Source organism: Labrys neptuniae, from assembly GCF_040797145.1.
In the GTDB taxonomy this organism is placed as follows: Bacteria; Pseudomonadota; Alphaproteobacteria; order Rhizobiales; family Labraceae; genus Labrys; species Labrys neptuniae.
The window spans coordinates 1-57,671 of sequence record NZ_JBFNQD010000025.1 but is presented as its reverse complement, the minus strand read 5'-3'; the positions used below and the strand labels follow the sequence as shown (position 1 = coordinate 57,671).

48 protein-coding genes (1 of these 48 running past the window's edge) are annotated in these 57,671 nt (G+C 64.0%); 27 read left to right on the top strand and 21 right to left on the bottom strand.

Annotation, left to right across the window (positions count from 1 at the left end; translation table 11 throughout):
• The 9 genes in view from ABXS05_RS32720 to ABXS05_RS32680 are tightly spaced (at most 59 nt apart) and all read right to left on the bottom strand, a layout consistent with a single transcriptional unit that may run on beyond the window.
• Nucleotides 1-337, bottom strand: the beginning of a protein-coding gene (locus ABXS05_RS32720) for an ABC transporter permease (protein WP_367626783.1). 659 nt of this gene lie to the left of the window's left edge; only the first 337 of its 996 coding nucleotides appear in the window; the start codon lies at nt 335-337; its stop codon lies beyond the left edge, outside the window.
• 10 nt (nt 338-347) lie between these two features.
• Nucleotides 348-1,295 (bottom strand): ABC transporter permease, encoded by a 948-nt coding sequence (locus tag ABXS05_RS32715; protein ID WP_367626782.1) that lies wholly within the window; start codon nt 1,293-1,295, stop codon nt 348-350.
• The gene (locus ABXS05_RS32710; RefSeq protein WP_367626781.1) at nt 1,288-2,916 is read right to left on the bottom strand and encodes a dipeptide ABC transporter ATP-binding protein; all 1,629 of its coding nucleotides are present in this window, start codon (nt 2,914-2,916) and stop codon (nt 1,288-1,290) included. Before ABXS05_RS32710 ends, ABXS05_RS32715 begins: the two co-directional genes overlap by 8 nt.
• Before the next feature lie 24 nt (nt 2,917-2,940).
• Nucleotides 2,941-4,719 (bottom strand): ABC transporter substrate-binding protein, encoded by a 1,779-nt coding sequence (locus ABXS05_RS32705; protein ID WP_367626780.1) that lies wholly within the window; start codon nt 4,717-4,719, stop codon nt 2,941-2,943.
• Between the two features lie 59 nt (nt 4,720-4,778).
• Nucleotides 4,779-6,044 (bottom strand): GNAT family N-acetyltransferase, encoded by a 1,266-nt coding sequence (locus ABXS05_RS32700; protein WP_311943404.1) that lies wholly within the window; start codon nt 6,042-6,044, stop codon nt 4,779-4,781.
• A 5-nt stretch (nt 6,045-6,049) separates the two neighbouring features.
• Nucleotides 6,050-7,318 carry an acyl-CoA dehydrogenase family protein gene (locus ABXS05_RS32695; protein WP_311943402.1) on the bottom strand — a complete coding sequence of 423 codons (1,269 nt, stop codon included), beginning with the start codon at nt 7,316-7,318 and terminating at the stop codon, nt 6,050-6,052.
• A gap of 40 nt (nt 7,319-7,358) precedes the next feature.
• Entirely contained in the window at nt 7,359-8,804 is a 1,446-nt protein-coding gene (locus ABXS05_RS32690; protein WP_311943399.1) for an LLM class flavin-dependent oxidoreductase, read from the bottom strand.
• Nucleotides 8,805-8,816: 12 nt separating this feature from the next.
• The gene (locus ABXS05_RS32685) at nt 8,817-10,058 is read right to left on the bottom strand and encodes an acyl-CoA dehydrogenase family protein (RefSeq protein WP_311943397.1); all 1,242 of its coding nucleotides are present in this window, start codon (nt 10,056-10,058) and stop codon (nt 8,817-8,819) included.
• On the bottom strand, nt 10,055-11,476 hold the full coding sequence (locus ABXS05_RS32680) for an NtaA/DmoA family FMN-dependent monooxygenase (RefSeq protein WP_311943395.1): 1,422 nt from the start codon (nt 11,474-11,476) through the stop codon (nt 10,055-10,057). The genes ABXS05_RS32685 and ABXS05_RS32680 overlap by 4 nt, the downstream gene beginning before the upstream one ends.
• Nucleotides 11,477-11,706: 230 nt before the next feature.
• Here ABXS05_RS32680 and groES point away from each other — a divergent pair, with 230 nt between their 5' ends.
• The 7 genes from groES (at nt 11,707) to ABXS05_RS32645 (ending at nt 18,979) form a co-directional block, all read left to right on the top strand.
• A complete protein-coding gene (gene groES, locus ABXS05_RS32675) occupies nt 11,707-11,994 on the top strand; it encodes a co-chaperone GroES (RefSeq protein WP_367626779.1) in 288 nt (95 codons plus the stop codon).
• A 73-nt stretch (nt 11,995-12,067) separates the two neighbouring features.
• The gene (gene groL / locus ABXS05_RS32670; RefSeq protein WP_367626778.1) at nt 12,068-13,696 is read left to right on the top strand and encodes a chaperonin GroEL; all 1,629 of its coding nucleotides are present in this window, start codon (nt 12,068-12,070) and stop codon (nt 13,694-13,696) included.
• 101 nt (nt 13,697-13,797) lie between these two features.
• Nucleotides 13,798-15,378, top strand: a complete 1,581-nt coding sequence (locus ABXS05_RS32665; protein WP_367626777.1) for an ABC transporter substrate-binding protein — start codon at nt 13,798-13,800, stop codon at nt 15,376-15,378.
• A 15-nt stretch (nt 15,379-15,393) separates the two neighbouring features.
• Nucleotides 15,394-16,341, top strand: coding sequence for an ABC transporter permease (locus ABXS05_RS32660; protein WP_367626776.1), 948 nt, complete (start codon nt 15,394-15,396; stop codon nt 16,339-16,341).
• The gene (locus ABXS05_RS32655; protein WP_311943384.1) at nt 16,341-17,216 is read left to right on the top strand and encodes an ABC transporter permease; all 876 of its coding nucleotides are present in this window, start codon (nt 16,341-16,343) and stop codon (nt 17,214-17,216) included. The genes ABXS05_RS32660 and ABXS05_RS32655 overlap by 1 nt, the downstream gene beginning before the upstream one ends.
• Nucleotides 17,217-17,239: 23 nt before the next feature.
• Nucleotides 17,240-18,160, top strand: coding sequence for an ABC transporter ATP-binding protein (locus tag ABXS05_RS32650; protein WP_367626775.1), 921 nt, complete (start codon nt 17,240-17,242; stop codon nt 18,158-18,160).
• Between the two features lie 3 nt (nt 18,161-18,163).
• Nucleotides 18,164-18,979, top strand: coding sequence for an ABC transporter ATP-binding protein (locus ABXS05_RS32645; protein WP_367626774.1), 816 nt, complete (start codon nt 18,164-18,166; stop codon nt 18,977-18,979).
• 202 nt (nt 18,980-19,181) lie between these two features.
• On the opposite strand, the gene ABXS05_RS32640 is transcribed toward ABXS05_RS32645, so the two are convergent.
• A complete protein-coding gene (locus tag ABXS05_RS32640; RefSeq protein ID WP_367626773.1) occupies nt 19,182-22,163 on the bottom strand; it encodes an NAD(P)-dependent oxidoreductase in 2,982 nt (993 codons plus the stop codon).
• 515 nt (nt 22,164-22,678) lie between these two features.
• On the opposite strand from ABXS05_RS32640, the gene ABXS05_RS32635 reads away from it, so the two are divergent.
• A complete protein-coding gene (locus tag ABXS05_RS32635) occupies nt 22,679-23,869 on the top strand; it encodes a transporter substrate-binding domain-containing protein (protein WP_367626772.1) in 1,191 nt (396 codons plus the stop codon).
• Nucleotides 23,870-23,992: 123 nt separating this feature from the next.
• Nucleotides 23,993-24,592: an ANTAR domain-containing response regulator gene (locus ABXS05_RS32630; protein ID WP_367626771.1), complete on the top strand. Its 600-nt coding sequence runs from the start codon at nt 23,993-23,995 to the stop codon at nt 24,590-24,592.
• A 249-nt stretch (nt 24,593-24,841) separates the two neighbouring features.
• Here ABXS05_RS32630 and ABXS05_RS32625 read toward each other — a convergent pair whose 3' ends face one another.
• The 4 genes from ABXS05_RS32625 to ABXS05_RS32610 all read right to left on the bottom strand — a co-directional run bounded on the left by ABXS05_RS32625 (nt 24,842) and on the right by ABXS05_RS32610 (nt 31,867).
• Nucleotides 24,842-26,485: a purine-cytosine permease family protein gene (locus tag ABXS05_RS32625; RefSeq protein ID WP_367626770.1), complete on the bottom strand. Its 1,644-nt coding sequence runs from the start codon at nt 26,483-26,485 to the stop codon at nt 24,842-24,844.
• A 329-nt stretch (nt 26,486-26,814) separates the two neighbouring features.
• Nucleotides 26,815-28,899, bottom strand: a complete 2,085-nt coding sequence (locus ABXS05_RS32620; RefSeq protein ID WP_311943370.1) for a hydantoinase B/oxoprolinase family protein — start codon at nt 28,897-28,899, stop codon at nt 26,815-26,817.
• Between the two features lie 38 nt (nt 28,900-28,937).
• Nucleotides 28,938-31,010: a hydantoinase/oxoprolinase family protein gene (locus ABXS05_RS32615; RefSeq protein ID WP_367626769.1), complete on the bottom strand. Its 2,073-nt coding sequence runs from the start codon at nt 31,008-31,010 to the stop codon at nt 28,938-28,940.
• Nucleotides 31,011-31,447: 437 nt separating this feature from the next.
• A complete protein-coding gene (locus ABXS05_RS32610; protein WP_311943366.1) occupies nt 31,448-31,867 on the bottom strand; it encodes an RrF2 family transcriptional regulator in 420 nt (139 codons plus the stop codon).
• 126 nt (nt 31,868-31,993) lie between these two features.
• Between ABXS05_RS32610 and hmpA the strand changes: the two genes are divergently transcribed.
• Nucleotides 31,994-33,205 (top strand): NO-inducible flavohemoprotein, encoded by a 1,212-nt coding sequence (hmpA, locus tag ABXS05_RS32605; RefSeq protein WP_367626768.1) that lies wholly within the window; start codon nt 31,994-31,996, stop codon nt 33,203-33,205.
• Between the two features lie 103 nt (nt 33,206-33,308).
• Here hmpA and ABXS05_RS32600 read toward each other — a convergent pair whose 3' ends face one another.
• Nucleotides 33,309-34,379, bottom strand: coding sequence for an ABC transporter ATP-binding protein (locus ABXS05_RS32600; protein ID WP_311943362.1), 1,071 nt, complete (start codon nt 34,377-34,379; stop codon nt 33,309-33,311).
• Between the two features lie 131 nt (nt 34,380-34,510).
• Here ABXS05_RS32600 and ABXS05_RS32595 point away from each other — a divergent pair, with 131 nt between their 5' ends.
• The 7 genes from ABXS05_RS32595 (at nt 34,511) to ABXS05_RS32565 (ending at nt 41,212) form a co-directional block, all read left to right on the top strand.
• Nucleotides 34,511-35,221, top strand: coding sequence for a GntR family transcriptional regulator (locus ABXS05_RS32595; RefSeq protein WP_367626767.1), 711 nt, complete (start codon nt 34,511-34,513; stop codon nt 35,219-35,221).
• A complete protein-coding gene (locus ABXS05_RS32590) occupies nt 35,218-36,219 on the top strand; it encodes an alpha/beta hydrolase (RefSeq protein WP_311943358.1) in 1,002 nt (333 codons plus the stop codon). Before ABXS05_RS32595 ends, ABXS05_RS32590 begins: the two co-directional genes overlap by 4 nt.
• A gap of 34 nt (nt 36,220-36,253) precedes the next feature.
• The gene (locus tag ABXS05_RS32585; RefSeq protein WP_311943356.1) at nt 36,254-37,468 is read left to right on the top strand and encodes an ABC transporter substrate-binding protein; all 1,215 of its coding nucleotides are present in this window, start codon (nt 36,254-36,256) and stop codon (nt 37,466-37,468) included.
• A gap of 70 nt (nt 37,469-37,538) precedes the next feature.
• Nucleotides 37,539-38,462 (top strand): carbohydrate ABC transporter permease, encoded by a 924-nt coding sequence (locus tag ABXS05_RS32580; protein ID WP_311943354.1) that lies wholly within the window; start codon nt 37,539-37,541, stop codon nt 38,460-38,462.
• Nucleotides 38,459-39,292, top strand: a complete 834-nt coding sequence (locus ABXS05_RS32575; protein ID WP_311943352.1) for a carbohydrate ABC transporter permease — start codon at nt 38,459-38,461, stop codon at nt 39,290-39,292. Before ABXS05_RS32580 ends, ABXS05_RS32575 begins: the two co-directional genes overlap by 4 nt.
• Before the next feature lie 46 nt (nt 39,293-39,338).
• Nucleotides 39,339-40,220 carry a sugar phosphate isomerase/epimerase family protein gene (locus ABXS05_RS32570; protein WP_367626765.1) on the top strand — a complete coding sequence of 294 codons (882 nt, stop codon included), beginning with the start codon at nt 39,339-39,341 and terminating at the stop codon, nt 40,218-40,220.
• Nucleotides 40,217-41,212 carry a Gfo/Idh/MocA family protein gene (locus ABXS05_RS32565; protein WP_311943348.1) on the top strand — a complete coding sequence of 332 codons (996 nt, stop codon included), beginning with the start codon at nt 40,217-40,219 and terminating at the stop codon, nt 41,210-41,212. The genes ABXS05_RS32570 and ABXS05_RS32565 overlap by 4 nt, the downstream gene beginning before the upstream one ends.
• 139 nt (nt 41,213-41,351) lie before the next feature.
• On the opposite strand, the gene ABXS05_RS32560 is transcribed toward ABXS05_RS32565, so the two are convergent.
• Nucleotides 41,352-41,543 carry a hypothetical protein gene (locus ABXS05_RS32560; RefSeq protein WP_311943345.1) on the bottom strand — a complete coding sequence of 64 codons (192 nt, stop codon included), beginning with the start codon at nt 41,541-41,543 and terminating at the stop codon, nt 41,352-41,354.
• Nucleotides 41,544-41,867: 324 nt separating this feature from the next.
• A complete protein-coding gene (locus ABXS05_RS32555; protein WP_367626764.1) occupies nt 41,868-43,718 on the bottom strand; it encodes a sigma-54-dependent Fis family transcriptional regulator in 1,851 nt (616 codons plus the stop codon).
• 222 nt (nt 43,719-43,940) lie between these two features.
• Here ABXS05_RS32555 and ABXS05_RS32550 point away from each other — a divergent pair, with 222 nt between their 5' ends.
• Both ABXS05_RS32550 and ABXS05_RS32545 read left to right on the top strand, forming a co-directional pair.
• The gene (locus ABXS05_RS32550) at nt 43,941-44,993 is read left to right on the top strand and encodes an NAD(P)-dependent alcohol dehydrogenase (protein WP_367626763.1); all 1,053 of its coding nucleotides are present in this window, start codon (nt 43,941-43,943) and stop codon (nt 44,991-44,993) included.
• 166 nt (nt 44,994-45,159) lie between these two features.
• Nucleotides 45,160-45,375, top strand: coding sequence for a ribbon-helix-helix domain-containing protein (locus tag ABXS05_RS32545; RefSeq protein ID WP_311943339.1), 216 nt, complete (start codon nt 45,160-45,162; stop codon nt 45,373-45,375).
• 45 nt (nt 45,376-45,420) lie between these two features.
• Here the strand turns inward: ABXS05_RS32545 and ABXS05_RS32540 are convergent, their stop codons facing one another.
• The 4 genes from ABXS05_RS32540 to ABXS05_RS32525 are packed head-to-tail and all read right to left on the bottom strand — an operon-like array spanning nt 45,421 to nt 47,553.
• The gene (locus ABXS05_RS32540; protein WP_367626762.1) at nt 45,421-45,597 is read right to left on the bottom strand and encodes a hypothetical protein; all 177 of its coding nucleotides are present in this window, start codon (nt 45,595-45,597) and stop codon (nt 45,421-45,423) included.
• A gap of 32 nt (nt 45,598-45,629) precedes the next feature.
• On the bottom strand, nt 45,630-46,742 hold the full coding sequence (locus ABXS05_RS32535; RefSeq protein ID WP_367626761.1) for a WD40 domain-containing protein: 1,113 nt from the start codon (nt 46,740-46,742) through the stop codon (nt 45,630-45,632).
• Complete coding sequence (locus ABXS05_RS32530) at nt 46,739-47,080, bottom strand: hypothetical protein (protein ID WP_311943334.1); 342 nt, start codon at nt 47,078-47,080, stop codon at nt 46,739-46,741. The genes ABXS05_RS32535 and ABXS05_RS32530 overlap by 4 nt, the downstream gene beginning before the upstream one ends.
• Nucleotides 47,077-47,553, bottom strand: a complete 477-nt coding sequence (locus tag ABXS05_RS32525; protein ID WP_367626760.1) for a hypothetical protein — start codon at nt 47,551-47,553, stop codon at nt 47,077-47,079. Before ABXS05_RS32525 ends, ABXS05_RS32530 begins: the two co-directional genes overlap by 4 nt.
• Before the next feature lie 520 nt (nt 47,554-48,073).
• Between ABXS05_RS32525 and ABXS05_RS32520 the strand changes: the two genes are divergently transcribed.
• The 8 genes from ABXS05_RS32520 to ABXS05_RS32485 all read left to right on the top strand — a co-directional run bounded on the left by ABXS05_RS32520 (nt 48,074) and on the right by ABXS05_RS32485 (nt 57,457).
• Nucleotides 48,074-49,747: an aromatic/alkene/methane monooxygenase hydroxylase/oxygenase subunit alpha gene (locus tag ABXS05_RS32520; protein ID WP_376717757.1), complete on the top strand. Its 1,674-nt coding sequence runs from the start codon at nt 48,074-48,076 to the stop codon at nt 49,745-49,747.
• 104 nt (nt 49,748-49,851) lie between these two features.
• Nucleotides 49,852-50,916, top strand: coding sequence for an NADH:ubiquinone reductase (Na(+)-transporting) subunit F (locus tag ABXS05_RS32515; protein ID WP_311943328.1), 1,065 nt, complete (start codon nt 49,852-49,854; stop codon nt 50,914-50,916).
• Between the two features lie 53 nt (nt 50,917-50,969).
• Nucleotides 50,970-52,028 carry an aromatic/alkene monooxygenase hydroxylase subunit beta gene (locus ABXS05_RS32510; RefSeq protein WP_311943326.1) on the top strand — a complete coding sequence of 353 codons (1,059 nt, stop codon included), beginning with the start codon at nt 50,970-50,972 and terminating at the stop codon, nt 52,026-52,028.
• Nucleotides 52,029-52,061: 33 nt separating this feature from the next.
• Nucleotides 52,062-52,430 carry an MmoB/DmpM family protein gene (locus tag ABXS05_RS32505; protein ID WP_149250175.1) on the top strand — a complete coding sequence of 123 codons (369 nt, stop codon included), beginning with the start codon at nt 52,062-52,064 and terminating at the stop codon, nt 52,428-52,430.
• A gap of 81 nt (nt 52,431-52,511) precedes the next feature.
• Nucleotides 52,512-53,588, top strand: coding sequence for an NAD(P)-dependent alcohol dehydrogenase (locus ABXS05_RS32500; RefSeq protein ID WP_311943324.1), 1,077 nt, complete (start codon nt 52,512-52,514; stop codon nt 53,586-53,588).
• Nucleotides 53,589-53,928: 340 nt separating this feature from the next.
• Complete coding sequence (locus tag ABXS05_RS32495; RefSeq protein ID WP_068297695.1) at nt 53,929-54,951, top strand: amidohydrolase family protein; 1,023 nt, start codon at nt 53,929-53,931, stop codon at nt 54,949-54,951.
• An 8-nt stretch (nt 54,952-54,959) separates the two neighbouring features.
• Nucleotides 54,960-55,766, top strand: coding sequence for an iron-sulfur cluster assembly protein (locus ABXS05_RS32490; RefSeq protein WP_367626759.1), 807 nt, complete (start codon nt 54,960-54,962; stop codon nt 55,764-55,766).
• A 59-nt stretch (nt 55,767-55,825) separates the two neighbouring features.
• A complete protein-coding gene (locus ABXS05_RS32485) occupies nt 55,826-57,457 on the top strand; it encodes a molecular chaperone GroEL (protein WP_367626758.1) in 1,632 nt (543 codons plus the stop codon).
• The last annotated feature ends 214 nt before the right edge of the window (nt 57,458-57,671 follow it).

Here is a 57,671-nt window from a genome sequence, read left to right as displayed (position 1 = left end):
GCGAGAAGGTCACGGGCACCTTGTCGAGGATCAGCTCGGTGACGCCCGTCTGCTTGCGGAAGGAATAGCCAAGGCCCGGCGGCCAGTGCGCGAGCCCCATCGCCGCACCCTGAATGTCCGGCCCACGATAGAGATATTGCCAGAGCTGGACATGCCAGGGCTCATCAAGGCGCAGCGCATGGGCGACCGCATCGATCGCCTGCTGATTGGCATTGCGCGGCGCCAGCATCACCGCCGGATTCCGGTAGGCGAGGCGCGTGATGAAGAAGGCGATGACGAGGACGATCAGCAAAGTGGAGATCGCCCGTACGGCGAGGCCGAGAATGAAGCGCAGCATGATCCCTCCCTCAACGCCGATGGGGATCGAGGACGTTGCGCAGGCCCGCGCTCAGCGTGTTGAAGCCCACCACCGTCAGGAACAGGGCGATGCTCGGCCCGAGCAGGAACCAGGGCTGCAACTGGTAGAGCGAGGAGCGCTGGGCATCCGCGATCATGTTGCCCCAGCTCGCCGTCGGCGGCTGGATGCCGACGCCCAGAAAGGACAAGGTCGCCTCGGCCACGATATTGTTGGGCAATTGCACGGCCCAGTAGACCAGGGCGACCGGCGCGACATTGGGCAGGATCTCCCGGATCAGGATCCGCCGGCGGCTTGCCCCCAGGGTCTGCGCTGCCTCGACGAAGGGGCTGTGCCGAAGCGAGAGCACCAGCCCCCGAGTCAGGCGGGCGAAATAGGTCCAGGAGAACAAAGCGATGATCAGCACCACCACCAGCACGGGATCGGCGATCGGTTGGCCGTTGGCCCCGCGATTGAGCGCCAGCAGGCTGAGCGCCGTCACCACGAAGGGAAAGGACAGGGCCACGTCGATGCCCTGCGAAATCACGCGGTCCGCCAGCCCGCCGAAATAGCCGGCGATCAGGCCGATCGAAGTGCCCACCACCATGGCGAGCGTCGTGGCAGGGATTGAGACCAGCAGGGAGATGCGCGCGCCATAGAGGGTGCGGACCAGGACATCGCGGCCATCGCCGTCGGCGCCGAGCGGAAAGGCCCAGCCCGGCCCAATGGGCAGGCCATCTTCCGACAGGGCGATATCGCTGAATTGCTCCGTCGGCCCATGGCCGAGCCAAAGCGCTACCAGGGGCGCCAGCAGCGCGGCGGCCACCACCGCCAGCACCAGCAAGCCGCCGAACCGCACGGAGGGTTCGGCCAGCACCGCCGCTATCCCGGACGGAACCTGCCGCACCGCGCGGTCCGGCTCGGACCTGCCGGCGAGCGCCGTTTCGGTGACGTCAGCCATGCACGGCCAGCCTTCTGGGCTCGTCCGCTTCCCTGGCCCTCCGTCCCGGAATCGCGGCGATCAATGCCTGGGTATAAGCTTGGGTTGGATGGCGGAAGACTCGCGCGGTCGCCCCCTCCTCCACGATGCGGCCGGCCTGCAGCACCAGCACGCGATCGCACAGATCGGCCACCACGCCGAGATAGTGGGAAATGAACAGGATGGAGACGCCGAGCCGGCTCCTGAGTGAGCGCAGCAGCGCGATGATTTTCGCCTGCGTGGTGATGTCGAGAGCCGACACCGGTTCATCCGCCACGATCACGCGCGGCTCCAGCGCCACCGCGCGGGCGATGGCGATCCGCTGGCGCTGCCCCCCGGAGAGCTGGGCGGGGTAGCGGTCGAGCACGTCCTGGGGCAGTTCCACCACATCGACGAGGTCGCGAATGCGCGCGCGGATCTGCGATGCGGACAGCTCCGTGTTGATGATGAAGGGCTCGGCCAGAATGGCGCCGATCCGCCGCCGCGGATTGAGGCTGCCATAGGGGTCCTGGAACACCATCTGGATGGCGGAACGTTGCTGTCCGGTGAGGGTTGTAGCGCCGGCATGGGCATAGACATTGTTGCCGAGCCGGACCTGGCCCTCGTCAGGCCTGTCCAGTCCGACGACGATGCGGCCGATGGTCGACTTGCCCGAGCCGGACTCGCCGACCACGCCGAGGATCTCGCCCTCGCGCAGGGCAAACGAGACCCGGTCGAGCGCCTGCAGCGTGCCCTCGGCCTTGCCGCCTCGGCGAAAGCGGCGGGAAATCCCCTCCACCGTCAGCAGGGGCTTGGTCTCCACGGGTGCGGCGGTGCCGAGGGCCAGCCCGTGGCGCGCCGCTCCCAGCAGCAGCCTGGTATAGGGTTCCTTCGGTGCGCCATAGATGCGCGCCGCCGGCCCCTGCTCCACCACGCTTCCCCCGCGCATCACCACCACGTCGTCGGCGATGTCGTTGACGACGCCGAGGTCATGGCTGACGAAGATCAGGGCCATGCCATGGCGCTCCTGCAATTGGCGCAGGAGCGTTAGGATGGCGGCCTGCACCGTCACGTCGAGCGCCGTGGTCGGCTCGTCGGCGATCAGCAGGTCCGGGCCGAGCGCGATCGCCATGGCGATCATCACGCGCTGGCGCATGCCGCCGGAGAACTGATGAGGGTAATCGTCGATGCGCCGGGCGGGATCGCGAATGCCGACCTCGTCGAGCAGATCGAGGATGCGCGTGCGCAGGGCCGACCGCCCTACGCGCTGGTGGGCCGTGATCGCTTCGCCGATCTGGCTGCCGATCGTCTTGAGCGGATGCAGATTGGAGAGCGGATCCTGGAAGACGAAGCCGATCTGCGCGCCGCGCAGGCGGCGCAGCCGGCCCACCGACAGGCCGAGAAGCTCAGTGCCGCGATGGCGCGCGCTGCCCGACACCGCCGCCGAGGGGGGCAGCAGGCCGGTCGCCGCCAATAGCGACACGCTCTTGCCGGAGCCGGATTCGCCGACGATGGCCAGGGTCTTGCCGGCCTCGACGGCGAAGGACACCCCATGCACCACCCGCGTGGGATGCCGGCGCGTTCCAAAGCTCACATCCAGATTATCGACCGAGAAGATCGCCATGGCCGCCTCTCCTGCGCCCTGCCGCTATTTGCGCAGGGCGATGTTGGTGATGTCGGCCTGCACGGCGAGCGAGGACCAGGTCCACAGCGCGATGCGATCGGAGGTGATGGCGACCTTGCGCTTCTCGAACAGGGGGATCCAGGGCAGGTCGGCGGAGACGAGGCGATCGGCCTTGGCCCAGACCGGGCCGGGATCATCGGAGGGGAAGGCCTCGGTCGCCAGTCTGTTGAGCTCCTTGTTGGAGTAGCAGATCGCATAGACGTTGCCGGTGCCGCAGGGCGAGGCATCCGAATTCAGCCAGCCCCCGAGCAGCATGCGCGTGCTCGGCCCCTGCCAGTCGGGTGCGAAGGCGCCGCCGAGGAAGATGTCCCAATGGCTCTTGGGGTCCTGGATGTAGGAGCGGTACTGCGAGCTCGGCACCGGGATGAGGTTTAGGGTGAAGCCGGCCGCGGCCAGATCTTCCTTGAGCGTCACCGCGATGGCCTGCACCTGCGCCGTGGTCTGGTAGACCGCATCCAGCGTCACGCCATCGGGATAGCCGGCCTTGGTCAGCAATTCCTTGGCCTTGGCCGGATCGCCTGCGCTCTTGGGCGTGGCGTAGGGATCGAAGGGCTCGTGACCGAGGATCGTCGAAGTGATGATCTGGCCGAGCGGGAGAGCGGCGATCGAGCCGCCCTGGCGCTGGACGAGATGGGCCTTGTTCACCGCGTAGGCGAGGGCCTGGCGTACTTCGAGCTTGCGCAGGGCAGTGGCACCGGGGCCGGTGGCTTCCGGCCGGGCGTTGACGGTGATGAAATTGGCCGAGCCGCTGTTGGATGCATGCAGATAGGGGCTCTTCTGGGCCTGATACTGCCGGATCGCGGCCAAAGGCGGCACGTCGAGATAAAGCGACAGATCGGCCTCACCGGCGCGGATCTTCTGCACCACGGCATCTTCGGTATTGGTGGCGAAGTCGACGACGATCTCGTCGACATAGGCCTTGCGGGCCGGATCGGCGGCATGATTGTAGTTGGCCACCTTCTTGAGCACGAGCTTCTGGCCCTGATCGTAGGCCGCCACGTAATAGGGACCGCTCGAAGGCAGGTTCTTCCTGAACTCCAGCGAATCCGGGAAATATTTGGAGGCGATTTCCGGCGGCAGCGGGCTGACGAAGTTCATCGACAGGATGTTGAGGAAATCATAGTTCTTGCTGCCGGAACGCAGCACCAGCGTCCTGTCGTCCGGCGCGGAGACACCGTCGATGTCATGGGTATCGGTGAAGGCCTTGGTGGCGGCGAGATCGCCCGTCGGCACCTTGGCGAACTGCTTGCAGTAGTCGGCGAAGCCGGAAAAGGCGAGATTGAAATAGTTGATGGCCGCGACCTGCTTGTTGGGATCGCAGAAGCGCTTGATGCCATAGACGAAATCGCCCGCCGTGATCTTGCGCGTGGTCGAGCCGGAATAGGTGATGCCGTCGCGAAGATGGAAGGTGTAGGTCTTGCCGTCGGGGCTGACGTCCCAGGATTCGGCAAGGTCGGGCACCAGCTTGGTGTCATCCTTGATGTCGCCGGACGCGCCCGGATAGGTCACGAGCTGGCGCGTCACCGCCCGCAGGATCTCCCAGGAATCGGTGCTGTAGCCGGTCAAGGGATCGAAGGCGTCGAGATCGGGGTCGAGCGAGGCGATGCGCAGCGTCCCGCCATAGGGGACCTCGTCAGCCGCCTCTGCCGTGCCGAGAGCGAGGCCGCCCGTCAGCAGCAGGGCGGCCGAAAAGCGCGACGTCGAGCCGAGCAGCCAAGGACGAGCGAAATGCCGGGATTTCATAGTCTGTTTCCTGATGTATCGAAGAAAGGAGGAAGGTCGCGCGCCTTCGGGCGGAGAGCCTAAAAGACGGTGCCGGCATGGGGGTGCGCCGACGTGGCGAACAAGGTGTCGAGCGTGGACAGCACCGCCTCGCTCTCGGCCTTGACCCGGCCGGCCCGGGCGAGCTGCCACCAGCGCGTGCCGCTGAGATAGGCCGCTGCCAAGGCGCCGACATCGAGCTCGGCCTGCGCCGCTGCGTCCGTCGGCACCGCGCCCAGCGCCGATATGCGGAATTGGCCATTGTTCTCGGCGAAAAGGGGGTCGCTGACGGCGAGCACCACCTCGCCTTCACCGGCATAGCGGCGCGTTTCCAGGGCCTGGCGCACATCGAGAAGACGCAGCCAGGTTTCGTCGCGCTGCCCGGTCACGCGGACCTGCCGATGGTTTTCGAACAGCCAAGGCAGGGCATCATCCACCGGCCGGCCGGGGAAAAGGATGCGATGCACCAGATCGACATTGAGAAGATGGGCGACGAGTGCGCCATAGGCAGCATCGTCAGCCGCGACCAGATCATCCACGACGAGGGTGCGATCCGAGCCGGCGAACCACTCGTCGAGGCCGATCGGGTGGTAGCGCACATAGCCGCGCTCCCGTCCTTCCTCCCCGGCCACCACGACATAGGCCGGCGCCTTGGACAAGTCCTGGCGCAGGCGCTGGAAGTGCCACCAACCGCGCCAGCGTGCGATGGCGCCTGCCTGGGCGGTGCCGGCCTGGGCATGGATGGCAGGAAGCACGGACCACGCTTCTTCCAACTCGACAAAGCGCACCGGCAAGTCCCGCGCCACGCCCGGGCGCAGTCGAGCCCCTTCGGTGGCAAGGTCGAAGCTGACCTGCGAACTGGCGATGCCATAGCCGAAATGGGCATAGATGCGCGCATCCGAGGCCCGCAGCGTGGCGACGGCGTCACCGCGCGAACGCGCCTCCGCCAATTGCCTCTCCAGAAGCGCCGTGCCGATGCCCCGGCGGGTATGGGTGGGCAGCACGCCGACATGGGTGACGGCGGCATGGGCAAGGCGTCCGCCACCCGGCACCGTCAGGGTGCTGGCATAGGAATTGACGGTGCCGACCAGCGTGCCTGACACGAAGGCGCCGAGGGCGCGACCCGGTTCATAGATGTCGGCAACGAAGCCGGCATCGACCGGCCCGAAATTCGGCAGCCCTACCATGGCTGTGCGAAACAGGCGGGCGGCCTGGATCAGCTCCGCGACGTCTTCCAGAACCCTTACCCGGGCGGGGGCCGGGTTCGGTGCCCTGACGGCGGAGAGGTCTACGGCGTGCAGCGACATGACACTCAGGCCTTCGCCGGCGGGGTAAAGACGCGGGGCTTCGGCAGCGTCTGGTTGAGCGCGAACTCGCCGATTTCACGCAGGCGGTAGGACACCGGGTCATGCACCGTATGGGTACGCACATTGCGCCAATAGATGTCGAGACCGTATTTGTTGGCCGTCGAGCGCGCACCCGTCGCCTCATAGATATCGGCGGTGACCTCGAGCGAGACCTTGGTGGCGATGACCTTGGCCTGGTCGATCACAAGGGCAAGCTCGCCCCAGGCCTGCGCCGTCAGCGCCGGGCCAGCCAGCAGCGCCGCCTGATAGAGGGCTGCGGCCTTGTCCGCCAGGGCGACGCCGGCGGCGATGCCCGCCGACAGGCGCCCGAAGAGCTGGAGATGGTAGGGATCCTCGGTGGCCCTTTCCAGCCCCGACTCGGGCCAGGGCCGGCCATGGCTGCGCACATGGGCGGAGGCGGCCTCGAGCGCACCCTCGGCAATGCCGAGATAGAAATTGACGAAGATCAGCTGGCTGAACAGCACGCGCAGCCCGTCGCGCTGCTCGACATCGCCGGCATAATGATCCAGACCCGACAGGAGGTCCGCATCGGTCGCCTCGACCCTGTCGAAGATCACCGAGCCGCTGGCGGTGAGGCGCTGGCCGAGATTGTCCCAGTCGCCCTCGAAGCTGATGCCCTTGCGCGAGGGCGGGATCTGGAAATGCACCCGCTTCTCGCCGTCCCAGACGGTAACGGTGAGGATCTGGGCGATCGAGGCGCCGGTGGCGAAGGTGCGCCGCCCGCTGATCAGATAGCCGTTCGCGGTCTTTTCCAGCTCGGCCTTGGGATCGCGCGGATTGCTGACGCCGCCCTGAAACCAGCCCTCCTCGCCGACGCCGCGGGCCGTGGCCTGCCATTGCTCGGGCGTGCCGAGGATGTAGCTCCACACCCCATTGGAATAGTGATAGGCGATCAGCTGCCCGATCGAGCCGTCGGCTGCAGAGATGATACGGCTGATCTCGAGTGCCTGCGCGAGATTGGCGCCGGCGCCGCCCAGGGCCCTGGGCACGGCAAGGCCGAGGAGGCCGGCCTTGCGCAAGAGCTCGATTTCCTCGAACGGATCCTGGTTGGCACGGTCGCGTTCGAGCGCAGTGGCCGCGAGTTCGGCGGCAACACTTTCGGCGCGGCTGCGCCACTCCGCGAATTCCGCCTCCGAAAGGCCGGCATAGATCTCGATGGCGGGGGCATCCCTGCGCGTATCGCGCAAGGCGCTCACGGTTGCGTCATAGGCCACTTGTCTCGTCCTCGTTCAAAGCTGTCGGCACATTGGGGGGTCACTCGGCCGCGGTCGCGGCCGGCACGTCCCGCGCAGGGACGAAACGGGTGAAGTCGCGGAAGGAAGCACCGCGATGATCCTCGCGCAGCCGGCGCTGGCCCTCGCCCTGGAAGCGTTCGCGCAGGGTCACCGGCGTCGCCGGTCGCTCGCGGATGCGGCCGCGCTGGCGAAGCTCGGGCACGATGAAGCGGATGAAGTCCTCGAAGGAGCCGGGGCTGATGGCATAGGCGAGATTGAAGCCGTCGATGCCGGTCTCGTCGGCAAGGCGCTCGAGCGCGTCGGCCACCTTCTTGGGCCCGCCGACCAAAGTGGGATGAATGCCGCCCACACCGATATAGTCGGCGACGTCGCCCACGGTCCAGCGCCGGTCGGCATCGATGCTGGTGAGGCTGGACAAGGCCGAGCGGCCGGCATTGGTCTCGATATATTCGATGGGATGGTCGAGCGGATATTGCGACCAGTCGACCCCGGTCCAGGCCGAGAACAGGGCAAGCGCCGCCTCCACGCTGGTGTAGGAGAGATAGTCGCGATATTTGGCCTCGGCTTCCTCGTCGGTTGCAGCCGTCACCACGCTGATGGCGGTGATGAACTTGATGGCATCGGGCGCCCTGCCGAGCTCGACGGCACGCGAGCGGATCTGCTCGATGCGCCGGCGGATCGAGGGCGAATTGGTACCACCCAGGAAGACGACTTCGGCATTGCCAGCTGCGAATTCGCGCCCGCGCGTCGAAGTGCCGGCCTGGTAGAGCAAGGGCGTGCGCTGGGGGCTCGGCTCGGACAGATGCGCGTCCGGCACGGTGAAATAGGTGCCGCGATGATGGATGGCATGGACCTTGGCCGGATCGGTATAGATCCCCCGCTGGCGATCGCGGATGACCGCATCCTCCTCCCACGATCCCTCCCACAGCTTGTAGGCGACGTCGACGAACTCCTGGGCGCGGTCATAGCGCTCGTCATGCTCGATCTGGCGCTCGAGGCCGAGATTGCGCGCGGCCGACTCCAGCACGGAGGTGACGACGTTCCAGGCGATGCGCCCCTTGGTGAGGTGGTCGAGCGTGGTGAATTTGCGCGCCAGCAGATAAGGCTGCTCATAGGTGGTCGACACCGTGATGCCGAAGCCCAGATGCCTTGTGGCCGCCGCCATGGCCGAGACCAGCAGCAGGGGATCGTTGACGGGGGATTGGGCGGCGGTGCGCAGCGAGGCATCGGGCGTGCCGGCATAGACGTCCAGGTGCCCGAGCGCATCGGCCAGGAACAGTCCGTCGAAGCCACCTTCCTCGAGCAGCCTGGCGAGGCCGATCCAATAGTCGATGCTGGTATAGGTGTCGGCGCGGTCGTCGGGATGGCGCCACAGGCCCGCCGAGACGTGGCCGACCACGGCCATGCCGAAGCCATTGAGCAGAAAAGGTTTCTTGGCGGCAATCGGCTGTGATGAAACGGACATCGTTCAAACCATTCACGAATAATAGGTGGGTGGAGGAACCGTCCCGTTGAGGGCGTAATCGCCGACTTCCAGGACCTTGTAGTGCACGGGGTCGTGCAGGGAGTGGGTGCGCACATTGCGCCAGTAGCGATCGAAGGAGAGTGCCCTGGTGGTGGCCCGTGCGCCCATCAGTTCGAACAGGCGGGAGGTGACCTCCAGCGCCACTTCGGTCGAATGCACCTTCGACTGGTAGGCGATGGCGGCGACCTCGCCTCTTTCGCGCTCGGTCAGCTCGCTCCCGCGTTCCGCCGCGCGCTGGGCCGCCTCGCCTGCCGCATCCGAGAGGGCCACGGCCGAGGCCAGCGCGACGGAGAGCCTGCCGAAACGCTCGACCACCAGCGTGTCCTCGCTGGCCTTGCCGGCCGGGGAGGAAAGCCAGGGCCGCGAGCGCGTGCGGATATAATCGCGTGCCTCCTCGAAGGCGCCGAGCGCCGTGCCGAGATAGAGTTCTCCGAAGGCGAGCTGGATGATGGGCACATGCAGGGTCTCGGCCGGCGTCTGCGGAGCGCCCTCGCGACGATGCGCGACAAGATCGTCCAGGCTCACCGCGACATTGTCGAAGCTGGCGCTGCCGGAGACGGTGAGGCGCTGGCCCATATTGTCCCAGTCATGGCCGAAGCTCAGCCCCGGCGCGGGATTGGGCACCACGAACTGGCCGATATGGCCGCCGGCGTCATTTCCGGCGATCGTCGTCCCCGGCGTGAAACGCACCCAGACATGCAGGGTGTCGGCTACAGCCGCGCCGCTGGCGAAGGGCTTGGAACCGTTGAGCACGAAGCCCGTACCCTGCGGCGTAGCGCTGATGAGCGGTTCATAGGCGGCCTGGGCCACGCCGCCATGGAACCAGCCCTGCCGGAGGAAACCCTCCGCGCGCCGGGCAAACAGAGCCTGGTTCGCGCCATTCCGGCCCAGGGCCGTGCCGAACAGATGGTAAGTGGCTATCTGGGCGATGGAGGTATCGCCCTTGGCCAGGACGCGGATGATGCGCAGGACCTCCCGCGTGCTGGCACCGCCTCCGCCGATCGCCTCGGGCAGGAAGATCGTCAGGAGACCGACCTGGCGCAACAGCTCGATCTCCGCCACCGGATCGGCACCGGCGGCATCGCGCGCCGCCCCTGTCCTTCTCAATTCCGCGGCGACCTGCTCGGCCGCCTCGACCCAGAGCCGGAACCGCTCCTCCCCGCTCAGGCCCGCCCGGGCTCCATCGGCGCTCATGACCGGGCCTCAGCCGTCTGGGTTGCCGGGAAGGCAAAGCGGGCCGCTGGATGGTCGGGCGGCACCCGCGGGGAATCGGTACCGAACAGGCGGCTGCGCAGCGCGCCGGCCCGGCGTTCGCGCAGGCGCCCGCGCCGGTCGAGCTCGGGCACGATATGCTGGGCGAAATCGCGGAAGCTGCCGGGATTGACGATGTGGATGAGATTGATGCCATCGGTATCGGTCTCGGCGAGCCAGGCGTCGAGATCGTCGGCGATCCGGGCCGGCCCACCCACCAGCGTCTTCACCCGGCCGAAGCCGCCATCGGGCAGGAAGGCCTCGCGCAAGGTCCAGCGCCGCCCGGAGGCCGGATCGTCGAACATGCGCAGCAGGGATCGATTGGCGTTGGTGTCCTGATAGCGCAGCGGCTCATCGAGGGAATGACCGGCAAAATCGATGCCGGTACTCGCCGAATAATGGGTGATGGCGCCTTCCAGGCTGTAATAACGCAGGTAATCGTCGAGTTTCGCCTGGGCCGTCTGGTCGTCCTCGCCCGTGACGACGGCCAGCGCGCTGATGAAGCGGATGGCCCCCGGCGCCCGGCCCGCCTCGCGGGCCAGTTCCTTGATGCCAGCGACATTGCGCCGGATGCCGGCGGCATCGGCCCCGGCGACGAAGACCACCTCGGCATGGCGGGCCGCGAAAGCCTGCCCGCGCGGCGAGCCGCCGGCCTGGAAGATCACCGGCACGCGCTGGGGACTGGGCTCGGAAAGATGCGGGCCGGGAACGTTGTAGTAATGGCCGCGATGGCCGATGCCGTGCACCTTGGAGGGATCGGTATAGAGCCCTTCGGGACGGTCGGCGCTGCCGCGGTCACGCAGGACGGCATCGTCCTCCCATGAACCCTGCCAGAGCTTGTAGGCTACTTCGAGGAATTCATCGGCGCGATCATAGCGCTCATCATGGGGGTACTGGACCTCCAGCCCCAGATTGCGGGCGGCGCTGTCGAGCTGGGAGGTCACCACGTTCCAGGCGATGCGCCCGCGGGTGACATGATCGAGCGTGGTGAATTTGCGGGCGAGCAGATAGGGCTTCTCGTAGCTGGTCGAGACGGTGATGCCGAAGCCGAGATCGCGCGTGGCCGCCGCCAGGGCCGAAACCAGCAGCAGGGGATCGCCGAGGGGCGATTGCGTGCCCGTTCGCAACGAGGCCTCGGCGCTGCCGCCATGCACGTCGAGCAATCCCAGCGCATCGGCGATGAACAGATTGTCGAAGCGGCCTTCGTCGAGGATGCGGGCGAGCTCGAGCCAATAGTCGAGATCGGTATAACGGTACGTCTGATCCTCGGGGTGTTGCCACAGCCCGTAATTGACATGGGAAACCGAGTTCATGGTGAACCCGTTCAAAATGATCGGTTCGGCGGACACGACGCAAATCATCCATTGGTAGGGAAATTGGCTCGCCGGGATGGCCGCGCCCGCTGTCGCCGCAGGCTGCGTCCGGCAAATCGATGGAGGTATGTTTGCGCATAAATTATATATTGTCTATATATTTTATATTCTTTTTATTGACGCCGACGCTTGACCCGCCCTAGCATGGGTTCAAGCCGCAAGACCTGCCTGAATCAGGCGGCAAATCGCGGTGCTTCAATCAATCTGAGGTAGAATCCATGAGCTTTCGACCGCTCCATGATCGCGTGGTCCTGCGTCGCCTGGAAGGCGAGGAGAAAACCAAGGGCGGCATCATCATACCTGACACCGCCAAGGAAAAGCCCCAGGAGGGCGAGGTCGTCGCCGTCGGCCCTGGCGCGCGCGACGAGAGCGGCAAGCTTCAGCCGCTGGATGTGAAGGCCGGCAACCGCGTGCTGTTCGGCAAATGGTCCGGCACGGAAGTCAAGATCGACGGCCAGGACCTGCTCATCCTCAAGGAAGCGGACATTCTCGGCATCATCGCCTGACACACCTCCCCTTTTCACCGTCAGACCGGCCCCGGAGCGCATTCGTCGCCGGCGGGCCTGAAGGAATCCAACCATGGCTGCAAAAGACGTCAAATTCTCCTCCGATGCCCGCGAGCGCCTGCTGCGCGGCGTCGACATCCTGGCCAATGCCGTCAAGGTCACCTTGGGTCCGAAGGGACGCAATGTCGTGATCGAGAAGTCGTTCGGCGCGCCCCGCATCACCAAGGATGGCGTCACCGTCGCCAAGGAGATCGAGCTCGAAGACAAGTTCGAAAATCTCGGCGCCCAGCTCCTGCGCGAAGTCGCCTCCAAGACCAATGATCTTGCCGGCGACGGCACCACCACCGCCACGGTCCTCGCCCAGGCCATCGTGCGCGAAGGTGCCAAGGCGGTGGCGGCCGGCTTCAATCCGCTCGATCTCAAGCGCGGCATCGACCTCGCCGTCACGGCCGCGATCAAGGACATCGAAAAGCGCGCCAAGAAGGTGAAGTCGTCCGAGGAAGTGGCCCAGGTCGGCACCATCTCGGCCAATGGCGACAGCTCGATCGGCGCCATCATCGCCACCGCCGTCGACAAGGTCGGCAATGAGGGCGTGATCACCGTCGAGGAAGCCAAGAGCCTGGAGACCGAGCTCGACGTCGTCGAGGGGCTGCAGTTCGACCGCGGCTATCTCTCGCCCTATTTCGTCACCAATGCCGAGAAGCTGGTGGTTGAGTTCGAGGACCCTTACATCCTCATCCACGAAAAGAAGCTGTCTTCGCTCCAGCCCTTGCTGCCCGTGCTCGAAGCGGTGGTGCAGACGGGCAAGCCCCTTTTGATCATCGCCGAGGATGTCGAGGGCGAGGCGCTCGCCACCCTGGTGGTCAACAAGCTGCGCGGCGGGCTGAAGGTCGCCGCCGTCAAGGCGCCGGGCTTCGGCGATCGCCGCAAGGCCATCCTGGAGGACATCGCCGTCCTCACCGCCGGGGAAATCATCTCGGAGGATCTCGGCATCAAGCTCGAAAACGTCACGCTCTCCCAGCTCGGGCGCGCCAAGCGCGTGCGCATCGAGAAGGAAAACACCACCGTCGTCGACGGTGCCGGCAAGAAGAAGGACATCAGCGCCCGCGTCGCCCAGATCAAGGCGCAGATCGAGGAGACCACCTCCGACTATGACCGCGAGAAGCTGCAGGAGCGCCTGGCCAAGATCGCCGGCGGCGTCGCGGTGATCCGCGTCGGCGGCTCGACCGAGGTCGAGGTCAAGGAGAAGAAGGATCGGGTCGACGACGCGCTCAACGCCACCCGCGCTGCCGTCGCCGAAGGCATCGTGCCCGGCGGCGGGGTTGCGCTGCTGCGGGCCAAGGCCGCCGTCGCGGAGCTCAGAAGCGAGAACGCCGACGTGCAGTCCGGCATCAACATCGTGCTGAAGGCCCTGGAAGCGCCGATCCGCCAGATCGTCGAGAATGCCGGCGTCGAAGGCTCGATCGTGGTCGGCAAGATCACCGAGAACAAGTCGGCGACCTTCGGCTTCAACGCCCAGACCGAGACCTTCGTCGACCTCCTGGAGGCCGGCATCGTCGATCCGGCCAAGGTGGTGCGCACCGCCCTGCAGGATGCCGCCTCGATCGCCTCGCTGATCGTCACCACCGAGGCCCTGGTGACCGAGCTGCCCAGGGAAAAACCGCCGGTCGGCCCGCCGGGCGGCGGCATCGGCGACTTCTGACGCCGAGATCCGGCAGACGGATCGCTCCGGCCTTCCGTCTGCCGCGACGCGCCGTCTCCCGGCGCGTCCGCTCCTCTGACTGGAATGAATGGAAGATTACGATGCGGTTCGTTTCCCTGGGCCTCAGGCTGAGCCTCGCCGGCGCCCTGTTTGCCCTCGTTCACGGCGCGGCCCTCGCCGACGATGCCGATAAATATGGCGGCACGCTGATCGTCGCCCAGAACGCCGAGATCACCAATCTCGATCCAGGCCGGGAAGGCGGTTGGGAGACCTTTCGCATCGCCCGCCACATCCACGAGCCGCTGGTGACCGAGGACCTGTCGAAATCCGGCGCGGAGGTAAAGGTCCCGCCCCTCAAGCCGGCCCTCGCCGAATCCTGGGAGATCTCGCCGGACGGGCGGGTCTACACCTTCCATTTGCGTCGCGGCGTCAAGTTCCAGGACGGCACCGATTTCAATGCCGAGGCCGTGGCCTTCAACATCCGCCGCGGCTGGGATCCGAAATTCGAATTCTACGACAAGATCAGCGCCGCCAACCTCGCCTACACCTATTCCTCGCTCAGCCGGATCGACACGCCCGACGACCACACCCTCGTCCTCACCTTCGCCGAACCGTTCAGCCCCTTCCTGCGGATGCTCGCCCAGGGCAGCGGCGGTTCGGGCGGTATTGCCAGCCCCGCGGCCATCCGCAAATACGGCAATGACGGCTATGCCGAGCATCCCGTCGGCACCGGTCCCTTCCGCTTCGTCGAACGGGTACGCGGCCAGAAGGTCGAGATCGAGCGCTTCGACGGCTACTGGGGCGACAAGCCCTTCCTCGACCGCATCATCTTCCGGCCGATCATCGACGGCAATGCCCGAGTCGCCGCCCTGGAGACCGGCGAGGTCGACATCATCTCCTGGCCGCCGCGCGACAGCGTGGCCAAGCTGAAGGCGGAGGGCTTCAGTGTCGACAATGTCGACCTGCCTTCGGTCTATTACTACACCTTCAACACCGCCAACGAGACCTTCAAGGATCCGCGCGTGCGCCAGGCGCTCGCCTTGTCGATCGACCGGGCCGCGCTGGCGCGCGACCTTCTCAAGGACACGGCCGGCCCTGCCTATGGCATCCTGAACCCGGGGAGCGATGCCTTCGACCCCTCCTTCCGCGACTATCCCTACGATGTGGAGAAAGCCAGGCAGTTGCTGGCCGAAGCCGGCCATCCCGGCGGCGTCAGCGGCCTCCTGGAGATCTATGCGGGCGGTGAGCCGGTGGCCGAATGGATCCAGCGCGACGCGGCCAAGGCCGGCATCAAGCTCGAGATCCGCTCCTATGACTGGAACAGCTTCCTGGCTCGCAACAAGAAGAACGGCCCCGAGGTTGCCCTGACCTCGATGGAATGGGGCTTTCTCACGCCCTATTGGCTCTACATCGTCGCCCACAGCCAGAGCAGCGGCAATACGGGCAACTACAACAATCCGGCGTTCGACAAGGCCGTCCATGAGGCGATCACCGCCGTCAAGGCCGAGGACATCAGGGACAAATGGCGCGAGGCCAACCGGATCCTGGCCGCAGACGTCGGTAAGCTGCCGATCTATTACGAGCGCACCCACTATGCCGCGGGCAAGAATGTCGGCGGCTTCGCCACCCCTGCCCAGGATTGGTATGATCTCAGCCATGTCTGGCTGAAGGAAAAGCAATAGGCCGGGGGTGCCGGGATGATCGCCCTCATCGCACGCCGGGCCGCCGCTTCACTGGCTATTCTGGTGCTGGTCACCTTCCTGGTCTTCCTGGTGGTCTATTTCAGCCCGGGAGACCCGGTGGCGATCATGCTCGGCCGCGACGCCTCGGGCGAGACTGCCGACCAGATCCGCCGCGATCTTGGCCTCGACAGGCCCTTCCTCGTTCAGTATGGCGCCTGGCTGTGGGGCCTGCTGGGCGGCCATTTCGGCACCTCCATCACCATGCATGTGCTGGTGCTCGACATCCTCGTCCCCGCTTATGTCAACACCTTCATCCTGGCCCTGGCGAGCCTGGTGATCGCGCTGACGGTCGGCGTCCTGCTCGGCGTGCTTTCCGGCCTGCGGGCCGGGGGCTGGTTCGACCGGCTGGCGGCCGCCATCAGCGAGGGCCTGGCGGCGACGCCGGTGTTCTGGCTCGGCATCATGCTGATCTGGCTGGTCTCCAAGCAGCTGCGCTGGCTGCCGTCGTCGGGCATGTACAATCTCAGGGGTTCCCATTCCCTGGCGGACCTTTTCGCCCATCTCGTCCTGCCGGCCTTCTCCGCCGCCGTGCTCGCCATCGCCATCATCATGCGCCTGACGCGCGCCAGTGTCATCGATGCGCTCAATGCCGACTATGCCAGGATGTTCGCCTCGGCCGGCATGTCGACGCCGAGGCTGCTGTTCACCCAGATCGCCCGCAACATCCTGGCACCGATCGTCAGCATCGGCGGGCTGCAATTCGGCACGCTGTTCGGCGGCGTCATCTTCGTGGAGACGGTGTTCGCCTGGCCCGGCCTCAGTGCCCAGCTCTACAACGCCATCACCGCCCATGACATCCCGGTCATCCAGACCGGCGTCCTGATGATTGCCGCGACCTTCATCGTGATCAACCTGATCGTCGACCTCGCTTTGGTCTGGCTCAATCCGCGAGCGAGAGCCTGATGTCGTTCTTCCAGGCCTCAAACGCCCTCGGGGCATCGCCCACCGAAACGCCGACGCGCCGGCGCCGGATCGATCGCGGCATCATCGGCCTTGCCATCATCGTCGCGGTGATCGGCCTGGCAGCCCTGGCGCCCCTGATCTCGCCCTATGATCCCGACATCGGCGAAGGCGCCCTCCGTCTCGCACCGCCTGGCACGCCGGGCCATTGGCTCGGGCTCGACGGCCAGGGGCGCGACATCCTCTCCCGCTTGATCTGGGGCGCGCGCCTGTCCCTGATCGCCAGCATCGTCCCGGTCGCCATCGCCTTCATCGTCAGCCTTGGTCTCGGCCTCGCCGCCGGCTTTGCGCGCCAGCCCTTGGGCGCGGTGATCATGCGCGGCATCGACGTGCTCTTCGCCTTTCCGATGATCCTGTTTGCGATCGCCATCGCCGCCCTGCTCGGCCCGGGCCTGATCACGATCATCGCCACCATCGCGCTGTCGCTGGTGCCCTATATGACGCGCGTGGTCTATTTCGCGGTGCTGGCGGAAACCGGGCGCGAATATCTGGATGCGGCGCGCCTGCTCGGCGCCGGCCGCTCGGCCATCCTGTTCGGCGAACTCCTGCCCAACGTGCTCTCGCCCGCCATCATCTACGCCACCACGCTGATCGGGCCGATGATCGGCTTTTCCTCAGGCCTCAGCTTTCTCGGCCTCGGCATCCAGCCGCCTTTGGCCGATTGGGGACGGATGACCGTGGACGGCGTCGGCGTATTCGCCGAGGGCGCGCCGCATGTGGTGATCGCGCCCGGTATCGCCATCATCATCGTCTCGCTGGCCTTCAACTGGCTCGGCAGCGGCCTGCGGAACTGGCTGGATCCACATCACCATGCCTAGTCGAACTCGCTGAAGGAGCGGCCATGTCGATCATTGCCCCCATTGCGCATCACACGGTTCAGGCATCGCCGGGCCCTTCCGAGCTTTTGCGGCTCGCCGATCTGCACGTCGCCATCACCACGCCCCGCCGCACCATCCAGGCCGTCAGGGGCGTCGACCTCGATCTCCAGGCGGGCGAGATTCTCGCTCTGGTCGGTGAGTCCGGCTCGGGAAAGACCATGACGGCGGCCTCCATCGTCGGCCTGCTGCCGCGTCCCGCCGCCCGGATCACACAAGGCTGCATCCTCTTCCAGGGCCGGGATCTGCTCGCTGCCGGCACGCGCGACCGCCAGCGCATCCTGCGCCAGGACATCGCCTTCATCGTCCAAAGCTCCCTGACCTCCCTGAACCCGACATCCACCATCGGCCGCCAGCTTGCCGACATGATCGCCTTCCGCAACGGCCTCGGCCGCAGCCAGGCCCGCCGCGAAGCCGTGCGCTGGCTCGGCGAAGTCGGCATCGACGCGGCCGAACGCGTCATGGCCTCCTATCCGCACAGGCTGAGCGGCGGCATGCGCCAGCGCGTGCTGATCGCCATGGCGATCAACAGCCGCCCCAAGCTCATCATCGCCGACGAGCCGACGACGGCACTCGACACAGCCACCCAAAAACAGATCCTGGCCTTGCTGGCCCGCATCCGCGACAGCTACGGCATCGCCATCCTGCTGATCACCCATGATTTCGGCGTGGTATCGTTCCTGAGCGACCGCATCGCGGTCATGCAGCACGGACGCATCGTCGAGACCGGGCCCACCGCGCGCGTGCTGGCAGCACCTCGGCATCCCTACACGGCAACGCTGATCGATGCGGTGCCGCGCCTCGACCACCCCCTGCCCCGCCCCGCGCCCGGCGTGATCAGCGAACAGGACCGGCCGGCCATCCTTGCCCGTTCAGCAGGACGATAAACGATGGCAGCATCTCCTCTCCTCCAGGTCCGCGGCCTCACACGCCGCTATGGGGTGCGCACCGGCCTGTTCGGCCCGTGGCACGAGGTCGTCGCCGTCGAGGGCGTCGATTTCGCGATCGAACGCGGCGAGATCGTCGGCATCATCGGCGCCTCCGGCTCGGGCAAGTCCACGATCGGGCGCCTGCTGACCGGGCTCGACCAACCCGACGGCGGGCAGATCCTGTTCGACGGCGCCAGGATCGACGGACTGTCCGACCAGGCACGCCGGCCCCTGCGCCGCCGTCTCCAGCTCGTGCTGCAGGATGCCTCCTCGGCCCTCAATCCGCGCCGGCGCGTGGGCGTCCAGATCGCAACGCCGATGCTACGGCTGGGCGTCGCCACTAGTCGGGAGGAGGCGCACGAGCGCACGGCCGAGCTCCTCCGCCTGGTCGGCCTGGACGCGGATGCCGCGGAGCGCTATCCGCACGAATTCTCCGGCGGGCAGCGTCAGCGCATCAACATCGCCCGCTCGCTCGGTGTCGAAGCCGAATGCCTGATCCTGGACGAGCCCACCTCCGCCCTCGATGTCTCCGTGCAGGCCCAGATCCTGGCGCTGCTGCTCGAGCTCAGGCAGCAGCTCGGCCTGACCTATGTCTTCATCAGCCACAATCTGGCGGTGGTGCAGTCCTTCTGCGACCGCATCCTGGTGCTCGACAAGGGACGCCTGGTGGAAGACCTGCCATCCCGCACTATCACCAGGCAGGCCAGCGCGCCGGCCACCCGGCGCCTGCTGGAGGCAAACCTGTTCTTGTCCCGCGCCCCCGCTGCCGAGCCCTAAATCAAAGCATCCAGCCAGATCTTAGGAGAATGTGCCGTCGGCTCGATCCAAGGCTATCGAGCCGCTTCTGAGGACCGATGCCGCCGGCAGGCTGGATGGAGGTGTGGCGAGACACCCCCATCCGATCGAATTCCGCATGACCCTGCCGGATCAGGCCATACGGCGTTATCCCCTGTAGCTCGCCTCGGCCAAACCGCTTCCTCTAGGCTTCGGCATAAGGCCCCCTGAGCCCGAGCTTTTCCGTAAGGGCCGTGTAGCGGTTGGTGTCCCGCACGAGAGCGGCGCCATAGCGCTGCAGCAGGGTGGCGCGACGGTCGGGATCGGTGGTCGACGACAGCGCTCCCCAGATCGCGGCAAGGGATTCCACCGCCTCGCGCGCCTGGCGCAGGACCGCTTCATCGGCGACGGCGCGGGCAAGCGTGCCACCTGTCACCGCACCGATACCATTGACGGTGCGAGCGCCGGCATTGCGGTAGCCTGGCGGCAGATCGCCCTTCAGATTGGTGACGACGCCGTATTGGATGACGTCGAAGATCTGGTCGACGGCCTGCCTGGCTCCCTCCACCCGCGAGGGATGGTCGGTGTCGGCGGCGGCATGCGGCAAGAGTTCGAGCTTGCCGGAATGCCGGCCTTCGAGCGCGCGATAGGGCACCATCGGGCCCGACAGCGTCCCGTCGGCGGCATTGCGGAAGAGATCGGCGTCGATGCAGGCATAGGAGACCTTGCCCTCGGCAAGCGCCGCATCGAGGGCCTCGGCGTCGACCACTTCGCCTCGATCATAGTTGATGAGCACGGCGCCATCGGCGAGGCGGTTGAGGATATCGCTGCCGATCAGCGACTGGTTGGCGAAGCGTCCGCTCTTGGCATCGATCGGGCCGAGGCCGGTATGCACGGTGAGGACATGAGCCCCCTCCGCCGCAGCTTCGGCGGTCGGAGCGTATTCGAAGCCTTCCGACTCGATCCAATCCTTGTGCCGCTCGCGGGCATGGATGGCCACCTGCATGCCAAAGGCGCTGGCGAGCTTGGCGAGCTCGCGGCCGATATTGCCATAGCCGATCACCGCGATGCGCCGCCCTTCCAGCTTTTCGGTCGGGAAGTCGCGCAAATGCTTGCCGGTATCGAACTCGCCGGCGACGACACGCCGGTGCAGTTCGTCGACCTTGAGGTCGGGCGCCACCTTGAGCAGGGCCTTGAAGGCCATCTGGGCCGTTGCCCGGCTGTTGAAGCTGGGCGTGTTCATCAGGGGCGCGTCGCCGCCAACACCGCTGCCGCCGCCCCAGGACACCGAGCCCATATTGCCGGTACCGGCGCCGATGCGCACGCCGCCGAGCGGAAACACCGAGTTCTTCGGCAGGAAGGTGGCCGCGGCAATCACCGCATCGTACTGCCCCTTGTCGGTCTGCGGCAGGATCTCTACCTCAGTGCTGAGATTGGGCTGGTAGAAGAAGTGGATACGTCCCTTCTGCAGCGCTCCGTCGTCCCGGATCGGGCCGAGATGGAAGACGCCGCCCTTCGCCTCGATATAGCGGCGGACTTCCTGGTGGTCAGGCTCTCCCTCACCGTCGAAGCGCATGCCGATAAGATCGGCCACCAATACCTTGTAGGCACGGTTGGGGTCGTCGCGCCTGGCGCGCTCGCCGCCGGCACCGGCGCTCACCGGGAAGGTCTCGCCGAGCTTGGCGAGTTCTTCTTCCAGCACCACGATCTTGGCACGCAGATAGGCGTATTCGAGGTTATCGAGCAGCGCATCGATATCTTCCACCGGCCGGATGCCGCCGATCCAGGCGCGATAGTCGCCCGGCGTGCCGGGGAAGGCGTTGACATAGCGGGCAACGTCGAGGCCGCGTTCATGCTCGCCATTGGGATGGGTGATGCCTTCATAGGCAAGAATCTGCTTGGAACGGGCGATGATGCGGGCGTGGATGGCGGGGTCGGTGATGTCGGCATCCCTGATGCGCAGCAGCGTCACCGCCGCGCCGCGCCGCTCGGGATCGGCGACGCCGAGTTCGAACAGGGGATGGTTGGCCACCCACTGGTTCACGGCGGCGCGGTTGCGCACCGAGCGCTTGTAGAGATCCTGAACCGAGCCAAGGCGCTTTTCCGAGCGCAGCAGGCCGAAGGTGGTCTCGGCAAAGGCGAGGGTGGAGTAGGTGTTGATCACGCCGCCCAGCATCTTGTCCTGCGCCGGGTCATAGATCGGCCCGACATTGACGGTCCTCTCGCCCGTGAGCGGACGCTTGGGGTCGACCGGCGCCACGATCTTGAGCTGGCGCGGGATCGCCCAGGACGGCGACTTCTGGTTCCTCTCGACGAGATCCAGCGCCTGCGGCGTGAAGGAGACGACGAAATAACCCGAGATACCGCCGATCGCCTTCTGGAACGGCATGAACAGGCAGCATTTGGCAATGACGTTCTTCACCGCCTCTTCGCCCCAGGGCATGGCGCCGAGCATGGAGGTGGCGTCGAGCACGGCATGGTGTTCGGCCGGATTGCGGTCGAGCCATTCGAGCAGATTGGCGATGTCCTGGGCCGTATAGGTGGTGGCGCCGGTGGTTTCATGGCCGACGCCGATGAAAAGCTTGACGCCCATCTTTTCGAGGGCGTCGGCGCTGGGAATGGCACCTTCCTCCTCGGCAAAGTGGATGCGGGACTCATCGCCATTGCGAGCATAGCGGTGCATCTCGATGAGCTGCGCGCCCCAGGACTGGCGGAAGAAGCCGCCCGCCTTGGCAGCTTCGGATTCCGGCCGGAGCGTGTCGACATAGACATGCTGGCCGGGATCGCTGGCGGTCACCAGGTGGAGGGCGCAGACCGTGAAACCGCTATGGCCGCCGCCGAGCCCCACCGCAATCTTGTTCGCCTTGGGGAACTCGAAATAGCGATGGATCTCCCGCATCATGTCGGTCAGGAACTTGTCGGCGGGATAGCCCCGATGCATGCTCCGCCCGACCTCGGCCGTGGTGAAGGGGCCGAGATCGGCACCCCGGTCGTCGAGCTTCCGATAGTTCTTTTCGAGCCAGCTATCGAATTCGAAGCGCAGGAGGCGGGCATCGACCTCGTCCAGCGTGCCGTCGGTGATCGGCCCAACGCCGAAGAAGGGATTGGAGGTGCGCGCCGGCGGCCCCGAACGCGTCAGTTCGAGAGTCTTGTCGCGTTGTGCCTTCAGCGTCTGGGCATTCGCCATCGGTCGGCGTCTCCTGTTCGAGTGGAAAAGGCTTCTTGGTGCCCGATAATAGCCGGCGCTCGCTGCCGTAAATATCGCGAGCCCGACTCAACATTCACCTTGCTGCGCATTTCAGAGCCGGAGACTGGCAGGCTGGCGATGCCGCATTGAGCGGCGCTGGTGCTGATCCGTGCGGGATTGCCGCTCCTCCGCGCCGCGAGTAGCAGAGCAGGGCACCCCCGTTCAGCCATGCGCGGCCGTCGATCGGATGGCGCCCGCGCCCGCTGCCCCGAAACCATTCATCCTGACAGCGAAGCCGTCGGCGGTGCCCAGGGAAGCTGAAGAACACTTTGCATGGGCGATGGTCTCAAGCATCCGGACACCGCCTCAAAAGCCAATCCCGAACAAAGCATTGACCGCCTAGATTGGCTCATCTAGCGTTCAAGATCACCTGTGAATGCAGTGCCGCTTGAAAGGCAAGTTTGCTGGCTAAGAGCAGGTTGCCCCATTCTCGTGTGATGGAGTCTTGCGCAATAATGACAAGCGATCGACCAATCCATATTGGGGTGCTGTTCTCGAAAACGGGTTGGACCGCGGCAACCGAGCGCAGCATGCTGTCCGCAACCAAATTCGCCATCGACGAGATCAATGAAACAGGGGGCATAAACGGACGAGAGCTCGTTCCGATCTATGGCGATCCCGAGGGAAAGCCGTCAGCATATCAGGATATGGCCCGAGAACTTTTGTCGGAAAGGAAGGCAAGCATCATCCTTGGATGCTACACTTCCAGCCAGCGCAAGGCTGTCTTGAGCGTCCTGGACAGAGAGCATGGATTGTTGTGCTATCCAGCGCAATATGAAGGTTTCGAATATTCAAGGAATATCGTTTATTTCGGCGCAGTTCCCAATCAGAATAGTTTCTTCTTGGGATCTTATCTTCTGGAGAACTTCACGCCGAGACTGTACATCGTCGGTTCGGATTATGTCTGGCCGCGTGAATCCGGGAGGATCATGGCGGATCTTATCAGCTCCCGCGACGGCGAGATCGTGGGCCAGCGCTACCTTCGAGAAGAAGCGTCATTCGAAGAGTTTGACGCCCTGATCAAGGACATGAAAAGCCGCAAACCGGATATCGTGTTCAACAATTTCGTCGGCAATTCGAATGTGAAATTCTACCAGGCCTATGCCGACAACGGCCTCGACGCCTACCAGATGCCGGTGGCAAGCTTGACGACCAGCGAAACCGACATCCGGGAAATCGGCATCGGTGCGGCATCTGGCCATATTACCGCTGCCACCTATTTCCAGTCGCAAACCAACGCGGCAAACAGATCGTGTCTCCAGCGGTATCAGGCCGCGCATGGCGAGCAGCCAAATGCGAACATGGGCTGGGAGGCCGCCTACACCCAGGCCCATGTGGTCGCGCAGGCGATGCGGCAGTGCGATTCCGACAACGTCAATCTCGTACGTGCGCAAATCCTCGGTTCGACCTTCGACGCGCCGCAGGGTGTGATCGCCATCGACCCGTTGAATTCCCACGCGCATGTCTGGCCCAAGATCGGAGTCGTGCGGGAGGATGGGCAGTTCGACATCGTTGCCGAGACCAGCCACGCCGTGCCGCCAGACCCCTATCGGGCTGCCTATTTCCTGGATGACGAGGACACGCCATTGCAGCCCCCCGACCTGCCGAAAACGCTTCGCGCCGACTCTTTCGGCACTCAGGAGTGATCCAGTGATGCCTGAGAGGCCCCACGTGCTTCGACAGGCAAGCCGCTCGCGACAAACGGATGCCGGTGAGAGGATCTGATCATGCGGGGTTCCCATTCCTCCAGTGGCAAGGACAGGGACCAGATGGTTTCGGTCAAGGACTTGCGATCCTTGCGTGTCCTGCTCGTCCAGCCGAAGAATAGCGAAGGCGCGGCTCTACGGTCTCATTTGATGCGGATCGGCTGTCATGTGGAAGAAATCTGGCCTCCGCCGAGCACTTTCGAGAACATCGATATCGTTTTCGCAATGTTCGACCAGATCATAGAACACAAGCTGACGTTTGAATGGCAGGCCGACGATCCCCCTGCGGTCCTGATCGGGGTCATCGATTATGAAAATCCCCTCGCGATCGACAGGCTGCTGCGAATTCGAGCGAATGCGGTCATCGGACTGCCGATCCGCCCCTTCGGCATTCTCACCAATCTCCTAGTGACCGTGAATAATTTCCGGCGCGAAAAGCGGCTTTGCGCCAACCTGCACCGCATGCAGGCCAAGCTCGAAACCTGCCGCACGATCGAACGCGCCAAGCTTGCGATGATGCTTACGAACAGCCGCTCTGAGCAGGAGGCCTATGGCATGCTGCGCCAGTTGGCGATGAAACGGCGAACCACGGTGGAGGTCGTTTCCGGGGAAATTCTGAACGCTCTCGACTGGTGCGACGAGGACATGCCGACATCCCCCTAGAGAAAAATGGCTTTTCTCCGAATCGTCATTTTTCCCAACTCTTTGTTTCGGCGCGTTTTCCTAATCGAAAAATCTATCGACTTTTCTGGAAAGCGCTCTGGGGAATGGTGCGCTCCCGACCTTCCACGGCGGATAAGGACGAGGCCAGTTCCGTTCTGACGATATCCACGGAAGATGCCGCCTTGGCGGCCCGAGCCGGGGCGGTCATGCAAGCCGGGCTGCACCGAAGGCGCAGCCCGCAATTGTGTTCTACGTCGCCGAACTGCGTCGAGAGCCGAGCATGACCGGCTCGCAGCGCCCGGCATAGGTTCTTGCCTCTGCCCGGGCTGCCAGCAAGAATTCGCGGCGGTCGGACGCGCATGCAAGGCAAATCGGCTCATGACGGAATGAAGGGTCGCGATCCATTTCATGGGCGATATAGGCCTGGGCACAATGACTGCAGCGGATCCTCGCAGTCCATGGATCGTCGACTTCACTTCTGGGGTCGTGCGGCCGCTCCACGATGAACCAGTTCGCGCGCGCGATCCCCAGAGACGCGGCATAGATGACGACGGCTATCGCCAAGGTGATTGGCGGTGCCCAGATGCCGCCAAAGCTGCCGCCGAAGACCAGGAGCAGGCAGCCGACCGCCGATGCGACCACCCAGGCTCCAAGTCCGCCCGGATTGACCAGCGGAACCCGGCCGGGACGAAACTCCAGCATGTCAGCCTTGATCCCGCGCAGGTAGCACCAGCCGACATGGGTCATGGCGACACCAACCCAGGCAACGATGATCACACCCTGGAACTGGAGCGTCTGCAGAAGGTAGCCGAAGACATTGGTGAGCATCACAAGGAAGATCACGACCGACATGATCGCCACCCACACGGTGCGGGGCAATGAGATCTTGAAGGCCCGCGCAAAGAAGTTCTGCATGTTGGTGGATGAAAGATAGAAGTTGATCGTGTTGATCCTGGTCTGGCTGACCCAGACCAGGAGCACGCCGAAGGGTCCCATCAGCGCCACGATGCCGATGATCGCAGACGTCTCCGACAGCGGCCCCACGATCGGAATGGTTTCGGCGATGAAGATCCCGACCGCACCGTTGATCAGCAAGGTGACGACATAGAAGGGAATGCCGAAGCTCGTATTGCCGTTGGCGACGGCGTCCTCCTTGCGGCCGAAGCGGGCCACGTCCCATGTCATCATCACCACGACCCACACGCCCATATAGACCGTGAAGGCGAACCACCAGCCGGGAACACCCATGTCGGCGCTCTTTGCTGGAAGATGAGTCAGCCAGTTGTTCGAGTATCCATGTGTAACGATCGCCCAGATGACGCAGGCGATTAGACCAAGGACGTAGAGAGGTAGCAAAACGCCGTTGATCCGATCCAGCCAGGTGCGGACGCCGCGCATGACCAGAGGGGCGCTGTAGCAGCAGACGATGAAATACCACAGGCTCATCGGTCCGCCGAAATAATCCTGAAGCGCGATCGCGACGATCGTGCCCTCGGCAATGGCGTAATAGGTGATCGTCACCCCGAACAGCAGCGCGGCGAAAGTCGCGCCGACCTGCCCGAAAACCGCTCGGGAAAACAGCGCCACATTGGTGCCGCTTCGTGCCGCAAAGCGGGCCGCGACATTGCACAGAACGCCGTAGACCACCGTTGATAAGGCAATGCCGATCAACGTATCGACCGTGCCGACCGACAATGCGACGGTACTGCCGACAACGACCCAGAACATGGCGCTCATCAGGCCGAACCAGGCCATCGCAAGCGAAAATCGCGAGCTTCGCCACGTCGGCGGCACGATATGCAAAGAGAAATCCTCGGCGGCCGCCTGGCGCAAGACTCCAGGTTCGTCCTGGTAGATGATGTCCGGTTTTGGAACGCTACTGGCTGTGTCCATGATGTCCCCTCTGTGGTCGCGGTCGTACCAATGTCAGCTGGGGAACCAGGGATCAGTGGCCGGTCCGCAGGATGTGAAATTCCAGCCGTCTCTTGTCGCGGCTGGCTGTTTCCCTACACGCGAGAACTACCTTCAACAGGTGCATGCGCGGACCTGCTCGCGCAGAACGCGAACCGGCGTGAGCCCGGAAGTCGGAGATATGCGCATTGCCCTGAACACGATGGCGTTGGCGTTCCCAGCCAACCCAGCGCGATTGCAGGCCGCCTCAAGGAGCGGCACTGACGCGGAGGCGGAGCGTTCTGATGCTCCGCCTCCCCTCCACGGTCGCCTTAGGCGGCGCGGGATCTTTGGGTCGCTTCCTTGCCGAGGACCGCCAGCGTCTTGCCCCAATAAGGCACGACCCTGCGCTTGAGCATCTGGCGAAACTGACTGGTCGTATTGGGCAGGAGGGTGCCGTCACCCCAATCGAGGATGACGCCATATTGCCGGATGCAATCCATCTCGTTGAGCTTTCCGGCGCGATAATCGGCAGCGATCGCCTCGGCATCCTCATCGAGCCAGCCCAGGCGAGCTGCAGCGATGTGCTGGCGTTCCCTCTCGGTTGCCTCGACATCGACCTCGTACTGGGCCAGGTCACGGTCGATCACCCTGATGACGACGCCATAGTCGATCCGTGCCCGCTCGAGGCTGACATATTCGTCGGCCACGTCCTCGCAAACGAGTTGAGGGTCGCGCAGCAAGGGGTCGCCGACGCCGCCGCCGCCGGCGGATGGCCGCGTGAACACGTCGTCCAGCTCGATCGGCAGGTTGGAGAAGATCGAGCCGAGATAGCGCTCCTTCTCCGTCCCCTTGTTGAGCCACACGCCGTGCGGGATGGAGGGCAGGCCGCCCCACATACCCCAGGTGACGGAGCGCTCGCGATCGCAGCAATAGGACACCACGATGCGCTCGCCTTCGAAGACGGATCCGCCCTTCTCGGCGCCAAGCCCGCCTCGGGACTCCCCGGGACCTGCCGAGTCCTGAACGAAATCATGGCATTTCGTCAGCACGGGAGCGAGGCGCTCCTGGCCCTCGAGAGGCTGGATGCCATATTGGGCGCCGAACACCGGAGCGGTGGCATTGAAACCATCTCTACCGTTGCGGCCGCCCCAACCGCCTGCCATCCAGTCATACCACATGAAATAGGGACGTCCCTTGATCCTGGTGTCGCGCCCGCCAACCAGCAGATATTCGAGATTGAAGGCGCAACCCATGGTCCGCTCGGGCAGGATCTCGGCCCAAAGGCCGAACACCGAGTTCATCAGCTTTTCGAACGGGCCGGAACAGAAGCCGGCGCAGGGGCTCGGCCAATCGGCGTTCACGACGGTTCCCGGTTCTCCCACATTCACGGTTACCGCCCGGTAAAGGCCGGAGTTCAGCGGCAGATCCGGGAACTGATATTTGGTTCCCGCCACGATACCCGCAAACGAGCCGCCATAGGCCGCATTCAGGAAGGTCGAGATCTGCGGATGCGATCCCGACAGATCGTAATGGGCGTGATTGCCGTCGATCGTGAACTTGATCTTGATCGGGATCAGCCCCTCTTCGAGCTTGGGGTCCTGATCGATATAGTCCTCGGCGTACCAGGTCCCATCGGGCAATTCGGCAAGGCGCGCCCGCATGAGTACTTCGACATAGTCCTGTACTTCCTGGAACGCGGTCTTGATCGTCTCGGCGCCATATTTGTCGCAAAGCCGGATGATCTCACGCTCGGCGACCGCGGTCGCCTCGGCCTGCGCCTGCATGTCACCGATGACGTCGCCGGGATTGCGCGTATTGGCGGCGATCATGCGGGCCACGTCTTCGAGCCAGACGCCCTTGCTCCAGACACGCACCGGCGTGATGCGCAGCCCTTCGCCCATGTGATCGAGCGCCGTGATGTTGAAGGATCCCGGTGCTGCGCCCCCCATGTCGGCCCAGTGGCCATTCGCCTGCGAATATCCGATCAGCTCGCCCTTGTAGAACATCGGGCGCAGGATCCGCGTGTCGTTGAAGTGACTGCCGCCGCGGAACGGGTCGTTGATGATGAAGACGTCGCCGGGGTGGATGTCGTCGCCGAACGCCTCGATCACCGCCTTGCAGGTATAGTGGAGCGTTCCCACATGCGCGGCGATGTCGCCCGTTCCCTGCATCACCAGGTTGCCCTGGGGATCGCTCAGCCCCGACGAGAAGTCGCGGCAATAGATCACGAACGAATAGCAGGTTCTCAACAGCTGTTCGGCCATCTGGTCGACGATGTTGACGAAGGCGTTGCGCAGAACCTCGAATGTGATCGGGTCGAGCGTGGTCTTGAACACCGTCTTCCGATCCTCGGGGAGCGGCGGATGCTGAATACCCTTGTCGGACAGTCCTGCATATTTGTTGGAGTTGCTCATGCTGTTCTTCCTCTCCATGTTCCTTTGCCAGGCACCGCTTATGCAGCGTCGAGCTTGATCTGGATGTTGAGCCACTCGTCGATATGGGCGACGCAGTCCGGCGGGATGACAGTGGTCGAGTCGAGCTGGTCGATAATGGCGGGTCCCTTGATCGTGACCCCGGCCGCCAGATGATCGCGGTCATAGAGGTTCGTGGTCATCGCCTCGAGCTGTCCGTGGAACCAGACCTCCCGCGTCCCCTTCGGTGTCGCCGTTGCATCCCTGTCAATCTTGACTTTCGGGAAGGACGGTTTGGGCGTGACGCCGATGGCGCGAACGGTCAGACGATAGATCTCGACCGGGAAGTCCTCACGCCGGAAGTTGTGCGCCTTCTCATATTCACTGTGGAAGATCGCAATCGCCTCTTTCATCGATTTGATCTGGCCGGAAACCGGCACCGCCAGCGAACGCCACTGGCCGCGATAGCGCATGTCGACAAGACGCTGGAACGTCATGTCCTTCTCCTCGACGCCGTCGGTCTCCAGTCGCTGGCGCCCTTCGGCTTCGATCTCCCTGAACGCCGCCTCGATGTCGGCAGGATCAGCCTCGACGGCATCCTTGAAGAACATCCGGGTCACGTCGTGCTGGACATCGACGAGCATGCAGCCGACCGCCGAGGTCACGCCGGGGTTCGGCGGCACGATCACCACCGGGATGTTGAGCTCGCGGGCAATGTCCACCCCGTGCAGCGGTCCCGCTCCTCCGAAAGCCACCAACGCGAAATCGCGAGGATCATGACCGCGGGCAATGGAGATCAGGCGAACCGCGTCGGCCATGTTGGCGTTGGCAACCCGGAGCGTTGCGAGCGAGGCATCGATCACATTGAGATCGAGCGCATCGGCGATCTTTTTCATTGCCCCGAGCGCGGCATCACGATCGAGCTTCATCGTGCCGCCGGCGAGTTCGGTACCAACGCGCCCCAGAATGATGTTCGCATCGGTATTGGTCGGTTCGGTGCCGCCAGCCTTGTAGCAGGCGGGCCCTGGCACGGAGCCGGCCGATTGCGGGCCGTTGCGCAGCGACCCCGCCTTGTCGAGCCAGGAGAGCGAGCCGCCGCCCGCACCAATGGTGAGCACCTCGACCGACGGGAAACAGATCGGATGGCCCCAATCGACCTCCCATTTGTCGGTCATGCGCAAATGGCCGTCCGCCGCCAGCGAAATGTCGGCCGATGTTCCGCCCATATCCAGACCGATCGCGTTCTTGTAGCCGCACAGGCCGGCAAAATGCCTGCTCGCAATCGCGCCCGCCGCGATGCCCGAGGCCGCGAGCCGCGCCGCATATTTTTCCGCTGTCGCCGGCGTAATCACGCCTCCGCCGGAATGCAGGAGCAGCACGTCGGCCTCATAGCCGGCTTCGCTGGTTCTGCGGTCGATATCGCGTGCATAGGGACGGATGATCGGCGCCAAGATCGTATTGGCGACCGTCGTCGAAAACCGGTCGTCCTCGAAGATCTCCGGGTGCGTTTCGTGCGACGTGGTGATTGCGACATCCGGCCCGAGCTCTTCGGCGAGAATTTCGGCCATTCGCAGTTCATGAGCGCCATTGACATAGGCGTTGATGAAGCACACCGCGACCGCGGTCACTTTCCGCTTGCGCAGGATGCGCGCGACTTCACGGGCCTCGGCCTCGTTGAAGGGCTCTATGACCTCGCCGCGATAGTTGATGCGTTCGGTGACGGCGAAACGATCGCGGCGGCGAACATAGGGCGGAGTGCCTTCCTTGTAGGCATCCCAGGGATCTTCTCGGGTACCGCGCCCGATTTCGAGAACATCGCGGAACCCCTTGGTCGTCACCATTGCCGCGGGCTTGAAATTACGGGTTATCAGCGCATTCGTGGCGATCGTCGTGCCGTGGGTAAACAGTTCCACGTCATGCCAATCGATCCGGGCCGCGGCAGCGCCATTCATCACGGCGTCAATCGGATTGGACGTGCTCGGGACTTTTGCAACGGTTTGGTTGCCGTTGGAGTCCAGAATGAAAACGTCGGTGAATGTTCCTCCAACGTCTATGGCAACTCGAACACGTGACCCATTAGACGCATAGCTGCTCAGTCTTCCGTCTATATTCATAGGCGGACTCCTCCAGATTTACGTTGGACAGTGTGATCCGGACAGCACAACACATGTCGTGCGGTACGATTATCTTTTATGTTTGGGGGGATGGTCACGCACAGTACCTACTGCGCGCCGCGCAACGTGCCGTGACCGCGTTCTCTGTTGAACGTAACTGGTAGCATACGCACAAAATACTGAATTCGCCAAACGTTTTTTTGGGGTCACTGGCTTGGACCCAGGAGTCCCTGCTTGCGCATAGGCGCGTGGCCGAAAGCGACAGTAAAACCGAGAGGACAACTCCCCGAACGTCGGCAACCGCCTTGCCTTGGGAGGCCCCCCAAAGCCTCGATGGCCCCTCAGATCGCAACCTCCCGGTCGCACCAGGGGCTCATCCTCGTGATTCAGTTCGGCCGGCTGAGGATTTATTACAAAGGCGAGGCACGCCCTCTGTCTTACGAGGCTCTCAGCAGGTACCCGAAGTCACCTTTGCGGGCGATGATATCCGCCAGGGAATAGCGATCGAGTGTCGCCAGGAACGATTGCAGTGCTTCGTCCAGCACGCTTGTGAGACCGCAGGCCGGCGCGATGATGCAGGCCCCGCAGCCGACCAGATCGAAATCGTCCTCTGTATGGCGGACGAGGGCTCCGACATTGATGTCAGCGGCTGGCTTGGCCAGGCGAATGCCACCATGCCGGCCCCGCACGCTTTCCAGATAGCCTGCATTCACCAGATCGTTGACGACCTTCATCAGATGGTTCTGCGAGATGGCATAGGCGCGCGCAATGTCGCCAATCGAGCATAGCGTGTCCGGCTTCCTGGCCAGATACAGCAGGACACGCATGGCGTAGTCGGTGTAGCGCGTCAGTCGCACCGATTTGCTCCAAAAAATATGCATCAATGTTGCATGTTTTATTTCGTCGGTATAGATGCATCCAGGATACATGTTTTTGAACCGATCAAACCCTGTCCCGAAAGCATCCAGATCACAGGAGATGTGATGTCACAGCCGCTCGGTGCGCAAACCATCGCGCTCGTCAAAGCCACCGTTCCCGCCCTCGAGGCCCATGGCCTCGATATCGTGCACGAAATGTATTCGCGCATGTTCAGGAACCCCGACATTCGAGACCTGTTCAATCAGTCCCACCATGGCGATGCGGGATCGCAGCCGCGCGCGCTGACCGGCGCCATCCTGGCCTATGCCAGCAATATCGACAATTTGAGCGCGCTGGTGCCTGCGGTCGAGCGAATCGCGCAAAAGCATGTCGGGCTCCAGATCCTGCCCGAGCACTATCCCCATGTCGCCGATGCCCTGCTGGGCGCGATCAAGGCCGTTTTGGGGGATGCCGCAACCGACGAAATCCTCGCCGCATGGGGAGAGGCCTACTGGTTCCTTGCCCATATCCTGATCGCCCGCGAGGAACGCATCTATGCCGAGCAGAAGGAAACCATCGGCGGCTGGAACGGCTGGCGCGATTTCCGCGTGGAGGATGTGGTGCGCGAAAGCAGCGTGATCAAATCATTCGTGCTGCGGCCGGTCGATGACAAGGGCGTCATGCCCCACAAGCCAGGGCAGTATCTCACCTTCTGGTTCGACATTCCCGGCCATCCGCCTATCAAGCGCAATTATTCCATTTCGGCTGCAGCGAATGGGCAGACCTATCGCATCTCGGTGAAGCGCGAGCCCCATGGTCTTGCATCGGGATGGCTCCACGACCACGCCGCCGCGGGAACGATCCTCAAGGTGGCGGCGCCGGCGGGCGAGTTCTTTCTTGCCGCCCGCCCCGAGCGCCCTGTGGTCCTCCTGTCCGGCGGCGTGGGCCTCACGCCGATGGTGGCGATGCTGGAGGCGTTGGTCGCCACCGGCAGCAGCGTTCCGGTCCACTACATCCATGGGACGCATAATCGCCAGACCCATGCGATGCGCGAGCATGTCCGCGCGCTGGCCTCTCGAGGCAAGGCGGTGCGCGTCACCGATTTTCACCAGACGCCGCTCGCCGATGAGACCGCCGGACGCGACTACGATCTCGCCGGCCTCATCACGGACGGCTGGCTGATTGCCAATACCCCGGCCAGCGAGGCGGACTACTATATCTGCGGGCCGAGGCCTTTTTTGCGGGCCGCGGTTTCGGCGCTGTCGCTCGCAGGCGTGCGATCCGACCGCATCCATTACGAGTTCTTCGGCCCGGCGGACGAATTGCTCGCGGCCTGAGCACTTCCCTTCGGATGCGGGGCTCTTCGGTCGAAATCGGCAAGGACTATCGACCGCCTCCATGGCGGCGGTCAGACCGGCATCGCCCAGCCCTGCATTCACTTCAGGCCGGTTCCAGCCGCCGGCCGCTCTTTCCGTCGAAAAGGTGCAGCACGTTCCCCTCGCCCTTCACCGAAATCAGGTCTCCCACCTTCACGGTGCTGTGACGCGGAAATTCGACGGTGATCATGCGTTCTCCACCCGCATCCAGGTAGCCAAAGGTCTGCCCGCCGAGACGTTCGACCATCGCCAATTCGCCGGTGAACCACGCCTGGGAGGCGTCGCAGGGCGAAAGGTCTTCCGCCCGGATACCCAGGACGATAGGGGTTCCGGCTACCGCCGACAGCCATGGCACGGCGATCCTGGCCCTGCCGATCGACAGTTCGCCGCCTCCGTTCAGTTTCACTTCCACGGTGTTCATGGTCGGACTGCCGATGAAGCGCGCGACGAACAGGCTTGCCGGACGGTGATAGAGGTCGAGCGGCGGGCCGACCTGTTCCATGCGGCCCGCATTCATCACGACGATACGGTCGGCCAGCGTCATCGCTTCGACCTGGTCATGCGTGACATAGACCGTGGTTGCCTGGATGCGCCGGTGCAGCTTGGCGATCTCGAGCCGCATCTCCACCCGCAAGCCGGCATCGAGATTGGACAGCGGTTCGTCGAACAGGAAAGCCTGAGGATCACGAACGATGGCCCGCCCCATGGCGACACGCTGACGTTGCCCGCCCGACAATTGCCCCGGCCGACGCTCCAGCAAGGGCGCCAGTTTCAGGGTTTCGGCGGCTTGCCTTACGCGCTGGTCGATCATTTGTGGATTCTGGTCGCGCATGCGCAGCCCAAACCCCATGTTCTCGGCCACCGTCATATGCGGATAGAGCGCGTAATCCTGGAACACCATGGCGATGTTGCGTTCAGCAGGCGTAAGCGCATTCACCACCCTATCCCCGATGCGCATCTCTCCACCCGTGATCTCTTCGAGCCCGGCGACCATGCGCAGCAAGGTGGATTTGCCGCAGCCCGACGGACCGACCAGCACCAGGAATTCGCCCTCGGCGATATCGAGGTCGACACCATGGATCACCATATGGGTGCCGTAGGACTTGCGAATATCCCTGAGGCCAATGCCCGCCATTGCGTTCTCCCCGATGCTGCCTGCGACAAGCGAGGCCTTTCCAGCCCTTGACCTGATTATCAATATCAATAATGATAATTGCAAGAGGTAAGCGAACACTCACAAGATGGGCGCCAGCACAAGGGGGAGACATGAGCGAGCGGCCAGCATCTCGGCGTTTCGACCCGGCACTCCGCGCCAAAGGCACCCGGCACGGCCCTGCCGCGCGCTCGGCGATCGCCTTCGATGCCCTCAAGCATGACATCATGCTCGGCGAACTCGCTCCCGGCGAACCGCTGGTGGAACTGGAACTCGCCGCCCGTTTCGGTTGCAGCCAGGGCACAGTGCGGGAAGCCCTGCTGCAGCTCCAGGAGGAAGGGCTGGTGCATCGGCGCGGCCATCGCGGCACTCAGGTCTCGGACTGCACGGCCGACGAGGCCGTGGAGATGTTCCGCGTCCGCAAGCAGATCGAATGTGCCGGTGTGCTCCGCGCCCTGCGCAACCCCAGCCGCAGCCTGCTTTCCGATCTGAAGGCACTGGTCGAGGCCATGGAGGAAGCCGCGCGGGAGGATGACGAGATGGGGCTTGCCGCCTTCGACCGCGATTTCCACCGCCGCCTGTTCCACGATGCCGACCTGCCCGCACTGGATCCGATCCTGCATCGCTGCCTGATCCACAACCACCGCTTCAAGATTTCGCGCACGCAAGGCCAGCGCGATCTCGTGCTGACAGCCCAGCGTCATCGGCCGCTGGTAGCCGCAATCGAGGCCGGCAACAGCGCCGCGGCCGTGACCTCCCTTGAGCACCATATCGCGACCATCGTCGATTTCGGGCCCAACGTTTTTCCGGGAGCAGGGCAATGAACGTCCCTTTCCCCGACATGCGGGTCGAAGAATTGCCCGGCCGGCTCGATCCGGAGCTGGCACGCCTCCTGGCCGCCATCGACGATGAGATCGGTCCGCAGCCCGATACGACGCTGCTGCCGCCGGCCGAGGGTCGCGCCCTTGCCGCGCGCCTCAACCAGCGCTGGAACCGCGACCTGCCGGCAATGGCCTTTGCGGGCGACGTCATCATCCCCGCGGATCCGGCGCTCCCGTCGGCCGACTGCCGCGTCAAGGTGCTGATCCCCCCGCAGGCGGGAGACGGTGCCCTGGTCTTCGTCCATGGCGGCGGCTTTGCCTTCTGCAGCCCTCAGACCCATGAACGGTGCGCCCGGGTCCTCGCCATCGAGACCGGCCTGCCCGTTCTCATGCCCGACTATCGCCTTGCGCCGGAGCATCCCTTCCCGGCGGGGCTGCATGATGTGATTGCCTGTCTCGGCAGTGTCTTCGAGAGCACGGCCCCGTTCGGCATCCGCCCCGGCCCGCTTCTGCTGTCCGGTGACTCGGCAGGCGCCAACCTTGCCCTGGCGGCCATGCTTCGCGGACAGGCCCGTGGATACAAGGCCCCCGACGGCGCCCTGCTCTTCTACGGCGTCTATGACGCGGATTTCGAGACGGCGTCCTATCGGCGCTTTGCCGAGGGGCCCGGTCTCACCACGGCGCGGATGCAGCGCTACTGGAACTGGTACCTGCCCGATCCGAAGGCACGCCAGGAGGCACTCGCTTCGCCCCTCCATGCCAGTGACGAGGCTCTGCGTGGTCTGCCGCCCCTCTTCCTTCTGGCCGCGGAGATCGATCCGCTCTTGTCGGACACGCTCAATCTGGCAGCGCGCCTGCGCTCGGTGGGACGGCCGGCCGAGACACACATCGTCAAGGGCGTGACGCACGGCTTTTTACAGATGAGCATCGGGCTGAGCGCAGCCCGCAACGCCCTCAAGACCGCAGGTCAAGCGGCAACGTCAATGATCAAGCCGGCATGAACCGGCATCAAAACACATTCTTCGGGAGGAGACGATGAGAACAGGACTGAAGAAAACGCTGAAGGCACTCGGCGTCGCCTGCGCCCTGAGCGCCAGCGTGATGCTCGGGGCCGCCAAGGCGCAGACCGTGCGCTTCTGGTATCATTTCGACAATCCGGCCAACCCGATGGACGATCTCATCAAGAAGTTCGAGGCAGCCAATCCCGGCATCAAGGTCGAAGCCGAAAACGTGCCGTGGAACTCCTATTACGACAATCTCTACACGGCGATCGTCGGCGGCAATGCACCCGATGCCGCCATGGTGAAGCTGTTCGCCCAGCCCCGCCTCGTCGAGATGGGAGCCCTGGAGCCGATCGGCGACCGCATCGATGCCTGGCCCGGCAAGGCGGACCTGCTCGACAATCTCCTCAACCTCAACAAGGGGCCGGACGGCAAGCAATATTATCTGCCGATCCAATATGTCGTTCTCTATCTTTATTACCGCGCCGACCTGTTCAAGGCCGCGGGGCTGGAGCCGCCCAAGACCTGCGACGAGTTCCGCGAAGACGCCAAGAAACTCACCAAGGCGCCGGAGACCTATGGCTTCGGTCTGCGCGGCGGCAAGGGCGGCTGGGACCAGTGGGGCACTTTCGTCTTTTCCAGGGGCGCCAAGCTCGAGCCGGGCGGCCTGACCACGCCGGAAGCGATTGCCGCCAACAAATGGCTGGTCGACATGTTCCGGGAGGACAAGTCGATTCCGCCCTCCGCGCCCAACGACGGCTTCCAGGAAATCATCGCAGCCTTCAAGGCCGGCAAGACCGCGATGACCATCCACCATGTCGGCTCGTCCAACGACCTCGTCAAAGCCCTGGGCGACAAGGTCTCGGCGGTACCCGCCCCGGCCTGCAACGGCAAGCAGTGGACCTCCTATGGCGATGAATCGCTGGCGGTCTTTTCCTCCTCGCAGGCGAAGGACGCCGCCTGGAAATGGATCTCCTTCCTGGCGGAGGGACAGAACAATGTCGAGTTCAACAAGGCCACCGGCCAGATGACGGTGACCAAGTCGGGCTCGGCCAACTGGACGCTGCACCAGCGGCGTTTCGTGGATGCCACCGTGCAGTCGCTGCCCTTCGCCTCGGTGCTGCCGCAGACCCCGGCCACGACCGAATTCGTCAACACGGCCTGGCAGACCAACATGCAGCAGGCCCTGACAGGCGCAGCGACGCCCGAGCAGATGATGCAGCAATTGCAGACGCTGTTTGCAAACTAGGTAAGGGCACCGGGCTTTCTGTGCGCCGCACAGAGAGCCCCTTTCTCCCCTCTCACCATCGCGCCGGGCCATGTCGCTGCACTCGTCCACCTCCGAACTCGATCGGGAATTCGCGGTCCCCCTGCGGACGCGGCTGATGCCCTATGCCCTGCTGGCGCCGGCCTTGCTGGTGGTGTTTGTCGTCGTCTTCGTCCCGATGATCGAGGCCGTCTATACGAGCCTGTTCGATCTGGTGCTGTGGAAGCCCAATGCCGCCAGATTCGTCGGCTTGAGCAACTACATCAAGCTGTTCGCCGATCCGGTGTTCTGGACGGCTCTCTGGCACACGGTGATCTGGATCGGCCTCACGGTGCCGCTGCAGATGGGGCTCGGCCTGGTTGCCGCCCTGCTGCTCAATCGCGATTTTCCCTGGCGCGGCCTTGCCCGCGCGCTGATCATCATCCCCTGGGCGCTGCCGAGCGTGGTCATCGCCTTGATGTGGCGCTGGATCTACGATCCCAACACCGGCGTGCTCAACGACATGCTGCTCGGCGTGCATCTGATCCAGAGCGCAGTGCCCTGGCTCGCCGATCCCAATGTCGCGCTCTATGCCGTGATCGCCACCCTCACCTGGCAGGGCTTTCCCTTCTTTGCCGTGATGATCCTCGCCGGCTTGCAAGGCATTCCGCGCAGCCAGTACGAGGCTGCCTCCATCGACGGCGCGACGCCCTGGCGTCAGTTCGTCAACGTCACCCTGCCCGGCATTGCTCCGGTCCTGGCGACCGCCGGGCTGCTTCGCGTGATCTGGGTCGCCAACTCCATGGACGTCATCTTCGTGATGACGGGGGGCGGTCCCGGCTACGCGACCCACACCTTGCCCCTCTACGCCTTCATCAAGGCGCGCCAGAATCTCGATTTCGGCTATGGCACGGCCATAGCGGTGACCTTCACTATCCTGCTCGGCGCCTTCGTCGCCATCTACATCATCCGCACCATGAAGGAGGTCGAGCGATGAACAAGCCGTCGACCCTCCGGCGCATTCTCACCACCGACCTGCCGGTGGCAGCGATCGTGCTCTTCGCACTCGGGCCCTTCGCCTGGATGATACTGACCTCGCTCACGCCGTCCGAGCGCATTGCGGCGAGCGGAGTTTCGCTCTCGCCCATCGGCTGGAGCTTCGACAATTACACCCGCCTGTTCGAGCAGACCTCCTTCCTCGGCAATATGGGCCACAGCCTGATCATCGCCCTCGGCACCGTGGTCGTCGGCCTCGGCGTCTCGGTTACGGCCGCCTATGCCTTCTCGCGCTTCCGCTTCCTCGGGCGCAGGGCGATCATGCTGCAGTTCCTGCTGGTCAACATGTTCCCGGTGGTGCTGCTGATCCTGCCGCTTTTCGTGCTGATGCGCCGGCTCGGCCTGCTCGACACCCATCTCAGCCTGATCCTGGCCAACGCTACCGTCGCCATTCCCTTCGCGGTGTGGATGCTGACGAGCTATGTGGCAGCCATCCCCAGGAGCCTCGACGAAGCGGCGATGATCGACGGCTGCTCGCGCCTGGCGGCCCTGCGCCGGGTAGTGCTGCCGCTTGCCATGCCCGGCATCATCTCCACCGGCATCTATATCTTCATCACCGCCTGGAACGAGTATCTCTACGCCCTCACTCTGGGCGGCAAGAACGTACGCACGGTGACCGTGGCGATCCAGACCCTGATCGGCGAATACCAGATCGAATGGGGGCTGCTCGCCGCCGGCGGCGTGGTCGGCGCCCTGCCTGCGACTCTGCTCTTTCTCATCGTGCAAAAACGCCTGGTTGGCGGCCTGACCCAAGGAGCGGTGAAGGGATGATGAAGCCAGCACCGCGCCTGCCCTCTGCAAACTGTGAAGCCAAACAATGAATCCTATCGGCCTGATATCGATGCAATATGCCCGGCCTTTTACCGCCGAGCACTTTCCCCTCTTCGCCCGCATGAAGGAGCTCGGTTACGACTTCGTCGAACTCCTGGTGCCCGAGCCCGGCGAAATGGATCTGGCAGCGGCCCGTGCGGCCCTGGCCGATGCCGGTCTCGGGGTGGTGTTGGCGGCTCGCGTCAATCTGCAGCGTAACCTGTCCTCGGACGATGCGGCCAGCCATCGTGCCGGCATCGACTATTTGAAATATGCCGCCGACTGCGCGGCCACGCTCGGCGCGACATTGGTGGGCGGTCCCCTGACCGGCAATCCGCTCGTCTTTGCCGGCCGTGCGCCCCAGCCGGTATCCGAGACCGAACGCCTTGCCCGCAAGCAGCGCTGCGTCACCGGCCTGAGGGAAGCAGGCGATCATGCCGCCCGCCTTGGCGTGACCCTCGCCGTCGAGCCCCTGAACCGTTTCGAAAGCGACGTGTTGTGCACCACGCAGCAGGCGATGGAGTTGCTCCAGGCCGTCGATCACCTCGCCGTGCGGCTGATGCTCGACACCTTCCACATGCATATGGAGGAAGCCTCCATCTCGGAAGCCATCCGCCTTGCCGGGTCTCTCCTCGTGCATTTCCAGGCCAATGAGAATCATCGCGGCTTTCCGGGAACCGGTGCCACGGACTGGGTCGACGTCTGCCGTGCCCTTCATGACATCGATTATAACGGGCCTGTCTCGCTCGAACCCTTCCGGCGCAACGATGATCGTTTCGGCGTGCCCCTGGCGCAATGGCGCGCGCCGCATGAGGACGAGAGCGAGCGCCTCGCCGCCTCCGCCTCCTTCATCCGCTCCCATATCTCGCTGACGGAATTTCGCAGATGACCTTGAATATTGGCTGGATCGGTTGCGGCGTGCACGCCACCCAGATGCTGCTGCCGCAGCTCCTGCGCCATGACGTGAAGATTGCAGCCCTTTGCGACATCGACGGCAAACGCCTGGCCGATGCCGGCCGCCAGTTCGGCGTCTCGACACTGCTCACCGATGCGATGGAGCTGATCCGTACGCCCGACATCGATGCCGTCGGCATGGCCGTCGGTCCCGATCAGCACCTGGCCTTCGGCAAGGCCGCACTGGAGCACGGCCTGCCCGTTTTCATGGAAAAGCCTCCCTCAGGCTCGGCCGAGGGGGCCCGCCTCTTGCGTCAAGCGTCCGAGAAAGCCGGCAAGCCGTTGCTCCTCGGTTTCATGAAACGCTATTCGGTGGGCAACAAGATCGCGCACAACATTCTGAAGTCCGGCCGGTTCGGCCCCGTGCTCGGTCTCACCGGCTACTACATGACCGCGCCTGGCTATTTTGCCGGCAATGTCGACTACACCGGTTTCTTCCTGCACCACTGCGTGCACTATATGGATCTCGTCTCCCACCTCGTCTCGCCCGTCACCGGCCTGACGGCCCGCAAGGTGGAGAAGACACCGGGCCGGGTGCTGTTCCATATCGCCCTGGACTTCGATTGCGGCGCCATCGGCACCATCGCGATGGGCACGATCCAGTCGCGGGGCACGCCCGTCGAGCGCATCGAAGTGATGGGGGATCATCAACGCCTGGAAATCGAAGACGTGGTGGAGGTGCGTTGGCACCGCGATCCCCCTTTCAAGACCGCCGATGCAGCGGCAACCCTCACCGACAGCCAGGACAGCCTCACCTGGAAACCCAATTTCACCGCCGCTGCCAACGAGGATTTCAAGGGCTACCACGCTCTCCTCGCCGACGTCGTTCCGGCGCTCAGGGGGGAAGACACGCCGGCTCCGAGCATTCAGGACGGCGTGGTTGCGATGGAAAGGCTCGAAACCCTCAGAAAGGTTCTGGCGCTATGACCCCGAGAATGGACCCGGCCTGTAGCAGCCGACAATTCGCCCTTGCGCGGCGATGGCCAGCCGGCGATCACCAACAGCCCGGGAGCTTTTTTCGGCGGCCCGAAACACCGCATCCAGTTCCGTGATCAGCGCCGACGCCCTAGATCCAGAAGAGCACTCGAAATCGCGGCCCCGGTCCATTCGCGACATAAACGCCGTCGAGGTAGTGTACGGCGACGATGCGATCCGGGGTAATGCCGTGGTGCGACAGGGCAGCGTTCAGGGCTTCGACCGTTGCGTCGGTGGTGATCTCGTCAATGGTCGCTACGTTCGATCGGGATGCTAAAGCCATGTGATTCTCCCTTCTATCGGGAGCGCGACGGCGCGCTCGGAGTCGTTGGGAAGACGGAGCGTGGGACACAGCCAGCTCGAAAACCGGCGCACCGAAGCGCCAAGATTACGGGTAGCCGCATTAGCCAACCCCGGGAGACATGATTCAGCCCGAAGTGACGAAATTATGATCGAGGCGACGATTTACATCGGCCGGAGCAGCTCGGCATTGGAGTGGATCCTGGCATCAAGCCAGGCCAGGCCGCTGATTGTCAGCCGCTAAGCGATCTCCTCGATAGGTCGATGCGCAAGGCGCGCCTCGAACTTGGGTCACTCCGCAAGCGGCTCACAAATGCTTGTATATCGTGGTTCGCGACAGTCCCAGAGCGCGTGCCGTATGCGTGACGTTTCGGCAGGAGCGATATGTCGTCCTGATCTCCTGGCAGACCCGGCGCGCCAGACCACGGTCCCGGCAAGCCGGGCAAGCATCACCCACGTCCTCCGACCCATCGACGAAGCAGGTCTCGTCGACGAATGGTCCCCGTTGGCGCATGAGCAGGCGCTGGAGGGCGCTGCGAAGCTCGCGGATATTGCCGGGCCATTCGCGTTGAGCCAGCCTCGCGATGGCGGCATCGGTGATCGCCATTCCCGGGGCCAGTTCCTGCAGCAGGTGCTTGACCACGAGCACAAAGTCGGTGCGGGCCGCCAGCGGCGGCAGATGCAGGACGAGGCCGTTGAGACGGTAGAGCAGGTCGGCCCGGAAAGATCGCTCCGCCACCATCGCCTCCAGATCGCGGTTGGTGGCGGAGATGATCTGGACATCGACCTTGTGGATCTTCAGCCCCCCGACAGGCCGTACTTCCATGGCATCGAGAAAACGCAGTAAAGCCGTCTGGGCGGACAGGGGAACATCGGCGACTTCGTCGAGGAACAAGGTGCCCGCGTCGGCCTGCCGCGCCAGTCCGATCGATCCCTCCGCACGGGCATTGGTGAAGGCGCCCTGCTCATGGCCGAAGATCTCTGCGACGAAGAGCTGTTCGGCCAAGGCACCGCAATTGACGGCAACGAACTCCCCGCGCCGGCCGCTCACCGCATGGATATGGCGCGCCATCAATTCCTTGCCGGTGCCCGTCTCACCGGTGAGATGAACGGGCATGCCCATGGCGACGGCTTGCCCGATGTCGGCCATCGCGGCCTTCAACGTCTCGTCCGCACAGACGAACTCCGGCATGGGTCCGGCCCTGCCATGCTGCATCGCCTGCGGTTCCCGGCGCAGATTGCGAACCGTTAGCCCGGGAGCGATCTGGCGGCAGACCATCAGGACCTGGCTGCCGGCCGCATCGCGTATGGGGAAGACGCCCCCGCGCAGAAGGCCATCCAGTGCCCTGGCAAAAGGCATCTCGAACAGCGTGTCGAAACTCACACCGGCGCCGGTCGGCAGCCCGGACAACAAGGCGGAACCGGGACGGTTGAGCGCCGTGACCACACCGTCCCGCGAAAGAGCCAGCAGCCCTGCCGAGAGCGTATCGAGATATTCCGCGCGCGGATGGAAGGCCAGGATGAAGTTGTCCGCGCATTCCTGGAAGATCAGCCCGTTCTCGATCTGGGCCGCGGCCATGCGCACCAGCGCATGCGTATGCTGCTGCCGCGCCTCGTTGGCGCAGGATGCATCGAGCAATCCCAGGACCTGGCCATGCGAGTCCAGGATGGGCGCCGCCATGCAGCTCAAATGGGCGTGGCAGGTAAAGTAATGCTCCCGGCCGAAAACGCCGACCGGCTGGCTGCTGTCACTGGCCAGCCCGAGGGCGTTGGTGCCCCGCCGGGCCTCATCCCACAGGCTGCCGGGAAGGATGGAGCGCCCTGCCACGCTCTCCGTGAAGGCCTGATCGCTGATGGTGTCGAGCACCATGCCGCTCGCATCCGCCAGCGCGATCATCAGATTGGAGCCGGCGATCTGAGCATAGAGAACCTGCATCTCGGCAAGAGCCAGCCGGCGCAGGCCCTCCATTTTCTGGCGCCGACGCGTCACCGCCGCAAATGGCACCACCTCACCGCGGGGCTGGAGACGCGGATCGAGACCCAGATCCCTGCAACGCTGCCAGCTTTCGGCGATCGGCACCGGCAAGGTGCCGCCGGGCAGGCGATCACCGCGCTCGAGGGCATTTCGGGCCCGGTCCATTCCCGACAGGATCTGCATGATCTACTCCTCGATTTCGACAGCCCGGCCGGCAACGCCATTGCCTGGGAGATCTGTACGCCGATTGGACACACCGCCCGCATAACTGTTCAGTTTGGCGACACAAACGGCTCGATGAAATTCAAGCAGCACCTTGAAAAACCTAATATATTCATTCTGGCACGAGGATTGCTGCCGTTCCGTCGAAGCGTGGACAAGACCGCGCTCGCGGAGGAAATGACAATGAAGGCGCAAGTGCTCACCCGCTATGACGACGATCTGAGGGCCGGCCAGTGGGTCGATCTTCAGGAGGTTCCCGATCCCAGGATCGAAAAGTCGAACGACGTCATCGTGCGGATCGGCGGAGCGGGTGTATGCCGCACCGATCTCCACATCATCGAGGGCGTCTGGCGCCCACATATGGACCCGAGCGGCGACCAGCTGCTCCCACTGATCATGGGGCACGAAAATGCCGGTTGGGTCGAAGCGGTCGGCAAGGAGGTCGAAGGCATCAAGGTCGGGGATCCCGTCATCGTCCATCCCAAGATCTCGGGCGGCACCTGCCTGGCCTGCCGCCGCGGCATGGACATGCACGGCCCGGGCCGCTTTCCGGGGCTCGACTGCAACGGCGGCTATGCGGAGTTCCTGTGCACCTCCGAGCGCAATATCGTGCCGCTTCCCAAGACGCTCGCGCCCAAGGAAGTCGCGCCCTATGCCGATGCCGGCCTGACCGCCTATCGCGCCGCCAAGAAGGCGACGCGCCACCTGTTGCCGGGCGAGAGCTGCGTGGTGATCGGTGCCGGCGGCCTCGGCCATATCGGCATCCAATGCCTCAAGGCCATGTGTGCCGCCGACGTCATCGTGGTCGACAAGTCCGACGCCTCCCTGGCGTTGGCGGGCAAGATCGGAGCCGACAAGCTGGTGAAAGCAGACGGCAACGAGGTGGAGGCCGTGCTCGCACTCACCGGTGGCGCCGGCGCCGAAGCCGTGATCGACTTCGTCGGCGAGAAGGGCACGACGGCCAAGGGCCTCGCCATGACCCGATCGGCCGGCAGCTATTATGTCGTCGGCTATGGCGAGGACATTCGGGTCCCCACCGTCGACATGGTCATCACGGAAAAGAACATCATCGGCAATCTGGTCGGAACCTGGGCCGAGCTCGTCGAACTGATGGCCCTGGCCGATCGAGGCCTGGTCGAGCTGACCACGGTGGAATACCGGTTGGCCGATGCCAACAAGGCTCTCCAGGATCTCAACGCCGGCAGGATCCATGGTCGCGCTGTCCTCATTCCGTGACGAGAAAAGCACCGGCCTCCTCCCGATCGGTGGAGGTCGGCCCCTCCCCTTGCCGCGCCCGGACGAGCGGGGCGGCGGGAGGGCGGCGTCAAGGCTGAAAGGGCGCGCCATGTGCAAGGTCCTCACGAGCCAGAGCCCGCTCCATTTTCGCAAGGCGAGCCGATCGATGCGTATCGCCGGGCATTCGACGACGGTGAGGCTGGAGGAGGCGTTCTGGCAGGTCCTCGACGAAATGGCCCGTCGGGAAGGGCTTTCGACCTCCCGGCTGATTTCGGTGCTTTACGAGGAGGCCCTCGAGCGCCACGGCGCCGCTCCCAATTTCGCCTCGCTCCTGCGTACCGTCTGCCTGCTCTACCGGGGGATGATCCCGCCGGAGGGCTGACACTCCGAGGGAGGCCGGGTCGCTCCGGCCTCCTCTCCCATCGTCTCAGCTCGCCTTTGCGACCTTGATGATCCGGTCCTCGGCGATCCAGCGCGCCGTCAGGATCAGCGCCCCCATGGCAAAATCCTTGTCATGGGTGTCGATCATCTCGCGAGCGAGGGTTTCCAGCTTCTGGAAGAACAAATCCTTGCTCTCTTCCTCGCGGGTCTGCTCTGTCGGCATGTCGTCCTCCTGTGATGGGCGCTCTGCTGCGCCTATTTGAAGAGCTGGGGCGGAAAGGTGATGAGAGCGGCCTGGCCCTCCGCATCGCCGACGGCGAGATGACACCCGTCCGCCGACCAGGCCAGCGCAGTGACGGCCGCGCCGAACGGCCGCACGAAGAGTTCGTCGCGCCCGCCGAGCCGCGCCACCACGATGCGGCCATCGGCATAGCCGGCCGCCACCAGGTCGCGCGTGGGATGTGCGGCAACAGCTTCCACCAGGATCAGGCCGGTATGGCCGGTCAGCAAAGCCTGGCTGGCGGCCTCGGCACCCGTTCCCCAGGCTGCAATGCGATAGGCCCCCGATGCCACCAACTGCCCGTCCGCCGCCCAGGCGAGGTCTTGCACCGGTGCGGGAAAGTCGAGGATAGTGTCGGTCCGACCAAGCGGAACATCGACGACGCTAAGACCGCCGATTTCCAGACCGCAGGCAATGCGATCGGCCTGCCGGTTCCAATGGACACCCGTCGGCCGCGAAGGCAGCGTTGCCACCAGCTGGATCGTCAAGGCCGGATCCAACGCCATGACGACGAGATTGTCCGCACTCAATCCCGCCAGGTGCCGGCCATCGGGCGAGAATTTGAGGGCCCCCGGAATGGGAAGCACCGGCCGCGAGCGAGCGATGGCATTTGCCGCCTGGTCCAGGAGGTACAGATCGTTGCCGTCCGACACGGCGGTCACGCCCGATTGCTCCGCATGATCGAGGGCCAGGACGGGGCCGCCAAGGCGAAAGAAATCTTCGCGCACCTCTCCTTGTACCGAAACCGGCCTGACCGCACCATCGTCCGTCCCGACCAGGTAGCCACCCGCATGGAAGGGAACGACGAGGGGAACACCGCCTTCCTGCATTGCGACCGCAGTCAAGGGGGCCGGCGGCTTTGTGCGCGGCAGGATCCTCATCTGCCCGAGATCCCCGCTGACCCGGATGCGGCTCTCCGGTCCCTCCGTTTCTGCCACGGGAGCAAGGGCAATGGCTCCGTCGGCGGTCGTAAAGGCGACGGAACCTCCCTGCCGATCGAAGTTTACGCCCGCGACGGGTGCGGGTCGCTGCCAGCAGCGTCCCAGCAGGTCGAACAGCGTCGGGTTCTGTCTGCTTTGCTGGTTCATGATGTCCTCCCCTCCCGCTCCATTGCCTGCTGGAGCAGGCGATCGAGCGCCTCGATTTCCTGCTCGGCTGTTTTGATGCGTCCGGCACATTGGCTTTGCCGGCCGCTCTCGGCTTCGGCGCTTTCGTGCGCCGTTCGCAGTTCGTCTAGCAATTCCCGCGCCAACTCCCCTTCAGCCGGCGCCTGCTTCAATGCCAACTCGAGGCGCAGCACTTCCATCTCGAGGCCGGCAAGGAGCTGGGTGAGCTTGAGGGCTTGCGCATTGAGCGCGGACAAGCCGGCAACCAATTCGAGCCGGCGCGCCAGCAGATCCTGGTGCTTGGGATTTGCTGCGGTCATTGTCGCCTCTCTTCCTTGGCCGCCTTGGGCTTTTCCCAGCCGGACAACAAGGCCGGCAGCTCCGGCAGTTGGGCTTTGAACTGGCGCTGAGCGGCTTCCACATGGCTCCTGAGCTGGTCCCAGATATCGACACGCAACAGGGAGGTGGTGTCGCCGGTCAGGCGTTCGATGTCCTCCACCCGAAACTGCCGGGACAGGGAAACGCCCGAGAAGACGAAATCGCGCAGCGTGATGGCATGCCGTTCCACGAAGGCATGGAGCAAAGGATGGGTTTCCGCCGTAATCCCCGCCAATGTCAGCTCGGCGATCATGAAGTCGTGGAAATGGCGCTGCAGGCGCAGCTGGCTTTCGCCCAGAAAGCGCATGGAAAAGATCAGGTCGCGCGGCATCAGCCGCAGCAGGTCCGTGATGACCTCGCTGTCATCAGGCCCATCGAAAGCCGATGGCGATCGAGGATTGTCGGGAGAAGACATCGGCATGACCCCGAATGGCTAGGTTGTCATAATACCGACAGGATAACCCACGAGATTAAGTTGTCTATAAGTTCACCCGTCAATAATATCAATAAATGTGTTAAATATCAAAATAGATAAATAGCGTTACATTTGTAAATTACAGCTGTAACGTTATGTTACACCAATAGGACCCATGCGAATATCGATGCTACCCAGGGCGCCTAAAGCTGCACAATTTAGAGCTTGTCGTGAGTTGGCACGGTCCTTGCTGCATCATTCTCCATAAGAAGCCCATCGCGTTTCGGCGCGATGCCAAAAGAACGAAGGAATGGGGAACCCAAGGTCGGAATGCCATGGCGCGCATGCCTTGCGCACCAGGCGTTCAGAACCACTCCAGACACCTTTGCCGTGATCCACTCGAGCAGCCGGATGGTGGCACGCCATGTCCCCTGAACCGGCCGCCCGCACTCATCGGCGGCGATACCTGCCGCTCCCCGCCCGAACCATGGGGGTTCGTGGCGCAATCTGGTGGAGGCTCATGGCTATGACGTCTTTGACGCTCAACAAGATAACCTCGCAGCGCGGCATTTCCGTCGGCGAGGCGACCAAGAAGATATCCGATCTCGGCTGGAACCCGACCTATGTCCAGGAAGCGATGACCTTCCCGACGGATTACAAGATCAGCAAGGCGCCGCGCGATCCGATGAAGCAGGTGCTGCGTTCCTATTTCCCGATGCAGGAGGAAAAGGACAACCGCGTCTATGGTGCGCTCGATGCCGCCTTGCGCGGCGACATGTTCCGCAATGTCGAGCCGCGCTGGGTGGAGTGGATGAAACTCTTCCTCGCCATCATCCCCTTCCCGGAAATCTCGGCCGCCCGCTCGATGGCGATGGTGGCAAGGCTTGCGCCCGGCGAGGACCTGCGCACCGGCTTCACCATGCAGATGGTCGACGAGTTCCGCCATTCCACCATTCAGATGAACCTGAAGAAGTGGTACATGGAGAACTATATCGATCCGGCCGGCTTCGACATCACCGAAGAGGCCTTCGGCAAATGCTATGCCACCACGATCGGCCGCCAGTTCGGTGAAGGTTTCATCACCGGCGATACCATGACCGCGGCCTGCATGTACCTGACCGTCGTCGCCGAAACCGCCTTCACCAACACGCTGTTCGTGGCCATGCCCTCGGAGGCCGCCCGCAATGGCGACTATGCCCTGCCGACCGTGTTCCTTTCGGTGCAGTCGGACGAGAGCCGCCATATCGGCAATGGCCACTCCCTGCTGATGGCCGCCCTCAAGGAGCCCGAAAACCACCTGCTGCTCGAGCGCGACCTGCGTTATGCCTTCTGGCAGAACCACGCCATCGTCGACGCCGCCATCGGCACCTTCATCGAATACGGCACCACCAACCGCGACAAGAACAAGGAATCCTATGCGGAGATGTGGCACCGCTGGATCTTCGAGGACTACTACCGCACCTATATGCTGCCGTTGGAAAAATACGGCATCAAGATCCATCACGACGACGTTCAGGAAGCCTGGAAGCGCATCACCGAGAAATTCTACGTCCACAAGGTGGCCCAGTTCTTCACCGTCGGCTGGCCGCTCAATTTCTGGCGCATCGAAGCCCAGACGGACAAGGACTTCGAGTGGTTCGAGCATAAATATCCGGGCTGGTATGCACAGTTCGGCGAATTCTGGAAATGGCACGACAAGCTGAGCCACCGCGGCGAGAAGATCCTCACCTTCAACGAACAGGTGGGCTACGTCTATCCGCATCGCTGCTGGAGTTGCCTGGTTCCCTGCCTGATCCGCGAGGACATGGTCGTCGACGAAATCGACGGCAAGCTGCACACCTTCGCGCATGAACTCGATCGCTGGACGGCGGTGGAGGCCTTCTCCGACGAGTACCAGGGACGTCCGACCCCGGCGATGGGCCGCTTCAGCGGCAAGCGCGAATGGGAGACGCTGTATCACGGCTGGGATCTCGCCGAGGCCATGAAGGATCTCAACTTCGTGCGCTCGGACGGCGAAACCCTGATCCCGCAGCCGCATCTGCGCTTCGATGCCAAGGAAATGTGGACGCTCGACGACGTCAAGGGCCACACCATCCTGTCGCCGCTGACGCTGCTGCGTGAGATGACTCCCGCCGATCGCGAGAAGCATCTGGCTGAGTATCGCGCCGGCTTCACCATCAACCCCTGCCACTGAACCTGCCGCTTCGCGGACGCCGCCCGACGGTTTCTGCAAGCGAAAGGATCACGCCCCCTCTCTTCACCGGGAGGGGGCACGGGACAGTCTTGGAGGAAGGACCGATGAGCGTGGCCCACACTGTGCGCCTGGAACCCGTCGGCGTCGAATTCGAAGTTGAGGACGGCGAGACCGTGCTGAACGCAGCCTTTCGTCAGGGCATCGCGCTGCCGCACGGCTGCAAGGAAGGGCAATGCTCGGCCTGCAAATGCGTCCTGCTCGACGGCGAAGTCGACATGCTGAAATACTCGACCTTTGCGTTGAACGACATGGAGAAGGATAGCGGCCACATCCTTCTGTGCCGCTCGATCGCCTATTCGGACATGGAAGTCGAACTCCTCAACTATGACGAGGAAGTCCTGTCCAAATCGATCGCCGTGAAGAGCTATCAGGGCCGCATCGAGAAAATCGAACGCCTCACCCACGATATTCGCGGCATCGAGATCACGCTCAGTTCCCCGATGAAATTCTGGGCCGGCCAATATGTCGACATCACAGTCACCACGGAAAAAGGGGAGACGCTTACGCGCTCGTTTTCCATGGCAAATACGCCGGACGAAACCCAGAAACTCTCATTCATCATCAAGAAGTACCCTGAGGGACGATTCTCCGGGGAACTCGACGCCGGCGGAATCCGGGTCGGAGCCGAAGTCGCCATCGTCGGCCCCTATGGCACCTGCTTCCGACGTGAAGAACGCCAAGGACCCCTGATCCTGGTCGGCGCCGGGTCGGGCATGTCGCCGGTCTGGTCGATCCTCAACGACCACCTGGCCAGCGGCGAGCAAAGGCCGGTCTACTTCTTCTACGGCGCCCGCACGCAGGACGACCTGTTCCATCTCGACCGGATCTCGGCCTTGGTCGAGCGCTATCCGGAGGTGCAGTTCATCCCCGTGCTCTCGCATGCCGGAGAAGACGGCGCCTGGCAGGGTGAACGCGGCTTCGTGCATGAGAGCGTGGGCGCCAAGCTCAAGGAACTCGCCATCGATGGGCAGGGCGACGTCTATGCCTGCGGCCCTCCCCCCATGATCGACGCCTTGCAGCCCGTGCTGTTCATGAACGGCTTCGAGGTCGAGCACATCTTCTTCGACAAGTTCACCACCTCGTCGGGCGCAACCTCGCCCGGCCACTAAGAGCCGCCCTCGGGCGGATCGTCGAAACGCACCACAACCAGGGAGTGAATACCATGCCTGCCATTTCGAGTTCGGTCGGGTCCGGCGCAGCCGGTGCAGCGATCTTCGCCGATTCCGACAGCCGCAAATACCGCTATTTCGATCCCAGGGGGCAGCGCGCCACCCATTACGAGGACGTCACGGTCGACGTGCAGCCCGATCCGGAGCGCTACCTGATCCAGAACTGGATCATCAATTTCGCCGACGGCAATGGCGCCTATGTCAAGGGCAACACGCTGGCGCAGAGCTCGAACTGGCATGCCTTCCGGGCGCCCGACCAGGAGTGGGAGCGCACCCACTATCAACGCCAGTCCAAGATCGAGACGATGGTACAGAGCGTGATCGCCAATGGCCGCAAGTCCGGCGCGCCCAAGAGCTTCGATAAGGTCTGGGTCAGCATCCTGCAGCACCATCTGGGTGCGTGGAAGCACGCCGAATTCGGCCTGGGCACTTCGCTGATGCAGGCCCAGCGCTACGGCTACACCCAGATGATCAACAACGCCACGCTGACCAACTCTTCCTACAAGCTGCGCCTGGCGCAGGACATCACGCTCTATCTGGCCGAGATCGGCATGGATATTCCCGGCTGGAACGACGAGCTCGGCAAGAAGACCTGGCTGGAAGACGGCGCCTGGCAGGGCACCCGCGAAGCCATCGAGACCATCATGGGCGCGGAAGACTATCTGGAGCAGTATTTCGCCATCAATATCGTGTTCGAGCCGCTCGTGGGCGAACTCTTCCGCTCGGGCTTCCTGATGCAAGTGGCGGCGGCCAACCACGACTTCATCACCCCGCCGGTGATCTCGGCCGCCGAAGCCGACTATGAGCGCAATCTCGCCAATACCATCGACCTGATCTACCTGCTCGCCCATGACGAGAAGCATGCCGCGGCCAACCGTCAGCTGTTCAAAGGCTGGCTGAAGAAGCACCGCGCCCTCGCCGACAAGGCAGCGCTGGGCCTGCAGCCGATCTGGTCGATGCCGCATTCCAAGCCCGTCTCGTTCGAGGATGTCCGCGCCGTCTCGCAGGAGCGGATCGGCCAGATCCTGCGCGAACTCGGCCTCGACGACTGACCGGCCGGCAACCATCCAAAGGGAGAAACGACCATGTCCACGGCAGCCCGCGATTCCTCGCACGCCAATATCTTCAAGTCGATGAAGGACATCACCTTCGAGCAGACCATCTCGCATCAGTGCGGGGTCACCATGAACGACTCGGTGGAGGCCCGCGCCATCGCGGAATTCATGGGCAAGAAGGAGGGTGTGATCGTCACCTATCAGCCCGCGCTGATCCGCATCGACGGCGACGGCAAGCTCATCTTCAAGATGGACGAGATCAGCGAATATCTCGGCCGCGAGATGACGGCGGAGATCTTCGAAGTCAATACCTCCACCCATTACGGCCGCATGGTCAGGGTCGACGACAACACCGTGATCCTGTTCGGCAACATGGACGAGGTCTTCGAATACATCTGAGCCTGACGGCAAGTCTTGGGCGATACGCAGCGGCGTATCGCCCGTTCCCGCCCATGCAGAGCCGAAAACGAGTAGCCAGTCATGCCAAGCAAAATGAAGGCCGCGATCTTTGTCGAGAAGGGACGCATCGTCCTCGATGACAAGCCCATCCCCGAGATCGGCCCCGCCGATGCCCTGATCCGCGTCACGACCACGACGATCTGCGGAACGGACGTTCATATCCTGAAGGGGGAATATCCCGTGGCCAAGGGCCTGACCATCGGCCATGAACCGGTCGGCGTGATCGAAAAGCTCGGCTCGTCGGTACGCGGGTTCAAGGAAGGACAGCGCGTCGTTGCCGGCGCCATCACCCCCTCGGGCTGGAGCCATGCCTGTCTGTGCGGCTGCGGTTCGCAGGACGGCGCCGGTACCAAGCATGGCTGGAAGGCCATCGGCGGCTGGAAATTCGGCAACACCATCGATGGCTGCCAGGCCGAGTTCGTTTGCGTGCCCGATGCCATGGCCAATCTCGCCCCCATTCCGGACGAGGTGAGCGACGAACAGGTTCTGATGTGCCCGGACATCATGTCGACCGGCTTTGCCGGCGCCGAAACCGGCGGCATCCGGATCGGCGATGTCGTTGCCGTCTTCGCGCAGGGACCGATCGGCCTGTGTGCCACGGCCGGCGCCAGGCTTATGGGCGCAACCACCATCATTGCCGTCGACACGGTGCCCGCCCGCCTGGCCATGGCCAAGCGCCTGGGCGCTGACATCGTGGTGGATTTCAAGCAGGAGGACCCCGTCGAAGCCATCATGCGCCTGACCGACGGGCGCGGCGTCGACGTGGCGATCGAGGCGCTCGGCACGCAGGCAACCTTCGAGGCCGCCCTGCGCGTCCTCCGGCCCGGCGGTGTGCTCTCGAGCCTCGGCGTCTACTCGTCGGACCTGAAGATCCCGCTCGATGCCTTCGCCGCCGGCCTCGGCGAGAAATCGATCCGCACCTCGCTGTGCCCGGGCGGCAAGGAGCGCATGCGCCGCATGCTCGATGTCGTCAGTTCAGGGCGGGTCGATCTGGGCGGGCTGGTCACGCATCGTTTCAAGCTGGACCAGATCGAGGAGGCCTACGACCTCTTCGCCAATCAGCGCGACGGCGTGCTGAAGGTCGCCATCACGACCTGAGGAACACATGCCGCAACGGCAGCGATGGGAGAGAGAACCATGCTCGATGCTTCATATGGCCCCTGTTCCGAAGCCGGCATCCCGACCGCGAGAATGGGTGGGCCGAGGGGCAAGCCAAGCGCCGGTCCGGAAGATGCGGAAGCGGCACGGGACGACCGTGCCTGCAGCGGCGCTGCATCCGAGGGATGTGCGGGATGCCCGTTGCGCACCGCGCGGATGGCTCGGCTGCCACCCCTTCACACGCCTCGCGGAGCCGCGGCACCCTCAACCTGATCTCACGGAATAGTCGAACAATCGAGTTGCAACAAAAGCTTAGAGCGAAATACCAACGGAGGAAGCCATGTATATCACGCCCGAAGGCAAGGAAATTTTCGTCGTTGATGGCCACACCCATTTCTGGGACGGCAGCCCTGAAAACCAGCGCAACATTCACGGCAAGCAGTTCGTGGAGTGCTTCTATGCCTATCACACGGCGCTCAGCCCCAAGGAGCAGCTCTGGCCGAAGGAGAAGTTCGAGAAATACAGCGCCGACGACCTCTATCGCGACCTGTTCGTCGACGGTCCTGACGATGTCGCCATCGTGCAGTCGACCTATCTGAAGGATTTCTACAAGCAGGGCTTCAACACGCTCGAGCGCAATGCCGAGATGGCCAAGCGCTATCCCGAGCGCTTCATCGTCAACGGCTCCTTCGATCCGCGCGATGGCGAGGCCGCGCTCGAATATATCCACTTCATGAAGGAGACCTACGACATCAAGGGCGTGAAGATGTACACGGCCGAGTGGCATGGGGATTCCCGCGGGTGGAAGCTGACCGATCCCAACGCCTATCGCTGCTTCGAACTGTGCGAGAAACTCGGCATCCGCAACGTCCACGTCCACAAGGGCCCGACGATCATCCCGCTCAGCAAGGACGCCTTCAACGTGGGCGACGTCGACGACGCGGCTACCGACTTCCAGAACCTGAACTGGATCGTCGAGCATTGCGGCCTGCCTCGCCTGGACGATTTCTGCTGGATCGCCGTGCAGGAAACCAATGTCTATGGCGGCCTTGCCGTCGCCCTGCCCTTCATCCATTCGCGCCCACGCTATTTCGCCGAGGTGATCGCCGAGCTCCTGTTCTGGCTCGGCCCGGACAAGATCCTGTTCGGCTCCGACTACGCGATCTGGACACCGCGCTGGCTGGTCGAGAAATTCTGGGCCTTCGAACTGCCCGAGGACATCAAGCGCGAGCGCGGGGTCGATCTCACCCCCGAGATCAAGGAGAAGATCCTGGGCCTCAACGCAGCACGTCTCTACGACATCGACATCGCGGCCAAGAAGGCGGCTCTCGCCAAGGCGCCCCTGTCGATCGCGGCGGAGTGAAGCGCATGATGAGCGCTGCGCTCCGCGGTCGCCGCCAGGCCGAACTCTGGCGGCGGCTGTCCGAGGTCAACGACCCAGAACTCGACGAGCCCGTCACCAATATGGGCTTCGTCGAACGTGCCGAGATCCTGGACAATGCGTCGGTGGAGGTTGAATTCAGGCTGCCCACCTATTGGTGCTCGCCCAACTTCGCCTTCCTGATGCTCGATGGCGTGCGCGAGGCGCTCGAAGCGCTGTCCTGGAAGCCAGCCTATCGGATCCAGCTGCAGGATCACATGTTCGCCGACGAGGTCAATCGAGGCATCGCGGCGGGCAAGAGCTTCGGCCAGGTCTTCGGGGAGATGACCGGGGATCTCGACCTCACGGCCTTGCGCGAGACGTTCCGTGCCAAGGCCTATAAGCGGCGGCAGGAGGCCGTGCTGCTGGGATTGCGCCAGGTCGGCCTCGGCGACGACGCCATCCTTGCCATGGACCTGCCGGCCTTCGATGCGACGCAGCTCGCGGGAGAGGAAGCGGTGGCCCAGAAGCCGCGCTATCGTCAGGCCCTGCTCGAGCGCCATCCCCAAATCGGTCGGGGAGACGGCGTCTTCAGGACCTGGGAGGGCGTCCCCCTCACCGCGGCAATGCTGGCCTCCTATCTCGGAGACCTGCGCAGCCTGCGGATCAACATGGAGTTCAACGGCGCCCTGTGCCGTGGCCTCAAGCAGACCCGGTACAAGCAGGCCGAGTTCACGGATGGCGAACCGACGCTGGTCGACTTCATCCTCGACCGTGTGCCACCTGCCGCCGGGAACGCGCCCGCCGTCAACAGCTGAACCGAGGCCTCGCCGCCCGAGGCCGACAACAACCGCCCGCCAGGGCGGAAGGAGGAGCCATGCCCAAATTGATGCTTCACAATTCGCACGCCCGCCGAGCCCTTGCCCGCGGCGTCCACCAGCTTGCAGCCGCCGTAGAGCCGACACTCGGCCCCAAAGGCATGAATGCCATGATCGACCGGCCGATCGGCACGCCGATGGTGACGCGCGACGGCGTTTCCATCGCCTCGGAGATCGAATTGCACGATCGTTTCGAGAATATGGGTGCGCAGGTGGTGCGCGAGGTCTCGATGCAGACCAACGAGATCGCCGGCGACGGCACCACCACGGCCATCGTCCTCGCCAATGCCCTGGTCCAGAAGGGCGTCGAGGCCAACGAGCAGGGCGCCAAGGCCGTCGACCTCGTGAAGGGCATAGACCTTGCCGTCAACGCCGTGGTGTCGTCGCTGAAATCCAGCGCGCGCCCAGCTCGCGAGAATGGCGCCCTGGCGGCCGTCGCCAATATCGCAGCCACCGATGCCCGGCTCGGCAACCTGGTGGCCGAAGCTTTCGAGAAGGTCGGTGCCGACGGCATCATCACCACCGATTTCAGCATCACCACCGAGACCACGCTCGACGTCGTCGAGGGCATGTCCTTCGACCGCGGCTATATCTCCCACCACATGGTCACCGATGTGGAGAAGATGCAGGCGGTGCTGGAACGCCCGCTGATCCTCCTGACCGATCTCAAGATCAAGGACCCCGCTTCGCTCGATGCTGTCAGGGCGATTGCCGACAAGGCCGGCAGGCCGCTGCTGATCGTGGCCGAGGAGGTCTCGCCCGAGGTGGTCGTGACGCTGCTCGGGCGCAGCGGCGCCGGCAAATATCTGATCGTGCATCCGCCCGAGTACGGCCATTGGCGCAAGGCGCTGCTGGAGGATCTGGCCATCATCACCGGCGGGCGCGTTATCGCCCGCGATCTCGGCGGCAGGCTCGAACAGATCGAGGCCGCCGATCTCGGCAGCGCGGAACGGGTGCGCACGAGCGCCGCCCATACGGCGATCATCCATGGCGGCGGCGACAAGGCGGCGATCGCCGCGCGCCGCACCCAGGTCCAGCATCAGTTCGAGAACGCGCCGCCCAATATCGAGCAGGACAAATTGCGCGAGCGTCTCGCCAAGCTCTCCGGCGGCACGGCCGTGCTCTATGCCGGCGGCGTCACGCCGGTCGAGCAGAAGCGTACCATCCAATTGATCGAGGATTCCCTTTCTGCCGTACGGGCCGCGCTCGATGAGGGCGTGGTCGCCGGCGGGGGCTCTGCCCTGGCCCAGATCGGGCCGGTGCTCGATCCCCTGCTTGCCAGGCTCGACGGGGACGTCGCGGCAGGCGTCCGCCTGGTGAAATCGGTGCTGACGCGCCCGCTCTGGCGCATCGTCGCCAATGCCGGCGGGGATCCCGAGGCGGTGGTGGCGAAGGTGTCGAGCGTCAATGGCGGTTTCGGCTACAACGCCGCGCTCGGCGAATACCAGAACATGTATGAGGCCGGCATCATCGATCCCGTTCGCGTCACCTGCGCCGCCCTGACCAATGCCGCCTCGGTCGCCAAGCTGATCCTCACGACGGAGACCCTGGTCGGTGATCTCGCCGAAGACGAGGACCCGACTGCCGGCCCGGCCCTTGGGGGCGGAGCCGAAAAACTCGGCCGCGCCTGAACGGCGCTGCCGCCCGAGCGAAATAGACAAGGGTCTTTCACATCGAAACCCCGGACAAGGCGACACGCTTTGTCCGGGCAGGCCAGGTTCGGCCTTGCGCCGGCCCGCGCCCATTCGAGCGATGCAGATACGGAGAAAATGATGGACGGAAGCGATACGCCGAACACCGGCAAGTGCCCGGTAGCGCATGGGGCGCGTCCCGGCTTTGAGGTTC

Coding starts and splice junctions, on each gene's coding strand:
- ABXS05_RS32680 (WP_311943395.1), bottom strand. CDS start 11,476: ATGATTTGCGTCGTGTCCGCCGAACCGATCATTTTGAACGGGTTCACC.
- ABXS05_RS32570 (WP_367626765.1), top strand. CDS start 39,339: ATGAATCCTATCGGCCTGATATCGATGCAATATGCCCGGCCTTTTACC.
- ABXS05_RS32645 (WP_367626774.1), top strand. CDS start 18,164: ATGGCAGCATCTCCTCTCCTCCAGGTCCGCGGCCTCACACGCCGCTAT.
- ABXS05_RS32705 (WP_367626780.1), bottom strand. CDS start 4,719: ATGAAATCCCGGCATTTCGCTCGTCCTTGGCTGCTCGGCTCGACGTCG.
- ABXS05_RS32710 (WP_367626781.1), bottom strand. CDS start 2,916: ATGGCGATCTTCTCGGTCGATAATCTGGATGTGAGCTTTGGAACGCGC.
- hmpA (WP_367626768.1), top strand. CDS start 31,994: ATGTCACAGCCGCTCGGTGCGCAAACCATCGCGCTCGTCAAAGCCACC.
- ABXS05_RS32515 (WP_311943328.1), top strand. CDS start 49,852: ATGAGCGTGGCCCACACTGTGCGCCTGGAACCCGTCGGCGTCGAATTC.
- ABXS05_RS32585 (WP_311943356.1), top strand. CDS start 36,254: ATGAGAACAGGACTGAAGAAAACGCTGAAGGCACTCGGCGTCGCCTGC.
- ABXS05_RS32640 (WP_367626773.1), bottom strand. CDS start 22,163: ATGGCGAATGCCCAGACGCTGAAGGCACAACGCGACAAGACTCTCGAA.
- ABXS05_RS32650 (WP_367626775.1), top strand. CDS start 17,240: ATGTCGATCATTGCCCCCATTGCGCATCACACGGTTCAGGCATCGCCG.
- ABXS05_RS32525 (WP_367626760.1), bottom strand. CDS start 47,553: ATGTCTTCTCCCGACAATCCTCGATCGCCATCGGCTTTCGATGGGCCT.
- ABXS05_RS32665 (WP_367626777.1), top strand. CDS start 13,798: ATGCGGTTCGTTTCCCTGGGCCTCAGGCTGAGCCTCGCCGGCGCCCTG.
- ABXS05_RS32535 (WP_367626761.1), bottom strand. CDS start 46,742: ATGAACCAGCAAAGCAGACAGAACCCGACGCTGTTCGACCTGCTGGGA.
- ABXS05_RS32595 (WP_367626767.1), top strand. CDS start 34,511: ATGAGCGAGCGGCCAGCATCTCGGCGTTTCGACCCGGCACTCCGCGCC.
- ABXS05_RS32635 (WP_367626772.1), top strand. CDS start 22,679: ATGACAAGCGATCGACCAATCCATATTGGGGTGCTGTTCTCGAAAACG.
- groES (WP_367626779.1), top strand. CDS start 11,707: ATGAGCTTTCGACCGCTCCATGATCGCGTGGTCCTGCGTCGCCTGGAA.
- ABXS05_RS32505 (WP_149250175.1), top strand. CDS start 52,062: ATGTCCACGGCAGCCCGCGATTCCTCGCACGCCAATATCTTCAAGTCG.
- groL (WP_367626778.1), top strand. CDS start 12,068: ATGGCTGCAAAAGACGTCAAATTCTCCTCCGATGCCCGCGAGCGCCTG.
- ABXS05_RS32690 (WP_311943399.1), bottom strand. CDS start 8,804: ATGTCCGTTTCATCACAGCCGATTGCCGCCAAGAAACCTTTTCTGCTC.
- ABXS05_RS32630 (WP_367626771.1), top strand. CDS start 23,993: ATGGTTTCGGTCAAGGACTTGCGATCCTTGCGTGTCCTGCTCGTCCAG.
- ABXS05_RS32685 (WP_311943397.1), bottom strand. CDS start 10,058: ATGAGCGCCGATGGAGCCCGGGCGGGCCTGAGCGGGGAGGAGCGGTTC.
- ABXS05_RS32485 (WP_367626758.1), top strand. CDS start 55,826: ATGCCCAAATTGATGCTTCACAATTCGCACGCCCGCCGAGCCCTTGCC.
- ABXS05_RS32575 (WP_311943352.1), top strand. CDS start 38,459: ATGAACAAGCCGTCGACCCTCCGGCGCATTCTCACCACCGACCTGCCG.
- ABXS05_RS32500 (WP_311943324.1), top strand. CDS start 52,512: ATGCCAAGCAAAATGAAGGCCGCGATCTTTGTCGAGAAGGGACGCATC.
- ABXS05_RS32620 (WP_311943370.1), bottom strand. CDS start 28,899: ATGAGCAACTCCAACAAATATGCAGGACTGTCCGACAAGGGTATTCAG.
- ABXS05_RS32590 (WP_311943358.1), top strand. CDS start 35,218: ATGAACGTCCCTTTCCCCGACATGCGGGTCGAAGAATTGCCCGGCCGG.
- ABXS05_RS32530 (WP_311943334.1), bottom strand. CDS start 47,080: ATGACCGCAGCAAATCCCAAGCACCAGGATCTGCTGGCGCGCCGGCTC.
- ABXS05_RS32600 (WP_311943362.1), bottom strand. CDS start 34,379: ATGGCGGGCATTGGCCTCAGGGATATTCGCAAGTCCTACGGCACCCAT.
- ABXS05_RS32700 (WP_311943404.1), bottom strand. CDS start 6,044: ATGTCGCTGCACGCCGTAGACCTCTCCGCCGTCAGGGCACCGAACCCG.
- ABXS05_RS32715 (WP_367626782.1), bottom strand. CDS start 1,295: ATGGCTGACGTCACCGAAACGGCGCTCGCCGGCAGGTCCGAGCCGGAC.
- ABXS05_RS32565 (WP_311943348.1), top strand. CDS start 40,217: ATGACCTTGAATATTGGCTGGATCGGTTGCGGCGTGCACGCCACCCAG.
- ABXS05_RS32615 (WP_367626769.1), bottom strand. CDS start 31,010: ATGAATATAGACGGAAGACTGAGCAGCTATGCGTCTAATGGGTCACGT.
- ABXS05_RS32540 (WP_367626762.1), bottom strand. CDS start 45,597: ATGCCGACAGAGCAGACCCGCGAGGAAGAGAGCAAGGATTTGTTCTTC.
- ABXS05_RS32625 (WP_367626770.1), bottom strand. CDS start 26,485: ATGGACACAGCCAGTAGCGTTCCAAAACCGGACATCATCTACCAGGAC.
- ABXS05_RS32550 (WP_367626763.1), top strand. CDS start 43,941: ATGAAGGCGCAAGTGCTCACCCGCTATGACGACGATCTGAGGGCCGGC.
- ABXS05_RS32580 (WP_311943354.1), top strand. CDS start 37,539: ATGTCGCTGCACTCGTCCACCTCCGAACTCGATCGGGAATTCGCGGTC.
- ABXS05_RS32660 (WP_367626776.1), top strand. CDS start 15,394: ATGATCGCCCTCATCGCACGCCGGGCCGCCGCTTCACTGGCTATTCTG.
- ABXS05_RS32560 (WP_311943345.1), bottom strand. CDS start 41,543: ATGGCTTTAGCATCCCGATCGAACGTAGCGACCATTGACGAGATCACC.
- ABXS05_RS32545 (WP_311943339.1), top strand. CDS start 45,160: ATGCGTATCGCCGGGCATTCGACGACGGTGAGGCTGGAGGAGGCGTTC.
- ABXS05_RS32555 (WP_367626764.1), bottom strand. CDS start 43,718: ATGCAGATCCTGTCGGGAATGGACCGGGCCCGAAATGCCCTCGAGCGC.
- ABXS05_RS32520 (WP_376717757.1), top strand. CDS start 48,074: ATGGCTATGACGTCTTTGACGCTCAACAAGATAACCTCGCAGCGCGGC.
- ABXS05_RS32510 (WP_311943326.1), top strand. CDS start 50,970: ATGCCTGCCATTTCGAGTTCGGTCGGGTCCGGCGCAGCCGGTGCAGCG.
- ABXS05_RS32490 (WP_367626759.1), top strand. CDS start 54,960: ATGAGCGCTGCGCTCCGCGGTCGCCGCCAGGCCGAACTCTGGCGGCGG.
- ABXS05_RS32655 (WP_311943384.1), top strand. CDS start 16,341: ATGTCGTTCTTCCAGGCCTCAAACGCCCTCGGGGCATCGCCCACCGAA.
- ABXS05_RS32495 (WP_068297695.1), top strand. CDS start 53,929: ATGTATATCACGCCCGAAGGCAAGGAAATTTTCGTCGTTGATGGCCAC.